43 protein-coding genes, 1 tRNA gene, 1 other RNA gene, 1 pseudogene and 1 other annotated feature are annotated in these 47994 nt (G+C 47.1%); of the genes and pseudogenes, 33 read left to right on the plus strand and 13 right to left on the minus strand.

What is annotated here, in order from left to right; genetic code table 11:
- Window positions 1–172: 172 nt before the first annotated feature.
- The 6 genes and pseudogenes from rnfB to rsxC all read right to left on the minus strand — a co-directional run bounded on the left by rnfB (window position 173) and on the right by rsxC (window position 5219).
- Complete coding sequence (gene rnfB, locus ACI39P_RS07215) at window positions 173–1096, minus strand: RnfABCDGE type electron transport complex subunit B (RefSeq protein ID WP_439719994.1); 924 nt, start codon at window positions 1094–1096, stop codon at window positions 173–175.
- Between the two features lie 20 nt (window positions 1097–1116).
- Entirely contained in the window at window positions 1117–1695 is a 579-nt protein-coding gene (gene rsxA, locus ACI39P_RS07220; RefSeq protein ID WP_439719995.1) for an electron transport complex subunit RsxA, read from the minus strand.
- A 19-nt stretch (window positions 1696–1714) separates the two neighbouring features.
- Window positions 1715–2308 (minus strand): annotated as a pseudogene (rsxE, locus tag ACI39P_RS07225) (electron transport complex subunit RsxE); the annotation flags it as partial.
- Window positions 2308–2844 (minus strand): RnfABCDGE type electron transport complex subunit G, encoded by a 537-nt coding sequence (locus ACI39P_RS07230; RefSeq protein ID WP_439719996.1) that lies wholly within the window; start codon window positions 2842–2844, stop codon window positions 2308–2310. The gene ACI39P_RS07230 and the pseudogene rsxE, both read right to left, overlap by 1 nt.
- A 2-nt stretch (window positions 2845–2846) precedes the next feature.
- Window positions 2847–3806 (minus strand): RnfABCDGE type electron transport complex subunit D, encoded by a 960-nt coding sequence (locus ACI39P_RS07235; RefSeq protein ID WP_439719997.1) that lies wholly within the window; start codon window positions 3804–3806, stop codon window positions 2847–2849.
- Window positions 3807–3824: 18 nt separating this feature from the next.
- Entirely contained in the window at window positions 3825–5219 is a 1395-nt protein-coding gene (gene rsxC / locus ACI39P_RS07240) for an electron transport complex subunit RsxC (protein ID WP_439719998.1), read from the minus strand.
- A 511-nt stretch (window positions 5220–5730) separates the two neighbouring features.
- Here rsxC and rpoN point away from each other — a divergent pair.
- The 4 genes from rpoN (at window position 5731) to ACI39P_RS07260 (ending at window position 13549) form a co-directional block, all read left to right on the plus strand.
- Window positions 5731–7092, plus strand: coding sequence for an RNA polymerase factor sigma-54 (gene rpoN, locus ACI39P_RS07245; RefSeq protein ID WP_439719999.1), 1362 nt, complete (start codon window positions 5731–5733; stop codon window positions 7090–7092).
- A 47-nt stretch (window positions 7093–7139) separates the two neighbouring features.
- Entirely contained in the window at window positions 7140–8561 is a 1422-nt protein-coding gene (locus ACI39P_RS07250; RefSeq protein ID WP_439720000.1) for a MocR-like pyridoxine biosynthesis transcription factor PdxR, read from the plus strand.
- Between the two features lie 125 nt (window positions 8562–8686).
- Window positions 8687–8916: a binding site (T-box leader), on the plus strand.
- A gap of 228 nt (window positions 8917–9144) precedes the next feature.
- The gene (gene alaS / locus ACI39P_RS07255) at window positions 9145–11787 is read left to right on the plus strand and encodes an alanine--tRNA ligase (RefSeq protein WP_439720001.1); all 2643 of its coding nucleotides are present in this window, start codon (window positions 9145–9147) and stop codon (window positions 11785–11787) included.
- A gap of 379 nt (window positions 11788–12166) precedes the next feature.
- Window positions 12167–13549, plus strand: coding sequence for an NAD(P)/FAD-dependent oxidoreductase (locus ACI39P_RS07260; protein ID WP_439720002.1), 1383 nt, complete (start codon window positions 12167–12169; stop codon window positions 13547–13549).
- A 126-nt stretch (window positions 13550–13675) separates the two neighbouring features.
- On the opposite strand, the gene ACI39P_RS07265 is transcribed toward ACI39P_RS07260, so the two are convergent.
- The 3 genes from ACI39P_RS07265 to brnQ form a co-directional block, all read right to left on the minus strand.
- Entirely contained in the window at window positions 13676–14599 is a 924-nt protein-coding gene (locus ACI39P_RS07265; protein ID WP_439720003.1) for a DUF3298 domain-containing protein, read from the minus strand.
- Window positions 14596–15084, minus strand: a complete 489-nt coding sequence (locus ACI39P_RS07270) for a sigma-70 family RNA polymerase sigma factor (protein WP_439720004.1) — start codon at window positions 15082–15084, stop codon at window positions 14596–14598. Before ACI39P_RS07270 ends, ACI39P_RS07265 begins: the two co-directional genes overlap by 4 nt.
- Before the next feature lie 221 nt (window positions 15085–15305).
- On the minus strand, window positions 15306–16625 hold the full coding sequence (brnQ, locus tag ACI39P_RS07275) for a branched-chain amino acid transport system II carrier protein (RefSeq protein WP_439720005.1): 1320 nt from the start codon (window positions 16623–16625) through the stop codon (window positions 15306–15308).
- A gap of 723 nt (window positions 16626–17348) precedes the next feature.
- Between brnQ and ACI39P_RS07280 the strand changes: the two genes are divergently transcribed.
- Window positions 17349–18068 (plus strand): helix-turn-helix domain-containing protein, encoded by a 720-nt coding sequence (locus tag ACI39P_RS07280; protein ID WP_439720006.1) that lies wholly within the window; start codon window positions 17349–17351, stop codon window positions 18066–18068.
- Between the two features lie 76 nt (window positions 18069–18144).
- Here the strand turns inward: ACI39P_RS07280 and ACI39P_RS07285 are convergent, their stop codons facing one another.
- Together ACI39P_RS07285 and ACI39P_RS07290 are read right to left on the minus strand one after the other, a co-directional pair.
- Window positions 18145–18573, minus strand: a complete 429-nt coding sequence (locus ACI39P_RS07285; protein WP_439720007.1) for a hypothetical protein — start codon at window positions 18571–18573, stop codon at window positions 18145–18147.
- Window positions 18574–18590: 17 nt separating this feature from the next.
- Window positions 18591–19286, minus strand: a complete 696-nt coding sequence (locus ACI39P_RS07290) for a S8 family serine peptidase (protein WP_439720008.1) — start codon at window positions 19284–19286, stop codon at window positions 18591–18593.
- 132 nt (window positions 19287–19418) lie between these two features.
- Here ACI39P_RS07290 and ACI39P_RS07295 point away from each other — a divergent pair, with 132 nt between their 5' ends.
- The 3 genes from ACI39P_RS07295 to ACI39P_RS07305 all read left to right on the plus strand — a co-directional run bounded on the left by ACI39P_RS07295 (window position 19419) and on the right by ACI39P_RS07305 (window position 21343).
- Window positions 19419–19655, plus strand: coding sequence for a hypothetical protein (locus ACI39P_RS07295; RefSeq protein WP_439720009.1), 237 nt, complete (start codon window positions 19419–19421; stop codon window positions 19653–19655).
- Between the two features lie 107 nt (window positions 19656–19762).
- A complete protein-coding gene (locus ACI39P_RS07300; RefSeq protein ID WP_439720010.1) occupies window positions 19763–20725 on the plus strand; it encodes a recombinase family protein in 963 nt (320 codons plus the stop codon).
- A gap of 12 nt (window positions 20726–20737) precedes the next feature.
- On the plus strand, window positions 20738–21343 hold the full coding sequence (locus ACI39P_RS07305; protein WP_439720011.1) for a hypothetical protein: 606 nt from the start codon (window positions 20738–20740) through the stop codon (window positions 21341–21343).
- A gap of 74 nt (window positions 21344–21417) precedes the next feature.
- Here ACI39P_RS07305 and ACI39P_RS07310 read toward each other — a convergent pair whose 3' ends face one another.
- Entirely contained in the window at window positions 21418–22134 is a 717-nt protein-coding gene (locus tag ACI39P_RS07310; RefSeq protein ID WP_439720012.1) for a GntR family transcriptional regulator, read from the minus strand.
- Window positions 22135–22696: 562 nt separating this feature from the next.
- Between ACI39P_RS07310 and ACI39P_RS07315 the strand changes: the two genes are divergently transcribed.
- The 12 genes from ACI39P_RS07315 to ACI39P_RS07370 all read left to right on the plus strand — a co-directional run bounded on the left by ACI39P_RS07315 (window position 22697) and on the right by ACI39P_RS07370 (window position 35175).
- On the plus strand, window positions 22697–23815 hold the full coding sequence (locus tag ACI39P_RS07315) for a TRAP transporter substrate-binding protein (protein WP_439720013.1): 1119 nt from the start codon (window positions 22697–22699) through the stop codon (window positions 23813–23815).
- 21 nt (window positions 23816–23836) lie between these two features.
- Window positions 23837–24325, plus strand: a complete 489-nt coding sequence (locus ACI39P_RS07320; RefSeq protein ID WP_439720014.1) for a TRAP transporter small permease subunit — start codon at window positions 23837–23839, stop codon at window positions 24323–24325.
- The gene (locus tag ACI39P_RS07325; protein WP_439720015.1) at window positions 24322–25611 is read left to right on the plus strand and encodes a TRAP transporter large permease subunit; all 1290 of its coding nucleotides are present in this window, start codon (window positions 24322–24324) and stop codon (window positions 25609–25611) included. The genes ACI39P_RS07320 and ACI39P_RS07325 overlap by 4 nt, the downstream gene beginning before the upstream one ends.
- A gap of 422 nt (window positions 25612–26033) precedes the next feature.
- Entirely contained in the window at window positions 26034–26960 is a 927-nt protein-coding gene (locus ACI39P_RS07330; protein ID WP_439720016.1) for a DUF1385 domain-containing protein, read from the plus strand.
- Complete coding sequence (prmC, locus tag ACI39P_RS07335) at window positions 26944–27828, plus strand: peptide chain release factor N(5)-glutamine methyltransferase (protein WP_439720017.1); 885 nt, start codon at window positions 26944–26946, stop codon at window positions 27826–27828. The genes ACI39P_RS07330 and prmC overlap by 17 nt, the downstream gene beginning before the upstream one ends.
- Entirely contained in the window at window positions 27821–28885 is a 1065-nt protein-coding gene (gene prfA / locus ACI39P_RS07340; protein ID WP_439720018.1) for a peptide chain release factor 1, read from the plus strand. Before prmC ends, prfA begins: the two co-directional genes overlap by 8 nt.
- 178 nt (window positions 28886–29063) lie before the next feature.
- Window positions 29064–29609, plus strand: coding sequence for a chromate transporter (locus ACI39P_RS07345; protein WP_439720019.1), 546 nt, complete (start codon window positions 29064–29066; stop codon window positions 29607–29609).
- On the plus strand, window positions 29606–30178 hold the full coding sequence (locus ACI39P_RS07350; protein WP_439720020.1) for a chromate transporter: 573 nt from the start codon (window positions 29606–29608) through the stop codon (window positions 30176–30178). The genes ACI39P_RS07345 and ACI39P_RS07350 overlap by 4 nt, the downstream gene beginning before the upstream one ends.
- Before the next feature lie 62 nt (window positions 30179–30240).
- Complete coding sequence (locus ACI39P_RS07355) at window positions 30241–30702, plus strand: hypothetical protein (protein ID WP_439720021.1); 462 nt, start codon at window positions 30241–30243, stop codon at window positions 30700–30702.
- 168 nt (window positions 30703–30870) lie between these two features.
- The gene (locus ACI39P_RS07360) at window positions 30871–33315 is read left to right on the plus strand and encodes a glycogen/starch/alpha-glucan phosphorylase (RefSeq protein WP_439720022.1); all 2445 of its coding nucleotides are present in this window, start codon (window positions 30871–30873) and stop codon (window positions 33313–33315) included.
- A 94-nt stretch (window positions 33316–33409) separates the two neighbouring features.
- Window positions 33410–33482: transfer RNA gene (locus tag ACI39P_RS07365), tRNA-Arg, on the plus strand.
- A 229-nt stretch (window positions 33483–33711) separates the two neighbouring features.
- Window positions 33712–35175, plus strand: coding sequence for a recombinase family protein (locus ACI39P_RS07370; RefSeq protein ID WP_439720023.1), 1464 nt, complete (start codon window positions 33712–33714; stop codon window positions 35173–35175).
- Here ACI39P_RS07370 and ACI39P_RS07375 read toward each other — a convergent pair.
- Entirely contained in the window at window positions 35153–35395 is a 243-nt protein-coding gene (locus tag ACI39P_RS07375; RefSeq protein ID WP_439720024.1) for a hypothetical protein, read from the minus strand. The genes ACI39P_RS07370 and ACI39P_RS07375 overlap by 23 nt on opposite strands.
- A 97-nt stretch (window positions 35396–35492) precedes the next feature.
- On the opposite strand from ACI39P_RS07375, the gene ACI39P_RS07380 reads away from it, so the two are divergent.
- From ACI39P_RS07380 to ACI39P_RS07440, 13 genes are all read left to right on the plus strand, one after another.
- Complete coding sequence (locus ACI39P_RS07380; protein WP_439720025.1) at window positions 35493–35942, plus strand: hypothetical protein; 450 nt, start codon at window positions 35493–35495, stop codon at window positions 35940–35942.
- The gene (locus ACI39P_RS07385) at window positions 35939–36196 is read left to right on the plus strand and encodes a hypothetical protein (protein WP_439720026.1); all 258 of its coding nucleotides are present in this window, start codon (window positions 35939–35941) and stop codon (window positions 36194–36196) included. The genes ACI39P_RS07380 and ACI39P_RS07385 overlap by 4 nt, the downstream gene beginning before the upstream one ends.
- Before the next feature lie 405 nt (window positions 36197–36601).
- A complete protein-coding gene (locus ACI39P_RS07390) occupies window positions 36602–37390 on the plus strand; it encodes a metallophosphoesterase (protein ID WP_439720027.1) in 789 nt (262 codons plus the stop codon).
- A gap of 67 nt (window positions 37391–37457) precedes the next feature.
- A complete protein-coding gene (locus tag ACI39P_RS07395; protein ID WP_439720028.1) occupies window positions 37458–38609 on the plus strand; it encodes an MFS transporter in 1152 nt (383 codons plus the stop codon).
- Between the two features lie 168 nt (window positions 38610–38777).
- The gene (locus tag ACI39P_RS07400; protein ID WP_439720029.1) at window positions 38778–39791 is read left to right on the plus strand and encodes a deoxyguanosinetriphosphate triphosphohydrolase; all 1014 of its coding nucleotides are present in this window, start codon (window positions 38778–38780) and stop codon (window positions 39789–39791) included.
- A gap of 211 nt (window positions 39792–40002) precedes the next feature.
- Window positions 40003–41781, plus strand: a complete 1779-nt coding sequence (dnaG, locus tag ACI39P_RS07405) for a DNA primase (protein ID WP_439720030.1) — start codon at window positions 40003–40005, stop codon at window positions 41779–41781.
- A 39-nt stretch (window positions 41782–41820) separates the two neighbouring features.
- The gene (gene rpoD / locus ACI39P_RS07410; protein ID WP_439720031.1) at window positions 41821–42903 is read left to right on the plus strand and encodes an RNA polymerase sigma factor RpoD; all 1083 of its coding nucleotides are present in this window, start codon (window positions 41821–41823) and stop codon (window positions 42901–42903) included.
- Between the two features lie 214 nt (window positions 42904–43117).
- Window positions 43118–43804, plus strand: a complete 687-nt coding sequence (locus ACI39P_RS07415; protein ID WP_439720032.1) for a tRNA (adenine(22)-N(1))-methyltransferase TrmK — start codon at window positions 43118–43120, stop codon at window positions 43802–43804.
- A complete protein-coding gene (locus tag ACI39P_RS07420; protein ID WP_439720033.1) occupies window positions 43795–44916 on the plus strand; it encodes a Nif3-like dinuclear metal center hexameric protein in 1122 nt (373 codons plus the stop codon). The genes ACI39P_RS07415 and ACI39P_RS07420 overlap by 10 nt, the downstream gene beginning before the upstream one ends.
- A 36-nt stretch (window positions 44917–44952) precedes the next feature.
- Window positions 44953–46614 carry a uridine kinase family protein gene (locus tag ACI39P_RS07425; RefSeq protein ID WP_439720034.1) on the plus strand — a complete coding sequence of 554 codons (1662 nt, stop codon included), beginning with the start codon at window positions 44953–44955 and terminating at the stop codon, window positions 46612–46614.
- Between the two features lie 34 nt (window positions 46615–46648).
- Window positions 46649–46998, plus strand: an RNA gene (rnpB, locus tag ACI39P_RS07430) — RNase P RNA component class A.
- 157 nt (window positions 46999–47155) lie between these two features.
- Window positions 47156–47704 carry a carbonic anhydrase gene (locus tag ACI39P_RS07435; RefSeq protein WP_439720035.1) on the plus strand — a complete coding sequence of 183 codons (549 nt, stop codon included), beginning with the start codon at window positions 47156–47158 and terminating at the stop codon, window positions 47702–47704.
- A 122-nt stretch (window positions 47705–47826) separates the two neighbouring features.
- Window positions 47827–47958 (plus strand): hypothetical protein, encoded by a 132-nt coding sequence (locus ACI39P_RS07440; protein ID WP_439720036.1) that lies wholly within the window; start codon window positions 47827–47829, stop codon window positions 47956–47958.
- Window positions 47959–47994 lie beyond the last annotated feature (36 nt).

Genomic DNA, 47994 nt, shown 5'->3' on the forward strand with positions numbered 1-47994 from the left:
TAAGCACCTTATTCCACCAGCAGAGCTGGTGGTTTATTCGTGCTTAAGCGCACAATAAAAAAAGACTCTCCGATTTCTCGGAGAGTCTTTGAAAGTCAGAAATGATTCTGCTATCAACTGCTTCGCAGTTTCAGAGGAGCCGCCTCTGCTTCTTACCACAAAGCGGGCATTATCATTCAGCCTTGGGTGCTTCAGCTTTAGGCGCTTCAGCAGCAGGAGCAGCCTGTGCAGGAGCCTCTGCCTTAGGTGCTGCAGCAGCAGCGGGAGCAGCCTGTGCGGGAGCTGCAGGCTGAGCAGGTCTCTTGCCTGTCAGAACGCCCTTCGGGCATTTGTTTGCACAGATACCACATGCTTTACATTTTGTATAATCGATGACAGCCAGGTTATCGATTACGTGGATTGCATCGAAAGGACAGTTCTTTTCACAGATCTTACATGCGATACAACCAACGGAGCAGTTGGGAATTACGTTCTTACCCATATCTTTGGAAGAACACTGTACTTTTACTTTTTTCTTAACAGGCAGCAGTTCGATGATATGTTTGGGGCATGTGGAAACACATTTGCCGCAAGCAACACATTTATCTTTATCGATGACAGCTACGCCGTCAATGATTTCAATGGCACCGAAAGCACATGCTTTCTTACAGCTGCCCAGACCCAGACAGCCATAGGAACAGGATTTTGCACCCTGACCAGCCAGCTGCACTGCGAAGTTACAGTCGTCGATACCTTCGTAATCATATTTATTTTTTGCCTTGTCGCAAGTACCACCGCACTTAACAAAAGCAGCAACGGGTTCAGCGGAAGATGCTTCAACACCCATGATCGCGCCGACTTTTTCAGCAACTGCTGCGCCGCCAACGGGGCAGGCATTTACAGGAGCTGTACCAGCAACGATAGCGCTTGCACAACCACCACAGCCGGGGAAACCACAGCCACCGCAGTTTGCACCGGGCAGAACGCTCAGTACTTCGCCGATACGAGGATCTTCTTCAACTTTGAAGACTTCACTTGCAACACCCAGACAAGCGCCGAAAACAACGCCCATACCGCCAATACTCAGGACGGGGAATACAATACTCATTGGATCCATATTCTTTTACCCTCCTTCTATTACAGTTTAATCAGACCGGAGAAGCCCAGGAATGCGATGGACATCAGACCAGCTGTGATCAGAGCCATAGGGAAACCTTCGAAGGCTTTCGGTGTGTCATTATCAGCGATTCTTTCACGAATACCAGCGAACAGGATGATTGCCAGTGCGAAACCAGCTGCACCACCAACTGCGTTCAGAATGGATTCGATGAAGTTGTAGCCTTTCTGCATGTTTGTTACGGCTACACCCAGTACTGCACAGTTTGTTGTGATCAGGGGCAGGAATACACCCAGTGCCTGATACAGAGCAGGTGCAGATTTTTTCAGGAACATTTCTACAAACTGTACCAGAGATGCGATCAGCAGAATGAACGCAATGTTATACAGGTATGTGATGTTCAGGGGCACCAGAATCAGGTTGTATACCAGCCATGCTGCTGCTGCCGCCAGGGACATAACGAAGATTACGGCCATACCCATACCAGCCGCTGTATCTACCTTCTTGGAAACGCCGAGGAAGGGACAGATACCTAAGAACTGAGACATTACGTAGTTGTTTACGAAAATGCCAGCTAATACTAACAAGATCAGATTCATTTATTTCCCCTCCTTCTTACGCTTTTTTGTTTCTGAAATGGTTCAGGATAGCCATCAGACAAGCCAGTGTGAAGAACGCACCGGGAGCCATTACGAACAGCAGAGTTCTGGGGAATGCTTCGGGCAGTACTGTGATATCAAACAGAGTACCGGAACCGATGAATTCACGAACCAGACCCAGACAGCCCAGAGCCAGTGTGAAACCAAGACCCATACCAATACCATCGAATGCGGAAGCAACGGGACCATTTTTGGAAGCGAATGCTTCTGCACGCGCCAAGATCAGACAGTTAACTACGATCAGTGGAATGTACAGACCCAGGGATGCATTCAGGGAAGGCAGATAAGCCTTCAGCAGGAATTCGATGATTGTTACGAATGTAGCGATAACTACGATGAAGCAAGGGATACGTACAGTATCAGGGATGATCTTTCTCAGCAGGGAAATGAAAATATTTGCAAAGATCAATACTGCTGTTGTGGAAAGACCCATACCGATACCATTGATAGCGGAAGATGTTACCGCCAGTGTAGGACACATACCAATAACCTGAACGAATGTAGGGTTTTCATTGATAATGCCGTTTTTGATCAATTTAACAGGGTTAGCCATCAATAAGCACCTCCATTCGCTGCGAACCAATCCAGAGCTTCCTGAGCACCAGTACATACGGCTCTGGATGTGATTGTTGCACTAGTGATGGGAACGATTTCGCCGCCATCTTTTGTTACAGAAACAGAGCCGGATTTGCCAGCAAACTGTTCATAAAAATCGGGTTCTGTTGCTTTTGCACCCAGACCAGCTGTTTCAGAGTGACCTGTTACACGCAGACCAGTAATCACACCATCAGTGCCGATACCAACCATTGTTTTTACAGAGCCGCCGAAACCGCCGGGTTCTGTTGTAATTACGAAACCGCCGTTATCACCTTTGTATACAGCTGTCATAGTACCTGTCAGTTCAACATCCAGCTGTTCAAAGGAAGAGGCTTCGGGCATAACTGCCTGCATGCCTTCATTCAGAGATTTTTCATTCTGTGCAGCAATAGGAGCAGCTGTAACTTCGGAAACAACGCCCAGCAGACCTGCAGCTACACCGGCGATAACCAGCAGAACGATTGCGGGTTTAACTACTGCTTTAGAGTTCATGCTTATTTCGCCTCCTTTGTTTTAGGTAATGCACCGAAGATTGTAGGTTCTGTGAATCTTTCAATCAGAGGTACACAAACGTTCATGAGCAGGATGGAGTAGGATACGCCTTCGGGGTAACCGCCAAAAGTACGGATCAGGTATGTAATCAGACCAGCGCCGATTGCAAAGATGATCTGACCCTTAGGAGTTACAGGAGAAGAAGCGTAGTCTGTTGCCATGAAGATACCGCCCAGCATTACACCGCCGGCCATGATTTCCTGCAGGGGCATTCTTACGCCATGTCTGCCGATGACAGCGAACAGGATAAATACAGTTGCGATGTAGATTACGGGAATCTTCCAGCTGATAACATGTTTGTACAGCAGGTAGATACCGCCGATGATCAGCGCGATTGCACATGTTTCACCGATACAGCCGCCTACGTTACCCAGAACCAGATCGCCCAGAGAAGCGCTCAGGCCTGTGCCTGCTTTCAGTTCAGCCAGAGGTGTAGCAACTGCTACTGCGTCTGCGCCGCTGAAGCCTGTGGGTGCAACCCAAGATGTCATTTCTGTAGGGTAGGAAGCCAGCAGGAATGCACGGCCTGCCAGTGCAGGGTTGATGAAGTTCTGACCCAGACCACCAAACAGCTGTTTTGCGAAGATGATAGCAAATGCACTGCCTACGATGGGCAACCAGATAGGAGCGGATGCGGGCAGGTTCATTGCCAGTAACAGACCGGTTACAACTGCGGACAAGTCGCTGATTGTAACGGGTTTTTTTGTGATTTTTTCATACAGCCATTCAAAGAAAACAGCGGAAACGATCGCAGCTACGATCAGGATCAGTGCTTTCAGGCCGAAATAATAAATACCCATCGCTGTTGCGGGTACCAGAGCGATGATGACATCACGCATGATGCTCTGGATGGATTCTTTGGAACGCACATGAGGGGTACCGGATACTACAAAGTTAGCCATGTTTTATTCTCCCCCTTCTTATTTCTTTTCAGCTTCTGCTGCTTTTTTCTCAGCTTCCGCTTTTGCTCTTGCTGCTGCGGCCGCTGCTGCTTTTTTGCCTGCTTCGATCTTCTTCGTTGCTCTGATAGACTGAGCCAGCTGACGTTTTGCAGGACATTCGTAAGAGCAGGAACCACATTCGATACAATCCAGACCGTGATGTTTTACGAAGCCTTCGCCGTCGCCCTTGATTGCACAAGCGTTCAGCATGAAGGGCATCAGGCCCATAGGGCAATGTTCTACACATTTACCGCAACGGATGCAGTTTCTTTCTTCGGGAATGTATGCTTCGTCTTTTGTGAAGCACAGCAGACCGGAAGTTGTTTTTACGGATGCAACATCCAATGTGTACAGGGTGGGACCCATCATAGGACCACCTGCGATCAGTTTTACGGGAGGGTTTTCTTCATTGAAACCGCCGATAGCGTCTACCAGATCTCTCAGTGTCATACCGATTCTGATCTTGTAGTTGCCGGGGTTTTTGATACCCTTACCGGAAACAGTAACGATTCTTCTCATCAGAGGTCTGCCTTTGCAGATGGCTCTTTCGATGGCAACAACTGTATCAACGTTGTCAACGATACAGCCAGCGGATGCGGGCAGAGCACCGGATTTTACTTCTCTCTTTGTGATTGCGTAAATCAGGTGTTTTTCGGAACCCTGAGGGAATTTTGTTACCAGAGGCTGTACTGTGATGTTATCGATGCCTTCGCAAGCCTTCTGCATAGAAGCGATTGCTTCGGGCTTGTTCATTTCGATACCGATCACGCCTTTTGCATTGGGATGCAGTTTCAGCATGATCTGCAGGCCTCTTACGATTCTTTCAGGTTCTTCCAGCATCAGGCGGTAGTCACATGTGAGGTAAGGTTCACATTCAGCCGCATTGATCAGGATATGGTCGATCGGTGTGTCTTTGGGAGGGTTCAGTTTTACGTGTGTAGGGAAACCTGCACCACCCAGACCAACAACGCCGGCATTTTTGATTGCTGCCAGGATTTCATCGTTTGTCATGGTTGTGTAATCTTTACCTTCGTTGAGACCTTCGATCTCTTCCATTTTGCCATCGTTTTTTACAACGATCGCTTTTACCATTGCACCGCCGGGTACCAGCATAGGTCTGATATCTACTACTTCACCGGAAACACTGGCGAAGATAGGAGAAGACATGAATGCACCGGACTCAGCGATTTTCTGTCCTACTTTTACATGATCGCCAACGGCTACCAGTGGTTCACAAGGAGCACCGATGTGCTGGCTCATAGGGTAGAACAATTCAGAGTTTTCTTTGGGCATAATCACCTTGATGGGCTGGTCCTTTGCCAGTTCCTTCCCATCAGGAGGATGTACCCCACGTTTGAACGTTAAAGCTTGCATATTATCCCCCTCTGTTCAAATTAGTTGTGCGCCTGGGAAGGCGCGGGTTGCAGTTATACTTTTATAAAAATATAGCTATATATAACAGCAATATTTTAATACAAAAATAAGAATTTCTCAATATTTTTGCAGAAAAAAAGCGAAAAAACTTTTCATTAAAAAAGAAATTTTCACTGAGGTGAGACAGTTCCTGCGAAAATCTATCGAAATCGGATTCCTGCTGTATCTAAAAAAATGAAGGTTGTATCCGCTTGTACAGAATTTGTTTGTATGCGAATGAATCTCCGCATACTAGTGTACACTTATTATCTATAAAAGTAAATGTTAATTTATTACCATAATCCTGTGGGGTTTTTGGTTGTTTTTTCGGGATAAATTGCCAAATTGACAAGGGTTTCAGGAAGAAAATGGCAATATTGTAAGGGAAAAGAGCTTTCCTTGCACCGGAGAGATGGGCATGTTAAAATAAAGATAAGAATTTTGAAATGGAGCCTGCGAAGGAGGCTTTTTTATGGAACTTTCATTACAACTGCAGCAAAAACAGGTATTGTCACAAAAAATGCAGCAGTCTGTGGAAATCCTGCAGATGAATGCCCTTGCCCTTTCGGAATATGCCAAGGAACTGGCGGAGGAAAACCCCCTTCTGGAGTGGAGCGAGGAGGAGGAACCGGCAGAAGGCTTTAGAGAAAAGCTGCTGCAGAAATTGGAATGGCTGGAGGAAAGCGATGAGCAGAACCGCAGCTTTTACCAAATGGAGCAGGAGCAGAAGGAACGGGAACGGGAGGACAGTCGCTTTGGCAGAAAAGATGGGCAGAGCCTGCGGGAATATCTTCTCTTTCAGATCAATATTTTAAAAATACCGGAGGACAACAAAAAGGTCCTGCGTTTTTTGGCAGAAAGCACGGCGGAAAGCGGCTATCTGGAGGCGGATGCCGTCGAGTGCCTGATTGAGCGGTATCAGTTGAAGGAAAGCACGGCAGCCCGGATTCTGGCGGAATTTCAGACCCTAGACCCGCCCGGGGTAGGGGCAAGGGATTTGCGGGAGTGTCTCCTGATCCAGCTGAAACAGAAAAACGCATCTCCTTTCGCCATCAAAATGATAGAACTGCATTTGGATGATTTGGCAAAGAACCGACTTTCTTACATAGCAAAAAAATGGAAAATCTCCATGGAGGAGCTTCTGGAAGCCCTGCAGGAAATCCGCTCCTGCCAGCCGAAACCCGGCAGCGGTTTTGCGGGGGAAGAGGCGGTGGAATATGTTATCCCGGATATTTTGGTGGAGAAAAAAGACCAGGAACTGACGGTTACGGTCAATGGGGCCATGGTGCCCCGGCTGCGGGTCAGCCATGCCTATGTGAAGCTGCTGCGGGAAAAGGCGGATGCGGAAACAGAAGAATATATTGCCGATAAGCTGAAGCAGGCAGAATGGGCACTGCAGTGTATCGCCAAACGGGAAAGCACCCTGCAGCGGGTGGCGGAATATATCGTGCAGCATCAGAAAAAGTTTTTTCTGTGCCCCAATGGGCAGCTGGCCCCCCTCAGGATGGCAGATGTGGCAGAAAAATTGGAGATCCATGAATCCACTGTCAGCCGTGCGGTGAAGGAAAAGTATCTCCAGTGTGACAGAGGGGTTTTCCCTCTCCATGCTTTTTTTACCAAAGCCATGGCAAGAGAGGAAGAGACAGTTTCCGCAGAAAGCATCAAGGAACATCTTCGGGCCATCATCCAAGGAGAGAATAAACAAAAACCCCTCAGCGACCGGGAACTGACAGAACGGCTGAATGCGGAAGGGTTTCAGATTTCCCGCCGAACAGTAGCGAAATACAGAGAAGCCATGGGCATTCCGGGGGCTTCCGGACGTAAGGTTTATTAACAGGGGAAACCCATAGAGAATTTTGGAGTAATTTGGAGTATATTAATATGGTAGAGATTTTTCAAATCCAGTTGGAAAAAACAGGGGAGACCCCCTTATATCAGCAATTGGCAGAGAGCATTGAAGCCCTGATTACCGATGGCATCCTGCAGGCAAACAGCAAATTGCCCCCCATCCGCAAAATGGCGGAGCATTTTGGCGTCAATTCCGTCACGATTGTGAACGCTTATAAATATCTGGAAAATAAGAAGCTGGTCTATTCCAGAGTAGGCAGCGGCACCTTTGTTTCCCCCCTGCCGGTGGAACATATCCCCGAACCTGTTGCTAACCGCAATCTGCGCTCCTTTGACAGCGGCTTATTTATGGAAAATGCCATCAATTTTACAAGCACTTCTCTGCCTAATGAAATGTTTCCTGTGGATGCTTTCAAAAAAGCCTTTGATGAAGTTCTTGACAGGGAAAAGGGCGGTGCCTTCCGATATATGGACAGTATGGGCTATGAGCCTTTGCGGGAACAGCTTTGCCTCTACTTGAAAAGCTATGGCATCAAAACTTCTATGGAAAATGTACAGGTCATTTCCGGCGCCCAGCAGGGCATCGATATCATTTCCAAGGCCATGCTTCGCTATGGGGATGTGGTTTTTGTGGAAAAGCCTACTTTCTATGGTGCGGCGGGGGCCTTCCTTTCCCGGGGCGGCAAGCTGGTGGAAATCCCCATGGAAAACGATGGCATGGATATGATGATTCTGGAGGATTTCCTGAAATTGTATCAGCCCAAATTCATTTATATGATGGCTTATTACCAGACCCCTACCTGCATTTCCTATTCTATGGAGAAAAAACGCCGTTTGCTGGAACTGGCGGAAAAATATGATACTTATATCATCGAAGAAGATGATTTTTATGATTTCCATTATGGCAAGGAGCCTTTGGTTCCCCTGAAAGCTCTGGATTATAAGAATCGTGTCATTTATATCAAGAGCTTTTCCAAGATCTTGATGCCAGGGCTGCGTATGGGGCTCATCGTCCTGCCGAAGAAAATCCATCAGGCGGTGATGGAGGCGAAATATACTACAGATATTTCCACCTCCGGCTTTATCCAGCGGGCATTGGAATATTATCTCAGGGAAAACGGCTGGGAAAAGCATGCTGCCCAGACCCGGCAGTATGGCAGTGAAAAATACCGCAAAACCCTTTCGGCAGCACGGAAATATCTTTCCGGTGTGGCGAAATATGGACATCCCAATGGTGGTGTCAGCCTTTGGGTGGAGCTGCCCAAGGGGGTGGGGGGAGAAGCCTTTTGCAGCCGCATGCTGGAAAAAAACGTGATCCTGACTCCCGGCAGCCAATATGATATCAGCGGGGAAGAGGACAGACATGTCCGCCTGAGCTTTGCCAACCTCAGCGATGATAAGATCGAGGTGGGGCTGAAGCGCATGGGGGATACCCTCAGAGAGATGAAAAAATGAAGCAGAAAGCTGGGGGAGCGGATTTCTCAGCATTTGAAAAGCATTTTTTACAAATTTACAAAGGAAAATTTGTGCCATCTGCCTTGACAAACGATTTCCAAGTGCTATAATCAAATCATTATTAGAAAAAAGCCATGAAAAGAAGGAGTACATCCCGGTCAGGACTTTCAGAGAGAGGCAGAAGGGTGAAAATGCCTTAGCAGCGCAGGATGGAAGCAGTCTTTTCGGTCCTTTCGGACACAGCTTCGTGGTGGAACTGAGAGTATACCACGGCGTATGTCGGCGTTAACGGCTTCGAGTGACGGCTAATGGCGGCCGTAACTAGGGTGGTACCACGATATCATGCGTCCCTAATCAGAATGATTAGGGGCTTTTTTATTTGGTATTTATCTGTTGGCTTTGAAACAAATTCTTTAAAGTCATTTCTTTTCCTTACGGAAAAGACCCATTGGGGCGTTGCCCCTAGCTAGCGGCTTTGCCGCAATGACATAACCTTTTGCTGCAATCGGCGCTCACGCAAGCCTTGCTTACTTGTTTGCTTCTCAAAACGCAGCAAAACCCGTTAATTAAGGAGGAATATACTATGAAAAATCTAGGTGTAAACGAAATCAGAGAAAAATTTCTGTCTTTCTTTGAAACAAAAGATCACCTGCGCCTGAAATCTTTCTCTCTGGTGCCCCATAATGATAACAGCCTGCTGTTGATCAACTCTGGTATGGCACCTATGAAGGCTTACTTCACAGGGCAGGAAATCCCCCCCAGAAAACGTGTCACAACTTGTCAGAAATGTATCCGTACCGGCGATATCGACAACGTAGGGAAAACCGCTCGCCACGGTACATTCTTTGAAATGCTGGGCGACTTCTCCTTTGGTGATTATTTCAAAAATGAAATCATCCCCTGGGCTTGGGAATTTGTAACAGAATGGCTGGAAATCCCCAAGGACAAGCTGTATGTTACGATTTATGAAGAAGACGATGAAACAGGCAACATCTGGCATGAAAAGGTGGGCCTGCCCTGGGATAGAATCGTGAAGCTGGGCAAAGAAGATAATTTCTGGGAACATGGCACAGGCCCTTGCGGTCCTTGTACAGAAATCTACTATGACCGCGGCCCCGAATATGGCTGCAACAGCCCTACCTGCGGCGTAGGCTGCGATTGTGACAGATACATGGAATTCTGGAACCTGGTACTGACACAGTTCAATGCGGAAGAAGACGGCACATACACAGAACTGGCATTCAAAAACGTTGATACCGGCATGGGCCTGGAACGTATGGCGACCATCATGCAGGGGGTAGACTCTATCTTCGACGTAGATACCATCAAGGCTATCCGTGATGCCGTTTGTGCAAAAGCAAATGTGGAATATGGCAAAGACCATAAGACAGATGTTTCCGTTCGTGTCATCACAGACCATATCCGTTCCGTAACCATGATGACAGCCGATGGCGTGCTGCCCTCTAATGAAGGCCGTGGCTATGTGCTGAGAAGACTGCTGAGAAGAGCGGCGCGCCATGGCAAGCTGTTGGGCATTCAGGGCGAATTTTTGGCTGAACTGTCCAAATCCGTAATTGCCTGCAGCGGTGACGCATACCCTGAACTGGTGGATAAACAGGAATATATCTTCAAGATTCTGTCCATCGAAGAAAACAGTTTCTATAAGACCATCGACAATGGTATGGAAATCCTGAAACAGGATATGGAAGAAATGAAAGCCGCAGGGCAGACGGTGATGAGCGGCGAAAAATCCTTCCGCCTGTATGATACCTATGGCTTCCCCATCGACCTGACAAAGGAAATTCTGGAAGAAGCAGGCATGAGCGTAGATGAAGATGCTTTTGCCGCAGAAATGGAAGCACAGAAAGAACGTGCCCGTTCTGCAAGAGCAAAATCCAATTATATGGGCGCTGCGGAAACGGTATATAATGAATTGTCCGCAGATATGGTAACAGCCTTTGCCGGCTATGATGTTCATGAAGTGGCAGATGCAAAGGTGGTTGCTCTGGTTGCCAATGATGAAATTTCCGGTATTGCCCAGGAAGGCGACACGGTTGCCGTATTCCTGGATAAAACACCTTTCTATGCTGAAAGCGGCGGTCAGGTGGGTGACCATGGTACCATCAAGACAGCAAAGGGCTTGGTAGAAGTGACAGACTGCGTGAAGGTTGTCGGCGGCAAGATCGCTCATATGGGCAAGGTGGCAGAAGGTTCCATCTCTCTGGATGAAACTGTATGCGCTTCCATCGATCTGCACCATAGAATGGCTTCCTCCAGAAACCATTCCGCAACACACCTGCTGCATAAAGCCCTGAGAACGGTTCTGGGTACTCATGTAGAGCAGGCAGGTTCCTATGTCAGTGCAGACAGACTGCGTTTCGACTTCACCCATTTCACAGCAATGACACCTGATGAAATCAAAGAAGTGGAAAGACTGGTCAATGAAGCAGTCTTCGCAAGCTATGCCATTGATACAGAAGAAATGGGCATTGATGCAGCCAGAGAAAAAGGCGCAATGGCACTGTTTGGCGAAAAATACGGCGATGTCGTTCGTGTCGTTGATATGGGCGGCTACAGCATCGAGCTTTGCGGCGGCGCACACCTGAAAAATACAGCACAGGTAGGCTCCTTCAAGATCATTTCCGAAAACGGCGTTGCTGCCGGTGTCAGACGTATCGAAGCCCTGACCGGGGAAGGCGCACTGCATCATTATCAGGTACAGGAGGATGAAGTAAGAACCCTGAGCCAGATGGTGAAAACAACACCCGATAAGCTGGTGGCAAGAGTGGAACAGCTGCTGGCAGAACAGAAGGAACAGGCAAAAGAACTGGAAAAACTGAAAGCAAAAATGGCAGGCAGTGCAGCGGATGATATTCTGAACCAGAAAACAGAGATCAACGGGGTAGCGGTGCTGGCTGCGGAAGTGAAAGATATGGATGCCAACGCAATGCGTACTCTGGGCGATCAGCTGAAGAATAAGCTGGGCAGCGGCGTTATCGTATTGGCTGGCGCCAAGGATGGCAAGGTAAGCCTGATGGCTATGGCTACCGATGATGTGGTAAAGAAAGGTGCTCACGCAGGCAACATCATCAAAGCGGCGGCTGCAGTTTGCGGCGGCGGCGGCGGCGGTCGTCCCAATATGGCACAGGCCGGCGGCAAGGATGCCTCTAAGATTGGCGAAGCACTGGAAAAAGCAAAAGAAATCGTTGCTGAACAGATTCAATAAGACTTTGGGGAGGTTCTCCCCAATTCCTCTGCGAAAGGAAACCGAGAGCGATATTTTCTTAGAACAAAATTTATTCTAATGAAAAAATAGGATGAATCCCAAAATAACAAGGATTCATCCTATTTTGATTTTACAGCAGGAAGAAAAACCATATTTGAATGAATATACAAAGCAGAAGGGAAAAACCAGGGAACAGAAGAATGACAGAAAATGCTATTGACAAAGGGAAAACAACAGGGGTAAAATAAATCGTAAGTGAAGCGGAACATTCCTTACACAAAAAGAATGGTTTCGCTTTCTTTTTGCGCAAAACGACATTTTTATGCAAATTTGCTTTATAAATATGAAACAGTCTATGGCTTGCAGGAGGCGAAGAAGAATGAAACTGAAAAAACAATATGATGTAGCTATCATTGGCGGCGGCATCGGCGGTATTATGACGGCCTATCGCCTGATGGAAAACAAACCGGAACTGAAAGTGCTGATCGTGGAAAAAGGCCATCCCATCAAACAGCGGAGCTGTCCCATTGTGTTGGGCAAGGTAGATAAATGTGTGAAATGTGCATCCTGTGCCATTATGGAAGGCATGGCGGGGGCCGGGGCCTTCTCCGATGGGAAATACGTGATTTCTACAGAATACGGCGGCTGGCTGACAGAATTTTTGGAGCCCCAAACGGTCATCCATTATATTGAAGAAGCGGACAGCGTGCTGGTGAAATTTGGCGCAACAACGGAGCGTTTTATGCCCAGCGATGAGCTGAAACGCCTGTGCCTGCAGCATGATCTGCACATGAGCCAGGCACAGCTGAAGCATCTGGGGACAGACAGCAATTTTGAAACCATGCGGAAACTGATTGAATATCTGGAAACAAAGATCGATATTGCGGCGGATACAGCGGCATTGGATGTGGATAAGAATACAAGGGAGATTTTCCTTTCCTCCCAAGGGGAAGCACAGACCGTCACCGCAGAGCATATTATTTTTGCAGTGGGGCGGGCAGGCAGCCGCTTTTTCTCCGAATGGTGTGAAAAAAATGAGATTCCTTTGAAAAATAATCAAGTGGATATCGGCGTCCGGGTAGAACTGCCCCGGATGATCTGGGATCATTTCAGTCAGAAGATCTATGAGCCGAAGATTTGGTATCGCTCCAAACAGTATGGCGATATCACAAGAATGTTCTGCTTCAATGAAGGCGGGCAGGTGGTGACGGAAAACACTGGCGGCGTGCTGACGGTCAACGGTCATTCTTATCGGGAACAGGCAAGAAAGACGGAAAACTCCAACTTTGCGCTGCTTTCTACCATCCGCTTTACAGAACCCTTCCGTCAGCCCATCGAATACGCAAGATATGTGGCCAGCCTGGCGAACCTGATCAGCGGCGGCAGCGTTATGGTGCAGAGACTGGGCGATCTGGAGCAGGGCAGACGCTCCGATGAAAGCCGTATGGCAAAATCTACCACACGCCCCACTTTGAAGGCTGTGGCAGGCGATTTGAGCCTTTGTATGCCCAAACGCCAGCTGGATAATATTATCGAAACCCTCCATGCTTTGGATAAAATCGCCCCCGGCACAGCCAACCATGATACATTGCTGTATGGGATTGAATGTAAATATTATTCCGCACGCCCCAAATGCACAGAATTTCAGATTGATGGCTGCCCCGGCATATATGCCATTGGCGATGGCGCAGGCTTTACCCGTTCGCTGTCTCAGGCGGCGGCCAACGGGATGTATGTAGCGGATAAAATCTTAGAAAAATAAAACTATAATGCAGGAACAGAAAAAGGTATCCCTATGATTATATGATAGAGATACCTTTTTTCTATGCAAAAAGGGAGTATTTATGCGTATCAGGGAGAAGGGAAACGGTTTCCCTTGCAGCAGTTTTTAAGGTTTTGCAATTACAAATTCCTGAATGCCCATATAACCGGGAGCGATGGAATATTCAGGGAAGGAGATGACCACTTCGCCATCGGCGTTCAGATAGAAGGAAGTGTTTGCATCTACAGTTTCAAAACCGCCGATGGAACCGATTTCATCGGTATTTTTGCCATAGCCGAAGAAGGAAACGTTTTCATCTTTGGCGATCCGCTCGTTGATCTGTTCCACAATGCTCTTGTTGCAGATGGAAACGTAATCCTGCCCCAACAGATCCTCCAATGTCAGTGCTTTATCGTTTTTCAGGTCGATATTGTAGTAGGAGCGTTCTTCATCAGCAAAGACCCAGCCTCTGGCTGTTGTTACTTCCAGGGAAAGGATGTCGTCTTCAAAATATTTCACGTCATAATCAATGTACAGATCCATGGTACGTCCTGCCCATTCTTCTTCCGTGCCGCCTGTTTCAAAAAATGCTTTTTTGTATTCTGCCATATCTTCCTTTGCCTGGGCTTCATAATTGGCGGTGATCTGCTGAATCTGGGCATTTACTTTTGCGGGCAGTTCCTTGCCGTCTGCGCCCCGTACTACGGGCACGTTTACGTTCAGCTCCACATCGCCTTCTGTTCCCTGGAAGGAACGGAAAGTCAGCACTTGTGCCAATTGCCCGATGACAGGCACTTTGCTCATCTCTTCCGCAAAGGCGGGGCTGGCATTCAGGCCCACTGTGCCTGCAACCAGAACAGCCGCTGCTGCAGCAACGCAGCCTCTCCACACGGGACGATGGGATACAGATTTCTTTGTTTCATTCTCTTTTTCGAAGTGCATACGAAGTTCCTCCTTATTTTTGGATGCAATCGTCTGTTCTACCATTTCATTCAGTTTTTCGGGGATCTCAATGGATTCATAGGTCTTTTTGCCGTTTTCGGGATTCATAAAGTCTCCTCCTTCAAAGTCAGTCTGAGTTTTTTCAGAGCACTGTAGAGCCGGGTTTTTACGGTGCTTAAAGGGGTGTCAGTGATTTCTGCGATCTGTTTTAGGGTCAAGTCCTCGTAATAATGGAGGAGTACGACGGTTTTTATGGGTTCTGGTAACTGCATCACGGCTTCATAGGCTGCAGTGTCCTGATCGAAGGCCGGTTCACGATAGGTGAGGGTGGCAGTATGTTCTTCCGTCAGCGTCGTTTCTTTTTTCTGTTTGCGCAGATATTGCAGCGATTCATTGACAAGGATACGGTAAAACCACGTTTTCAGTGCCAGGGGATTTTTCAGCCCAAAGCAGCTTTCTAAAGCGCGGCAGATGGCATTTTGCACCACATCCAGCGCGGCTTGCTCTTCCTGTACATAGCTGTATGCCAGACGATAAAATTTGTTTTGATTTTCAATGATATATTGCACAGTGCAGTCATAAATGTCCTGCATAGGGGTACCTCCTGTTTATTATGCTTTCCGGTCAGCTTGGAAAACTTTGTTTTCGTTTTCTGTAGTATAGATGGTATGGAAAGGAAAAAAGTTTGCTGCGGAAAAAGTTTTTTTATAAAAACATTCCCATGCCTTTCCGGAAAAGAATTTGCTGTGGGAATTTTATTGGGAAATAAAAAAATACCACTGCCAATAGACAGTGGTAATTGTATCATATGGAATCAGATGGCATCAATGTCTTCTTCATCTTTGCTGAAAGAGAAACTCTTTCCGGAAACAGGAACGAACTTCCCGATTATACCGCCAAGGATCGCGGGTACAATCCAGCCGCACTGGAAGGAGCCCAAAGGCAGTTTATTGATAAATTCCAGGGGCAGACCGAAGCCGCACAGAACTTCTGCCGCACTGGCCGCCAGAGCAAAGGCTGCCGCGAAAACATAGATATTGTTGTTTTTGATACGGCTGCCGAAGAAATTCAGCACGATCATTACCAGAACGACGGGATACAGCAGGCTCAGCACAGGGGAAGCGATGCTGATGATTGTAGAAATACCGAAATTGGATACGATATAGCTGAAGGCAACCGTCAGGATCACTACCTTTGTGTAGGAAACCTTCCCCTTTGTCAGTCCTTCAAAATAGGATGCACAGGAAGAAACCAGACCGATGGCTGTGGTCAGGCAGGCGAAGAATACGATGATCGCCAGAACCAATACACCGTAGTTACCGATCAAAGACTGGGTAATGGCTACTACCAGACCTGTCTGATTATAGTTTTCAAAGCCGCCGGCAGAGGTTGTCGCTCCCAGGAATGCCAACCCGCCATAGATGACAAACAGGGCAATGGCAGCAAAAATGCTGGATTTGATGACAACGCTCATGGTGTCTTTCGTTTCTGTATAGCCTTTATCCTTTGCGGCGGAAATAATAATGATAACAAATACGATGGAAGCCAGAACGTCCATGGTCTGATAGCCGGACAGGATACCTTCTTTTATAGTGTCGAATTTTGCTACTGTACTGATATCGCCGATGGGGTTTACAAAACCAATGACGATCATCGCCAGCAGGCAGGCCACCAGGATTGGTGTCAGGTATTTCCCGATGATATCAACAACGCCGGAGGGGCGCACGGTGAACAGCAGCACCAGGCCGAAGAAAACAGCGCCGAACATCCAGCTATTGATGCTAGGGAACAGGGGCATTACGCCCATTTCAAAGGTGGTTGCTGCGGTACGGGGAATTGCCAGAAAAGGTCCGATACACAGAACGATCAGAGTATTGATGATGGCAGAGGGAACGGAACCCAGTTTTTTTGTGACACCTTGAATGGAAACATCGCCGCTTTTGATCATGGAAAGGATCGCTACCAGAGCCAGGCCTACATCGGCCACGAAGAAGCACAGGAATCCTGTGAACCATTCACTGCCCGCATTTGTGCCAAGGTAAGGGGGGAAAATCAGGTTGCCGGCGCCGAAAAACATTGCAAACAACGCCAGCCCGATTACTGCAATGTCCTTTAAACTTGTTTTTTTTCTCATACTTTTGAACTCCTCCTAAACAAAACTTTTCTCAAAGATGTACCGAAGTGAAAAGATTCGGTTGTCCTACAATCCTTATTATGCCTGAAAAATGAATTTTGGGCAAATCAGTAAAAAATAGTTTAGGGAAACGAAGAAGATTGTTTTTTGTATTCAGAGTAGAAAAATAAGAGAAAAACACGTAATTTAAGAAAAAACTATGAAAAAATGAAAGAGAATTCATAGATTTTATTATTATTATGAAATTGACATAATGTCAATAGCGAAAGGGGATTACAGTCGTTTTTTTAGAAATACATTCATCAAATTGCATAATGTTATTCGGGATTCAGCAAAATTATTTTAGATGTTATGGAGAAAAAATTATGGATTTTCTCATTTTTGTATGTTACAATGATGAACAATACATTTGTATTTCATCTGTAAATAAATGGGAAAAATTTAGCCAAAAGAAACATTTGGGCCGAATAGGATGCGAAATGCCCGAAAAATGCGGTGCATTTTTTTCGGAACAGCAGTCGTATCAGGAAACAGTTTTGGAAAAAGGAAGGCCCGGTATTTTTTCGTGAAAATTTCAGTGTTAAGTTTCCATAAAAAAGGAAAACGTATGGGAAAGAATACTTTTTTTATAGAGTTCTTTATACTATAATGAAGCTAATCCAGAAAAAGAACATTTTTTACAGGAGTGATAGATTACTATAAGAGAAAATGTAGGTGAGAGAGATGAAAGAAATCAGTATCCATGTGGGGCAGAGGATTCGTTTATACCGAAAAACAAAGAATCTGACCATTGAAGCATTTGCGGGGAAGATTCATAAAAGCAAAGCAACCGTTTCCAAATATGAAAATGGGGATATCTCTATTGATATTGAAACACTGTTTACCATTGCGCAGGCTTTGGAGATTTCCGTGAATCAGCTGATTGATTATGAAGAGGCCGGCCAGCCGAAGGAGGAAGCGGGGGAATCCACCAAACGCAAGCTGGGAAAGAGCAGATATTATATGTATTTTTACGACGGAAGACGCAGCCGCATTGCCCGCAATGTCATAGAAGTGCAGGATGGCGGGGAGGAAAATGGCGTGTTCAGCGCAAATATGTATGCGTATCTGGAGGATTTTGCAAATTATTATCAGTGTAAGCTGTTGTATCACGGAACGATGCGCCGCTATGATACTTTTGTAAACTTCAATTTTGAAAATCAAAATAATAAGGTGGAAAGAGCCTTTCTTTATGCCATCAATTCCTTTAGCCACAGCGGCAGGATGGCGGGGTTATACTGCGGTCTGTCCACACAGCCCATTTTGCCTGCCTGCTTCAAATTTATCCTGTCTCCCGAAATTTTGGAGGAAAACGATGAACTGAAAGAAGAGTTGACGGTTTCTAAGGAAGACATTCGGGTATTGAAAAAGATGAATATGTTTGTTGTAAGCAATCATGCGTGAAGAAAGATGTTCTTTGCATTAAAATTTCCCGGAATAAATTTGCCTCAAACCCAAAAGGGTTTGAGGCTTTTTTCTTTTAAAACTGATCTGCAAGGGCCAGCGTGAGCAGCAGCCCTGCCATTTGGGCAGACTGGGGGGAAGGCAGATCTTCAGGGGCACCGCCCTCTGCGCTGCGGGCTTCCAGCAGATTGCCCGCGGAAAAATCCGCTACGCCTCGTTGGATATGCTGCATAGTATGCAAAAACAGCAGGCTTTTTGTCATGCGGTCAATTTGCTGCTTGCCGTTCTCATCCATAAAGGCAGACATGGCCCGGAGCAGGGTCACTTCCCGGGGCGGATGTTCCACGGCGAAGGCTTTTTCCGTATTGGCGGCGGAGCGGATCTTCAATAGATATTCTTTTTCGATGGTGTCTCGCAGACTGGAGAGCAGCTGGGAAAAATCCTTTTCCAGTCCATCGGTTTTCTGGAGGGTCTTAGCAAGGGTGTAAACAGTGTTTTCGGACATAAGAAAACCACCTTTCTTCAAAATGTGCGGCAGACCTCCTCTGTCAGAAGTCCGCCAAAGGGTCTGGCTTTTTGCAGCAGCAGCTTTTTGATTTCCCAAGGACGGGCACGGGGGTTCCGCGCAAGAAGCAGGGCAGCTGCCCCACTGATGAGAGGAGTCGCCATGGATGCGCCGCTCATGGTGATATAATTTTTTTCAACGATGCTGCTGCGGCTGCGGTTGGGCAGGCTGAAATCGTAATCCGGTGAAAGCACGGAAACAACATTTTCCCCCGGCGCCCAAAGATCAGGCATTTCCCCTTGGGTAAAAAAGGAGAAGGAAGGAGTCTGAAAATAGTTCCTGTCTTCCCATGCGCCTACGGAAATGACACCGCTGCTGACGGCAGGGGGCGGGCGATAGCCGTTGCGCCCATCGGGGTTTCCTGCGGCGGCCACCACCACGATGCCCATTTGCCAGAGCCGTTCGACGGCTTCCTTCAAGGGCAGGTTGACTTTTCTGTCATTGGTGCCGATGGAGAGATTTACTACTTTAATATTATATTTTCGGGCATTGTCCATTATCCATCTCAAACCCAGTACCGCATGGGTGGAATTTCCCTGCCCATACCGATCCAATATTTTAACGGAAACGATATTTGTATCCGGGGCGATCCCCCGATAGATGCCTCCGGAATTCCAGCCGTTTCCGCAGGCGATACCCGTGACATGGGTCACGTAAGTACACTTTCACAAACAAGCCTTGGTTTTTATTGCTTTTTTTATATATTTGTTGTAAAATAAAGATAAAGAATCTGAAAAAAGGGGGTCGAAATTGTGCAAGCCTTATCAGAAAAAGGAAACGCATTAATGGCAAAGTTTAAAAAATTCCAGAAATTGAGTTTGGTACTCTATGCGTTGGCGGCCATGGCTTTTGTATTTGCCGGGAATATCCCGTTGATGATTATTATTGTGGCGCTGGATATTTTCCTGGAAGTGAAGCTGTATAGATGTCCCCACTGCGGCAAGGGGCTGGATTGCCGCCGCAAAATCCATGAGGATGCTGTTTGTCCCAAATGTAAAAAATATATCTTCAGAGGACTTTAAGATTTGCTTAAAAACCGTAATATTTATTGCGGTTTTTTTATTTTATGGATAAAATGAAACAATCACCGTATATTTTTTTCTAAGGAAGAAAAAAAGGAGCGGCGGCCGTGCAGGGGGAAACAGCAGCAATCTATTGCAGGCTTTCTGTGGAGGATAGGGAGAAAGGTATGGCAGAAAGTGAGAGTATCCAGAATCAGAAATCTCTTTTATGGGAATATGCTGAAAAGCAGGGGTGGAAGGTCTATGGCGTCTATGCGGATGAGGATTATTCCGGCCTGCGGGAGGACAGACCTGCCTTTCAGCAGATGCTGGAAGCGGCAAAAGAGGGCAGGTTTTCTATCATATTGTGTAAGACCCAATCCCGTTTTACCAGAAACGCCGCCACGGCGGAGCGATATTTTCACCAATTGTTTCCGTTGTGGGGCATCCGTTTTGTAACGGTGGTAGACCATGTGGATACGGCTTTGCGGGCAAATAAAAAAGCCCGGCAGATCAACAGTTTAGTCAATGAGTGGTATTCCGAGGAGCTTTCGGAAAATATCCGTGCAGTGTTTCGCCGCAAGATGGAAGAAGGGCAGTTCCTTGGCAATTATGCTCCTTATGGCTATCTGAAAGACCCTGCCCGACGCCATCATCTGATTCCGGATGGGGAAACGGCGCCGGTGGTGGAAAAAATATATGACTTGTACTTATCGGGGCTTTCCTGTAAAATGATTGCAGAACGATTGACGGCGGAAGGGGTTTTGACGCCTACCCAAATAAAAAAACAAAGAGGACAAGATTTGGGGCGGAAAGACTGGGGCAAATGGTCTGCGGGAACGGTGCGGAAGATTCTGCAAAATCCTGTTTATCTGGGGCATATGGCACAGGGGAAAGAAGAAAAGATCAGCTTTAAGGAGAAAAAGACCCGAGAATTGCCTAAAGATCAGTGGATTGTGGTGGAAAATACCCATGAAGCTGTCATAAAAAAAGAAATTTTCGCGGAAGTAGGGAGAAGAATGGCACGACAGCGTAAAGTTCGCCCGCTGGAAAAAAACTCCCGGTCGTCGAAATGTAAAAGTGATTTATAAGGAGGAAAAATGATGAAAAAAAGAATGTTAGCGGTACTGTTCGCCGCAGTCTTGGTTTGCGGCGTTGCTGGCTGCGGCAGCAAAACAGAGGAACCTCAGACAGAAGAACAGAATGTGGAAGAAACGGTAGAACTGGATGGGGAAACGCAGGAGACAGCAGACCAGATGCAGGCAGAACTGCAGGGCTATGCGACAGACCTGACAGCGGTTGATGCGGCGGCTGCAGGGCTTTATACTATTGAAAACGGAGCCGTTGTCGGCGGGCAGGAAAACTGGGATGCCTTTGCGGCAGGAAAGGCAGATACTGTGATTGTCTGCCAGTTTTCCAAAAATGGCGGTGCAATGCTGGATTATGTAAAGCATTTGGCTGACGGCAGTTATCTGGTGGTTACAGATATTACCAGAGATGGCTATGAATATAGCAAAAAAGAGGATTATACAACAAAAGTGTTTGAATGCCTGACGGTATTGGAAGGCTTTTCTCTGGAGGAAGGCAGCGCGGAGCATACAGTTTGCGTGCTTTCCAATGAAGCAGAGCTGGATGCAAATACATTCCGCACCTACTGGAATGAAATGAGCATGGATGCACATCAGGTTTATCCGCTTTTTATTATTTAAAATCGATCAACAGAAAATAAAAAAGTCTGTTCCAACCGGCTGTGGTTTGGAACAGGCTTTTTTCATTTTCTTCTTTATTCTTCGGGGCAAACGATCTGATTTACTTTAAAAATCAGAAGCAGTGCTTTTCTGGAATTGTTCAGGTGGGTCGTCACGGCGGCTTTTAATGCATCCAGATTGGACGCCAGTGCTGCATCCAGAATCGCCTGATGTTCTTCTACACATTCGCAGTCTCTGTAATGGGGCTGGCTTACATACGTGCCGGAGGCATAGGTAAAGGGCTGCAAATCTCTGAAGATATCTACTGCCTTCTGGTTGCCGGAAGCTGTCAGATATAATGTATGGAAATCCATATCCAATTCAAAGAATTCATCGGGTTTGTGATTCGAATCACTGTTTTCAACGAATTTGCGCTGTGCTTCCAAGCAGTCGATCAGCTGTTGACGCAGGGTTTGATTATAATTCAATGTTGTTACGATATCTTTTACAAAGAAAGTATCCATCATCAGCCGCATATCGAAAATATCCTGCAGTTCATGGGGAGTCAGAGCTCTGACACTCATCCCTTTATTGGGGGTGTTGACTACCATTTTTTCCTCTGCCAGCCTTTGCAAAGCCTGTTTTACAGGCGTATCGCTAACCTGATATTTTCTGGCAAGTTCTTTGATGTTTAATTTTTCTCCAGGCTGGAATACCTTGGCGATAATATCATCTTTAATATCGTGATAGATCTTATCTGTCAGTGTAAGTTTTTTGCCAGATAACTCTTCTTTATTATCAGTTCCTTTCAAAATCTTTCGCCTTCTTTCAAATTTTTCTGTCACCTGAAAGGCAGACCTATAAATCATATAGTTTATTATACACCATGTATTTAAAAAAGTCTATTAATTTTTAGAAAACAACATCTTTTTTTAAATTTGAGACACAAAAAAGATTGAAAAATGATTTTAAAACTTTATTTTGAATCAAAAATGACTGCAAAACTGCAAAATGTAAGTTTTATGTGGGACAAAAGTTGCCTAGAGAAAGACATTTGAAAGACATAATTAGAATTTAATTAGATATTTTTACCAAAAAAACAGTTTTATTTGATTAAAAAATACCTTCTTTTTTGGATTTTTTGTTTATTGACAGTGGAAAAATAGAGTATTATAATGCAGAAAAAGACGTTTTATGTCTAAAAAAAGTTTTTTTCGCGAAAAAAGAAGTTTTGTTAAGTAGTTTTGTGTCACAAGAGAGAACAGAGTAACAGTACCAAAGAACCTTTCCGGTTCCTATTGGTCCAATAAAAAGGAACGGATCGGGAAAAACAACACACCGGGCTATTAAGTTCAATATTGAGGAGGGAATTGTATGATCTTGAAAAAAGGCCTTGCTGCCATGTTGGCAGCGGTTACAGTGTTTGGTCTGGCGGGCTGCGGCGGTTCTGAAGATGCTGCAACAGATGAAAACACAACAGCAAATACTGGTTTTGTAGAAAAGAAGGTAGAACCTGTAAACTTTGAATCCGGCGTAGAATTGACAGATGATTGCTATCATTTCATCTACGCACTGGGGAATGCTCCTGCAACCATCGACGCTGCAAAATTCTTTAAAATGCGTTTGGAACAGGAATCCGGCGGCACATTGAGCTGCGATATTTACACCGACAACGTTCTTGGTTCTGAACGTGAACTGTTGGAAGGCTGCCAGTTTGGTAACTACGACATCGTACTGGCAACAAATGCAACAGTAGCTTCCTTTGAAAATGATATCTTCTGTCTGGATATCCCTTGGCTGTTTGATAACAAACAGCAGGTATATGAAGTTCTGGACGGCCCTCTGGGCGACAGACTGGCAGCAGGCCTGGAAGATTCCGGCTTTAAGCTGCTGCAGTGGCAGGAAAACTCTTTCCGTACCCTGTCCACAAACAAACCCATCAACTCTATGGCAGACCTGAAGGGTATCAAGATTCGTATCATGGAAAATGAACTGCAGCTGCAGCAGTGGAAAAACTACGGTGCGAACCCCACACCTATGGCTTTCACGGAACTGTTCACAGCTTTGCAGCAGAAAACAGTAGACGCCCAGGATAATGGTGCTGAACTGACATGGCAGACAAAATTCTATGAAGTACAGAGCCACTATACATATACAAAACACATCTATTCTCCTTACCTGATCCTGATGAGTAAAGAGAAATTTGATGGCCTGACACCGGAACAGCAGGAAATCGTACTGAAAGTTTCTGATGAAGCAGTTGCTTACGAACGTGAAAGATGTTCCGAATACGAAGCAGTTGCAATTGAAAACATCAAAAATTGTGATTCCATGGAATACAGCGACCTGTCCCCCGAAGCAAAAGCAGAAATGGTGGCAGCTTGTGAAGGCCTGAAGGAAATGGCTTATGAAAAAGTAGCAGATCCTTCTGTTGTAGACCTGCTGTACAGCGAAGTGGAAAAAGCAAAGGCAAAATTCCCTGAGGAAGGTTAAGTTAGGAAAGGGGCGAAAACTATGAAATGGTTTATGAATCATTTGGAAGAATTTTTTATGATTCCACTGATTTTTGCAATGAGTATCATCATCTTCATCCAGGTTGTCATGCGTTACGCATTCCAGAACTCCCTGACATGGTCTGAAGAATTAGCAAGATATATGTTTGTATGGCTGGTATACTTCTCCGTAAGCTATACAGCAAGAAGAGAAAAACATATCCGTATCGACGCTGCGATCAATCTGTATCCTAAAAAAGCACGTCCTTACATTGAGATCCTCAGCGAACTGATCGTTCTGGGCTTCTCCATCTTCATCGCGGTAACAGGCGTAACCGTATTCAATAAGATCGCTTGGTCCGGCCAGATGTCTCCCGCTATGCGTATCCCTATGCAGTTTGTATATGCTGCTCCTATGATCGGTATGGCACTGACAGGGATTCGTCAGATTCAGTGTATCTATAGAAGAGTGAAAGCATTGAAAAATCACGAGGAGGTGGCTGAAGCATGACAGGTACAATTGCTGCAGTAGTATTTCTTACATTGATTGCATGTCTGGTGCTGACAGTTCCCATTGGTTTCTCCCTGGGTATTGCATCTCTGGGCTATATTCTTTACACAAAACAGCTGACACTGGGTTTCATTGCCCAGAACATGGTAACAGGCTGTGACTCCTTCCCTACCATGGCGATCCCCTTCTTCATCTTTGCCGGTGAACTGATGGGCGGCGGCGGTATCTCCAAGAGACTGCTGGATCTGGCCAACGTATTCTTCGGCAGAATCCAGGGTGGCCTGGCTATCGTAACAGTCGTTGTATGTATGTTCTTCGCGGCGATTTCCGGTTCCGGCCCCGCTACTGTTGCTGCGGTTGGCGGTATGGTTATCCCCACAATGCTGGAAAAAGGCTATGATAAAAAATTCGTACTGGCGCTGATCGCAGCGGCTGGTTCCATCGGCGTTATCATTCCTCCCAGTATCCCTATGGTAATTTACGCTGTAACAACAAACAGCTCCGTATCTACTTTGTTCCTGGCTGGTTTCGTACCTGGTATCCTGATTGGCCTGGTACTGATCGCTTACTCCTACTTCTATGCAAAGAAGATGGGCTACAAGGGCGACGATGAACCCTTCAGTGTGAAGAGAGCACTCCATGAAACAAAAGAAGGTTTCTGGGCAATCCTGTCTCCCGTTATCATCCTGGGCGGCATCTACGGCGGTATCTTCACACCAACAGAAGCAGCTGCTGTATCCGTTATCTACAGCCTGATCGTTGGCTGTGTTATCTACAAAGAACTGGATCTGAAAAAACTGATTCAGTGCACAAAGAACGCATGTGAAACAACAGCCTCCATCCTGATCGTTATCGGCTGTGCTGCAGGTTTCTCCAAAGTGCTGACACTGGGACGTATCCCTACTACAGTTGCATCTGCTATGCTGGCTCTGACAGACAGCAAGATCATTATCCTGCTGCTGATCAACGTGCTGCTGCTGATCGTTGGCTGCTTCATGGAAACCCTGTGTGCTATCATGATTCTGGCACCTATCCTGTACCCCGTTGTAACAGCAATGGGCGTAGATGTTACACACTTCGGTATCATCATGGTTGTTAACTTGGCTATTGGCTTCATCACACCTCCACTGGGCGTAAACCTGTTCGTTGCATCCCGTGTAGGGGAAACCACGCTGGATACTGTCATCAAAGGTATCATTCCTTTCCTGGCGCTGATGATTATCACACTGCTGTGTATCACTTATATTCCTGCAATCTCCATGTTCCTGCCTAACCTGATGGGCTAAGGACATTTTGGTAAAAGCTTCTCAAGGAGTTGATTAATATGAGTATTTCGAAAAAAATAATACAAAGTTTGCTGGACTGCGGCATCATTTTGATGACAGCGCTTTGTATGTTCTACTATTACGGTTAAAACTCGATGACCTTCATCTACCCCAATTAGATGCAGCTCATATTGAACTCCGGGAAAGCCCTCGCCTGACAGCAGGCGGGGGTTTTTCGTTTGCCGAAAAACATCATTTGAACCCGTGACATGAGTGCCTGCATGAAATAACGAAAAAGGATCTGTTTGAAACAGAATTTAAATAGAAGAAATTTTATAAGAAATGTTCATAATTTATTAAGAATTTTTTTCAGAGAACCTGTTTTATTTCCTACTTCTGCTATGGTATAATAAATACTTAGTCAAGAAGGAGGTTGAGACAATATGTCTGAAAATAAACAACGCCGTACCAACATCGGCGGGCAGGCGGTCATTGAGGGCGTTATGATGCGCGGAAAAAAAATATACGCAATGGCAGTAAGAAACCCCGAAGGAGAAATTGTCGTTGAGAAAAAGGACTGGGGCGGCCTGGCGAAAAAAGGTATCTTCCAGTATCCTATTTTTCGCGGGATGGCAGCTTTTGTGGATTCTTTGGTAAGCGGTACAAAAATTTTGATGCGTTCCGCAGAGATTGCCGGGGAAGGCTGGGAAGAAGAAGAACTTTCCCCCGTGGAACAGTGGCTGACAGATAAGCTGGGGGATAAGATCAATGATATCCTCATCTATTTTAGTGTGTTTCTGTCTCTGGTGCTGGGCATGGCGCTGTTTTTTGTCCTTCCTGTAGCCATTGGGAATCTCTTTAAGGCTGTTGTCCCTACATGGGGCTTAGGGATTATCGAAGGCCTGATCCGTATCGGTATTTTCCTGGCGTATCTGTGGCTGATTTCCCGGATGAAGGAAATCCGTCGGGTGTTTCAGTATCATGGGGCAGAGCATAAGACCATCGCCTGCTTTGAAAGCGGCAGGGAATTGACAGTGGAAAACGTGCGCCCCTGCACCAGACTGCATAAACGCTGTGGTACCAGCTTTTTGCTGTTTGTCATGCTGATTTCTATGGTAGTGTTTTTCTTTGTCCGCACCGATGTATTTTTTATCCGTTTGGTGACAAGAATCTGTCTGGTGCCCTTTATCGCCGGCATTTCCTATGAAGTCATCCGCTGGGCGGGCAGATCGGAAAGCGGCTTTGTGAAGGTTGTCAGTGCACCGGGGCTGTGCCTGCAGAAGCTGACCACAGCAGAGCCGGACGATAGCCAGATCGAATGTGCCATTGCGGCCATGAAAGGGGTTCTGGAAGATGAGCCGGAAGAATAAAACCCTAGGAGAAGCGTTGAAAGAGGGAAAACTGCGCCTGAAGGCAGCGGGCAAGGAAGCCTATGCCTTTGAGGCGGAAGTATTGCTGGAAAAAGCCGCCGGTCTGAACCGTACGGCTTTATTTTTGCAGAGCGATAAAGTGCTTTCCGGAGAAGAAGCGGAAGTTTATGAGCGGTTCCTTTCGGAAAGAGAGGCAGGCAGACCCACCCAGTATATCCTTGGAATATGGGAATTTATGGGCTTACCTTTCCATGTGGGGGAGGGGGTCCTCATCCCGAGGGGGGATACAGAAGGATTGGTGGAAACCATTTTGGAAATCCAACAGAAAGAACCCATAAAATCCATTTTGGATATTGGTACGGGCAGCGGCTGCATTCCCATTAGCTTGGGAAAGTTCGGCAGCTTTGAAAGCATCATGGCGGTGGATATCAGTCCCAAAGCCTTGGAATATGCCAAGAAAAACGCTGTGGAGAATAAAATAGACATTCATTTTTATGAAAGCGACCTGTTTTCCCATGTGCCCATGGAATGGAAAGGAAAGCTGGACGCCATCGTTTCCAATCCGCCCTATATTCCGAAAAAGGATATTGAAGGGCTGATGACGGAAGTGAAGGACTTTGAGCCCCTCAATGCTCTGGACGGCGGCGAGGATGGTCTGGATTTCTACCGTGCCATTGTCGCGGAGGGCAGAGAATGGCTGCGGGAAGGCGGCTGGCTTTTTTTTGAGATTGGATATGACCAGGGGGAGGCATTGTTATCTCTCCTGCAGGCATTTGGATATACTGAAATTGGACTGAAACAAGACTTGGCAGGGCTGGACAGAGTAGCCTATGGCAAGAAAGTGGAAAGGGGGCGTGAATATGTTTGACCGTTTGGCGGAAATCGAGAATAAATACGAAGATTTGGCGGAGCAGATCAATGACCCTGATATCATTGCCAATCAAACGGAATGGCGAAAGCTGATGAAGGAATACAGCGATATGACACCCATTGTGGAAAAATATCGGGAATATAAAGGGGCGAAAGAAGCCATAGAGGAAAGTCTGCTTCTTCTGGAGGATAAGCTGGATGAGGATTTTCGGGAATTAGTTAAGGAAGAACTGGCAGAAAATAAAGAAAAACTGGAAACACTGAAAAAAGAGCTTACCCTTTTGCTTATCCCCAAAGACCCCAACGATGAAAAGAATGTCATTGTGGAGATTCGTGGGGGCGCAGGAGGCGAGGAAGCAGCATTATTTGCCGGGGATTTGTTCCGGATGTATGCCCGCTATGCGGAACGGCGTAAATGGAAGATTGAAATTATGAATATCAGTGAAAGCGATCTGGGAGGCTTCAAGGAAATTGCCTTTATGATAAAAGGGCAGGGAGCCTATTCCCGCCTGAAATATGAAAGCGGTGTCCATCGGGTACAGCGGATTCCCACTACAGAAAGCGGCGGGCGTATCCATACTTCCACGGTTACGGTGGCAGTTCTGCCGGAGGCGGAGGAGGTAGATGTACACATTGATATGAACGATGTGCGGGTGGATGTATTCCGGGCCTCCGGCAACGGCGGGCAATGTGTCAATACCACAGATTCTGCCGTTAGAATGACCCATATTCCCACAGGTATCGTGGTATCCTGCCAGAATGAGAAATCCCAGCTGAAAAATAAGGAGCAGGCGTTAAAGGTGCTGTATGCTCGGGTGTATGAGCGGGAGCGGCGGGCCCATGACGAGGCCATTTCTGCCGACAGACGTTCCCAGGTGGGGACGGGGGACAGAAGCGAGCGCATCCGTACCTATAATTTTCCCCAGGGCAGGGTGACAGACCATCGGATTGGGCTGACGCTGCACAAGATAGACGCGATTATCGACGGGGATCTGGACGAGATCATGGACAGTCTTGCTACCACCGATCAAATGTCAAAAATGCAGGAGTCTTGAGGGTTTTACCCTCAAACACCCACGAGGGACTTTGTCCCCTCGACCCCTACAAGGGCATGATGCCCTTGACCTCACATTGCAACACCATGTACATGGTGTTGCGGTATCGGGTTCCAAGGGGGTGACCCCCTTGGTGGGTGCTAGAGGGCGAAGCCCTCGAAAAAGGAGTTGTTAAAATATGAAAGAGTTGTGGAATTTGTTTATTACCTTCTGCAGAATCGGCGGCTTCACCTTTGGCGGCGGTTATGCGATGCTGCCAATGCTGCAGAGGGAAGTGGTAGAAAAACGACAATGGGCAACGGAGGACGAAGTGTTGGATTACTTCGCCATCGGTCAGTGTACCCCCGGTATTATCTTCGTCAATACGGCCACCTTCATCGGCTATAAACAGAAGGGCATCCCTGGTGCCATTGCCGCAACGGTGGGCAGTGTGTTTCCTTCCGTTTGTATCGTCATGTTCATTGCGGCGGTCCTGAATAATTTTGCTGAATTGCCTGTGGTCCAGCATGCCTTTGCTGGCATCCGTGTGGTGGTCAGTGTGCTGATTATTAACGCAGTGAAGGGGATGTGGAAGAAATCCATTGTAGATCAATTATGTGTGGTAATTACGGCAGTATCTTTCTTCGTTTCCGTTTGGGTGGATATCTCCCCTGTCTGGATCGTGATAGCGGCGGCTGTTTTAGGCATTGCCGTTTCCGGCGGAAGGGAGGCGAAAAAATCATGATAGATCTTCTGATTCTGATTTTTGAATTTTTCAAGATCGGGCTGTTTTCCGTCGGCGGCGGCTTGGCAACCTTGCCTTTCCTTTATCGTCTGGCGGATAAATACCCCTGGTTTTCCACCAGTCAGATTCCGGATATGATTGCCATTTCCGAATCCACCCCAGGGCCTTTGGGGGTCAATATGGCCACCTATACGGGCTTTCAGCACAGTGGTGTCATCGGCAGCATTTGCGCCACGGCGGGGCTGGTTTTCCCCTCTGTTGTTATCATTATCATGGTTTCGAAGATGCTGGAAAAATTTCGCAGCAATAAATATGTGGACTATGCTTTCTATGGTCTGCGTCCCGCTGTTTTGGGGCTCATCGGTGCGGCGGGCTTTGGTGTTCTCATCGGTGCGTTGTTCCATTCGGCAACGCTGGCGGAGCTGCATCTGTCCAATATTGGCAGCATGATTGGCATAGAGGAATGCGTTCTTTTTGCAGTACTGCTTTTTGCTACAAATAAATGGAAGAAGCATCCGATTTTTTATATTGTGCTCAGCGCCATTGTGGGCATTGTTTTCGCACTATAAAAACGCATGAACATTTCGTCCGTTCCATATCTTTTTATAAAGAAGAGAACGGGGGAAACAATATGACATATTTGATTTGGTTCCTCTTTTGCGGAGGTTACCTGGTTTCTGCATGGGCAGCAAAAAAGCGGGATTCCGCCGAAGCTGCCCTTTGTTTTTTTGATGGCATTTATCTGGCGATGCTCTGCTTTGCCATTTTGCCGTTGGCCATGGGGAATGCTTTTTTCTATGGCGCAGCGGCGCTTTCTGCCGTGGGGGTTGCCTTGGGGCTTTTGGCGGAAAAAAGAATTTCCATGGAAAAAGCCCTGCAAACTGCGATCCTTATAGGATTGACAACAGCACTTTTTTTTCTTGCAGGGAAAGAGCTGACGTGTATGGAGGCGGTTTTCTTAGCTCTTTTCGGCGGCATGGGGCTATATCATGCTTCGGCGGGGGTTTTGCCGGAACCGATCCGCATTGGCAGGGCTCTTTTGAGCGCCGGCGGCTTCCTTTTGGGAACCATATATTTTTCGCCAATCCTGTAAACAGGGATAAAATCCTATGTTATCCCCATTAAAATTTGCCAAGAGGTATTTTTTTTGGTATGATAAATACGTCCGTATTCCATACTAAGGAGCAGAGCGGGAATGTTCATCCCGTAAATTTTTATACACAAAAAAGAGAAACACACCTTTGCAATGAGGGGGTTATTTATGAATTTGGTCAGAAAAGAAGAACTGAAGAATATGATTCGGGAAAACGTGAAAACGCTGTACCGAAAAACATTGGAACATGCAACGGCGGAAGAGTTGTATCAGGCGGCCGTATTTGCAATTCGAGATGTTATCACAGATAAATGGATGAAAACCCATGATGAATATTATGAAAAAGATGTAAAAGTGGTTTACTACCTGTCCATGGAATTTTTGATGGGCCGTTTTTTTGGCAATGCCCTGATCAATCTGGAAATGTTCGACGAAGTGAAGGAAGTATTTGAAGAACTGGGCATTGATTATAATGCAGTGGAGGATGCAGAGCCGGACCCTGGCCTAGGCAATGGCGGCCTGGGCAGACTGGCGGCCTGCTTCCTGGAATCCCTGTCCACCCTGTCCCTGCCTGCTTATGGCTGTGGTATCCGCTACCATTACGGCATTTTCGAGCAGCGCATCGAAAAGGGCTATCAGGTGGAAGTGCCCGATAACTGGCTGGAAAATGGCGACCCTTGGGGCATCAAGAGAAATGAATATGCCGTAGAGGTCAAATTCGGCGGCAATGTGCGGGCAGTGCCTAAGGGAAATGGCGAGTATAAATTTGTACAGGAAAATTATCAGTCTGTTACAGCCATTCCCTATGACTATCCCGTCATCGGCTATGGCAATAATACCGTTAATACTCTGCGCCTGTGGGAAGCAAAGCCCAAGAACAGACTGGATTTGAAATCCTTCAATGAAGGGAATTATCAGAAAGCGGCAGAGGAAGAACTCTTGGCTAGTACACTGACAGACGTACTCTATCCTGCTGATGAGCATATACAGGGGAAAGAACTGCGCCTGCGTCAGCAGTATTTCTTCATTTCCGCAACGGTGCAGAGGGTCATCGCCCGTTTCAAAAAGATGCACACAGATTTTAACGAGCTGCCTAATAAGGTGGCCTTTCAGCTGAACGATACCCACCCCAGCATGGCGGTGGCGGAATTGATGCGTGTATTGGTGGATGAAAACGATTTGCCTTGGGATCAGGCTTGGGAAATCACCAAAAGGGTCTGCGCCTATACCAACCATACCATCATGGCAGAAGCACTGGAAAAATGGCCCATGGAACTGTTCAGCCGTCTGCTGCCCCGTATCTATCAGATCGTGGAGGAGATCAACCGTCGTTTCGTTTTGGAACTGACAGAAAAATATGGCAGCGACCCTGCCAAGATCAGAAAAATGGCCATCATCGCCGATGGGCAGATTCGCATGGCATATCTGGCTATCGTCGGCAGCCATTCTGTCAACGGCGTAGCAGCATTGCATACGGAGATCCTGAAAAATCAGGAGCTGAAGGATTTCTATGAGCTGTATCCTGAAAAATTCAACAATAAAACAAACGGCATTACCCAGAGAAGATGGCTGCTGCACTCCAATCATAAACTGGCGGAGCTGATTACAGAAAAAATTGGCAAGGATTGGATCACAAATCTGGATCAGCTGGAAAAGCTGGTTCCTTATGCGGAGGATGCCGCTTTCCGGGAACGCTTTATGGCAATCAAGAAAGAAAATAAAATTGCCCTGGCGAAATATATCAAAGAGACAAAGGGCATTGAGGTGAACCCCGATTCTATTTTTGATATTCAGGTGAAGCGTCTCCATGAATACAAGAGACAGCTTTTGAATATCCTCCATGTCATTGGTCTGTATAATCAGCTGAAGATGAACCCCGGTCTGGATATGGTTCCCAGAACCTTTATTTTCGGCGCCAAGGCGGCGGCAGGCTATCGCAGAGCGAAGCTTATCATCAAGCTCATCAATGCCGTTGCAGATGTGGTCAATAACGATCCTACTATCCATGGCAAGATCAAGGTGGTATTTATGGAAAACTACCGGGTATCTCTGGCAGAAAAGCTGATTCCTGCGGCGGATATCAGCGAACAGATTTCCACCGCCGGCAAGGAAGCCTCCGGTACGGGGAATATGAAGTTTATGCTGAATGGCGCATTGACCATTGGTACGATGGATGGCGCCAATGTGGAAATCTGCGAAGAAGTGGGCAGAGAAAATATCTTTATCTTCGGTATGAGCGCCGATGAAGTACAGCAGAAATATCAGGGTGGCTATGACCCTTGGATGGTCTATAACATGAATCAGGAAGTGCGGATGGCATTGACCAGCCTCATCGACGGCACCTTTGACCCTGATACCAACCTGTTCCGGGAGCTGTATGATGCCCTGCTGAACGGCTGCGGCGGCAGAGCCGACGAATATTTTGTCCTGGAGGACTATGCAGATTATGCCCGTGCCCATTGGGATATTGACAGAGCATACCGTGATAAGGAAAAATGGGCTAAAATGGCGATCATGAATACGGCAAAGAGCGGCAAGTTCTCTTCTGACAGAACCATCCGCCAGTATGCTGAGGAAATTTGGAAGCTGCCCACGTTAGAAATCCAAATGTAAAATTTTGATGCAGAGAAAGATTTGACATCTGTTCCAATTCCATGTAGAATAGACAATGCAATGAAATATTGAAGACCGCTTGGCGGTCTTCTGGGCACCCGTAGCTCAGGGGATAGAGCGTTCGGCTCCGGACCGAAAGGCCGCAGGTTCGAATCCTGTCGGGTGCAGCGGAGAAACCTTGATTTTTCAAGGTTTCTTTTTTTATGCAGAAAGGCTGTTTTTTCATTTGCGGCTGGCCGTTTTTCTGTCTTTATACTATCATTTGCTTCTGTGGAATATATATGATACGGAAAATATTTCAATCTGCGGCAGGATATCTTTTGAAAAGATGTATAGGGAAAATAGAATTCTTTTCAAAAATATTTCCTGTCTTTTTCTGTTTGAGGGGGCAGCATGATGTCATCGAAACATTTGGGGAATCAGCCCGCTGTTGCGGCATTGTATTTGAGGTTATCAAAAGAGGATATCGACAAAATCAACAGAGGGGATGACAGCGAGAGCATCAAAAACCAAAGATTGCTTTTGACGGAGGAAGCCAGACGGCGGGGCTTTGTGATCGGGGATATCTATTCCGATGAGGATTATTCGGGAACAGACAGCACCAGACCGGCGTTCAATCGTCTGATCGAAGATGCAAAACGCAAAAAATTTAATGCAGTTCTTTGCAAAACCCAGTCCAGATTTACAAGGGATATGGAGGTTTCGGAAAGATATATCCATGGGCTGTTTCCGCTTTTAGGCATTCGCTTCATTGGGGTGGTCGATCATGTGGATACGGATATCAAAGGGAATAAAAAAGCGAGGCAAATCAATGCTTTGGTAAATGAATGGTATGTGGAGGATCTGTCGGAAAACATCAGGGCGGTATATCGAAATAAAATGCACCAAGGGCAATATTTAGGGAGTTTTGCACTTTACGGATATGCCAAGGACAGTACAGATCATCACAAATTAGTGATAGACGAAGAAGCGGCAGAGGTTGTGCGGAAAATCTATCAATATTGTTTGGAGGGCTATGGGGCCCAGAATATTTGTCATCAGCTGCAGGAAGAAGGGATTTTGACGCCGGCTGCATATAAACAGAAGAAGGGGATGAAGTATCATACCCCTTTTCAGCAAAGCGATAAGAAAAACGATCGGCTTTGGAGTCCCACAACGGTCAAAAGGATCTTAACAAATGAAATGTATATAGGAACCCTTGTGCAGGGGCGAGAAAAGAGAATCAGTTATAAAAACAGAAAACAAGCGGCAGTGCCAAAAGAAGAATGGATCAGGATTCCGGAGCATCATGAGCCCATCATAGCGAAAGTGGATTTCTACAAAGCGCAGGAGATCCTGAAGCTGCGGAGAAAGTGTTCTGCTGTTTCAGATAAGCAGAAAAAAGCATATCCATTAGCAGGAAAAGTTTTTTGTAAGGATTGCGGAAACCCTATGCTGCGAACGGGCCCCAAGGGTACGAATCGGAATTATTTGCGATGCAGGCTAGCAGGGAAGTCCAAGGGGGAGGAATGCACCTCCCATAGTATAAACTATTTTGATTTGGAAACGAAAATCCTGGAAGCCTTGCCGCAGCATATGGATGAAATATGTTCTGATGAAAAGAAATACAATGAGATTGCGGAGAGCATCCGGCGGAAAAGAAACAATACGAGGCAGGAACTGCAGGAAGGGCTGCAAAATTGTGATGCAGACAGGGGGGAAGTTGGCGTGTCCCAAGAACAGGCGAGGGAGTTTGTGAAAAAAACTATGATATTTTCGGAATTAACAAATGAATTGGTTTATGAGTTGATCGATTCCGTTGAAATCGGTGAAAAAAACGAGAAAAAAGAACAGGAAATCATTCTACACTGGAAAATTTAAATTTTTCGTTATTTCCCACAGGCACATGGGTGCCGTGACCGTTATCATCATAAGGCTCCCTTTTTCCATGGATCAGATCCCGGAAAGCGATGATGCGGTTTTCCGGCAGGATAAAATCTTCTACAGGAGAAACCCCTGTATCCAGAAAAGCGATGGAGAGCCTCCGTTTGCCCCCGGATGCAGACAGCTCTGCAGAAAAAAGGTGTTTCATCAAAGACATGGCAAGCATCTCCTTTCCTTACTAAAGTATGTGAAAAAGCATTTTTGGGGACTTTGGGGCATACCTTTATTTTAGAAAGAAAAAGGAGAGGATGCCTGTGGCAGAAAAAAACGGAATGGAGATGCTTTCGGCATTGATGGGAGAGCAGGGACAGGATGCTTTGAAGATGATGCAGCGAGTCCAACGGCTGCAGCGGCTCATGGGGCCTGCCGCGACGCCTGCCGCTCCTCCTGTTGAGAAAAAAGAGGAGGTGGAACTGTTCGCCCGTAATCGAAAAGAAAATATGATCACCGCAGCCATCCCTTTTTTGAATCGGGAATATCAGCGAGATTTGTATATTGTTGTCCGCCTGATGGAAATGCAAAGAGTCTTGGGCGGCGGCTTGCTGGAAACAAGGGAGCGGCAGGAAGAACCGCCCCATCTGCGGCAGCGGAAAATGCTGCGGGCGATACAGAAATATTTGCCGACGGAAGAACAAAACCAAATGCAGACCATTTTGAAATTTATGGATATGAAAGAGATCATGGAACGGGAGGGCTTGAAATGAACACATGGGATACCCCGGAGGTGCAGGCTTTGGGAGAGGAACGGCTGCGGCTCATGCGGGAGGCGGCGGAAAAATGCAAGGGCAAAACAGATATGGAACGGTTGGATATTTTTTTGGAATATGGCGAAAAATTATCCCGGGGCGGACAGCTTCCGCCGGAAGAACAGAAAGCCCTGCTGGCGGCGGTGGCAGCAAGCATGCCAAAAGAGGAACAGGCACAATTGGCACAGATCATGGCAATGCTGGGACTGTGACCGTGCAAAAGGGTGACGTTGTGTGTCACCCTTCTTTATTAGAAAAAAGATCTAATAATAAAAATGCCAGCAAAGGGGAAGAACTGCAGGCAGCCGCTTTTTTTTGCGGTGTCTTTTCTGCGGAAATGATGGGAACCGTAGTTTCATGGGCCGGTATTTTTTCCGGCGCGGGTGCAGGCGATTTGCAGGATGGTTTTTCTTCCCGGCTGTTTATATGCCGGGGCTGATTGAAAGGTGCAGGGATTTTTTGGTTGGAATACATGGGAACCTCCAGGGGATTTTCTTTCCTTATATATATGCTTCCAAAAGTTTTTTATGTTTTCGCCTATAAATAAACACATTTTTGTGGTATGATTACCCTAGAGAGGTCTAGGATCAGAAAAAACTCCTGAAAGGAAGCTGTACATGAAGGAGCGAAGAGAACGAAATTTCCGCATATTGGAATTTCGAGAAAATAAATTTGATATCGTTGGGGATGTCCATGGCTGCTATGATGAATTGATGGAATTGATTCAAAAACTGGGCTATGAAAAAAAAGACAGCTGTTATCTTCACCCCGAAGGCAGAAGGCTCATTTCTGTGGGGGATGTGGCGGATAAAGGACATCAGAATTTGGCCTGCCTGAATTTCTGGATCGATCAGGTGAATTTTGGCGGGGCTTTTTGGGTTCACGGAAACCATTGCAATAAACTGTACCGTTATTTTCTGGGCAACCGTGTCCATTTATCCCATGGATTAGAAAACACTGTGGCGGAATTGGACAAGCTTTCCAAGGAAGAGCGGATGGCTTTTCGCAACCGTTATATGCGCTGCTATGAAAGCCAGTGCTTCTATCTGCTGTTGGACAGAAAACAGCTGGCTATTGTCCATGGCGGTTTGCGGTCGGAATCCATTGGAAAATTTTCCAATAAGATTCGGGCGGTCTGCCTTTATGGGGAAACCACGGGGCGGTTCGATGAAAACGGCAAGCCGGAGCGGCTGGATTGGGCGGCGGAATATGACGGGCAGCCCTTTGTAGTCTATGGGCATACGGTGGCGGAAAAGCCAGAGATCATCAATCGTACGGTGGATATTGACCAAGGCTGTGTCTATGGCGGATATTTGACAGCACTGCGCTATCCCGAAATGGAATTTGTGCAGGTGCGGGGGAAAAAATATGCGGAATATCACGGCGGCGGCAAGGTTCCGGAATGAGTGAAGCCAAACAAGCGATGCGGGGGCATCGCTTCTTCTTTTTTCAAAAGGGGAGGAGAGAATTATAATGACACATCTGCTTTTAGCAGTGATTTATTTAGCATTTATCGCCTTGGGGCTGCCCGATTCCCTGCTGGGAAACGGCTGGCCTGCCATGCATCAGGAGTTTGTCGTGCCTCTGTCCTATGCGGGCATTGTTTCTACGATCATTGCCTTGGGTACCATCGTTTCCAGCCTGCTGAGCGATAGGCTGACAAAACGCTTCGGCGCGGGAAAGATGACGGCTGCCAGCATTACTATGACGGCCGTTGGATTGCTGGCCTTCAGTTTCAGCGGGCATTTCTGGCAGCTTTGTTTTTGGGCGATTCCCTATGGGCTGGGGGCTGGCGGCGTGGATGCTGCCCTGAATAACTATATGGCACTGCATTATGAGAGCCGCCACATGAGCTGGCTGCATAGCATGTGGGGGATTGGTGCCACCACAGGCCCTTTTATCATGGGCTGGGCATTGGCAGGCCCCTATTCCTGGCGTATGGGCTATTTCAGCATCGGCGTGATACAGGTGGGAATTGTGATTTTGCTGTTTTTGAGCCTTCCTTTGTGGAAGCAGCGGCAGGTAAATCAAAAGGCGGAATTGACAGAGCCCCTTTCTTTTGGGGATGTGCTTTCCATCAAAGGAGCAAAGGAGATCATGGTGGCCTTTTTCTGCTATTGTGCTTTGGAACAAACCACTGGCCTTTGGGCAGCCAGCTATCTGGTATTCAAGGGCGGTCTGCCTGAGGAGATGGCATCCAGATTGGCAGGGTGCTTTTTTCTGGGTATCACCGCAGGAAGGATGATCAGCGGTTTTTTGACCTTCAAGCTCAGCGATACCCAAATGATCCGGCTGGGCATTATCATTGTTTTTATTGGCCTGGCAGGGATTTTGCTGCCCTTTGGCGGCAGCGGAACCATTTTGGGGCTGATTTTGTTGGGGTTGGGGTGCGCACCTATCTATCCCAGTATTGTCCATTCGATTCCCGCTTTTTTCGGGGAAGATAAATCCCAAGCCGTTATGGGGATGCAGATGGCCGGGGCTTATGTGGGGCTGTGCGTCATGCCGCCGCTGTTTGGCCCTATCGCCAACCATATCAGCGTGGGGCTTTTGCCCTTTTATCTGCTGGCAATCGCCTTGGTGATGGCAGCCAGCCATGAGCGTTTGCAGAAAAAGACACAATAAAAGATATCATCCTGTGGAAAGTCCTCTTAAATAGAGGGCTTTTTCATTTGCAAAAGAGAAAAAGCGCTGGGAATGTTTTTCTGGAAAAAAGAGGATTTTCAAGGGAAACGGCGTATTCTAACAGTAATAGGAGAAATTTGTACTTTAGTATACGAAGGAGGGAAAGCTATGGAATTACGGCAGTTTCAGGAGGAATTGGAAGAAAAAATGCTGGGGCAGTATGCTGCCAAAAGCGTGAATACCAAAGGACGGCAGAGGGAAGAAGAAAAATGTGATATCCGTACGGATTTCCAGCGGGACAGAGACCGTATCATCCATTGCAAATCCTTCCGCCGCATGAAGCATAAGACACAGGTGTTCATTTCCCCGGAAGGCGACCATTACCGTACCCGCCTGACCCATACCCTGGAGGTTTCCCAGATTGCCAGAAGCATTGCCCGGGCACTGCGGCTGAATGAGGACCTGACGGAGGCTATCGCTTTGGGGCACGATCTGGGGCATACGCCCTTTGGCCATGCCGGGGAACGGAAGCTGGATGAGCTTTGCAGGGAGACCGGCGGCTTTGCCCATAATGAACAGAGCCTGCGAGTGGTGGAACGGCTGGAAAAAGACGGCCGTGGGCTGAATCTGACCTGGGAGGTGCGGGATGGCATTTTGAACCATCGCACCAGCGGCAGCCCGGCCACCTTGGAAGGGAAGATCGTACAGCTTTCTGATAAAATCGCTTATACCAACCACGATATCGATGATGCCATCCGGGCGGGCATGCTCCGTTCCCGGGATATCCCCAGAGAGATCGTTGCCCGTATCGGCACCCGTTCCAGCAGCCGTATCAATGCCATGGTGCGGGATACCATCCAGAGCAGCATGGGGCTCAACGATATCCGCATGAGCGAGGAAATGCGGAAAACATTGAAAGACCTGCGGGCGTTTATGTTCAGGCATGTTTACGCCAGCGATATCGCCGTTGCGGAGCATAAGAAGGCAGAAAAGATCATTGGGGATCTGTTTGATTATTATTTGGAATACCCGGAAGAAATGTCCTCAGAATTTCAGGCATTGCTGGAGGATGGCGACCCTGTGCGGCAGGTGGTCTGCGATTATATCGCCTGTATGACAGATCGCTTTGCCGTAGCAAAATATAAAGAGCTGTTTATTCCTCAGGAATGGACGGTTCTTTGAGCATTTGCAATAGAAAAAAAGGAAAAGACATGGGGAAAGTCTTACTGCATTTTGCACAAAGTTTGAAAAAGTCAAGGGGTTTTTGCATTTTTTTTGTTCATCCCTACAAAATGTATACAATAGAGAAGGAATTTTCGCAAAAATGTCGAATTAATAGGATAAAAGGAAGTGCAATAGCTTCCTTTTCCGTTGTTGAAAGGGAGGTGGTTTGATGCGGTATCCGAGAGAGGTCATCGATGAGGTGCGCCTGCAGAATGATATCGTTGAAGTCATTTCCCAGTATGTTCCATTGAAGCAGAAGGGCAGTTCCTACTTTGGGTTGTGCCCTTTTCATAACGAAAAGACGCCGTCCTTTTCCGTCAACAGCGAAAAACAGTTTTATTACTGCTTTGGCTGCGGTGCGGCGGGGAATGTGTTTTCTTTCCTGATGGAAATGGAAAACTGTGATTTCCCCGAAGCTATGAAGCGGCTGGCGGACAGAGCTCATATCACTCTGCCGGAGCCGGAAAAAAACGCTCAGGCCATTGCTGCAGAACAGCTGAAACAGAGATTATTCGATATCCATAGCACCGCAGGCAGGTTTTTCTATGATTGCCTGCAGGGGGCGGAGGGAAAAGAGGCGAGGGCCTATCTGCAAAAACGGCAGATGGACCCCAGAATCGCAAGAAAATTCGGCATCGGCTATTCCCCCGACCGTTATGATGCCCTCTTCAAGCATTTGCAGGAAAAGGGTTTCAGTGTATCAGATATTTTGAAAACGGGGCTGGTGCTGGAAAATAAAGATGGCAAAGGCTATCATGACCGTTTCCGCGGTCGTTTGATGTTCCCCATTTTTGATGTACAGGGGCGGGTCGTCGGCTTCGGCGGGCGTATCCTTGCCAAGGGGGAACCGAAATATCTCAACTCTCCTGAAACCATTCTGTTCAGCAAGAGCAGAAACCTTTACGGACTGAATTTTGCCAAGGCGGCAAGGAAACGGGAGTTGATCTTGGTGGAAGGCTATATGGACATGCTTTCCATCTATCAGGCGGGGTTCCACAATGTTGTGGCATCCTTGGGTACGGCTTTCAATCAGGAGCATGCCAGGACATTGAAGCGTTTTGCCGATGATGTCATCCTGCTCTATGATAGCGACGAGGCCGGAACCAACGCCGCACTGCGGGCAATCCCCGTGCTGGTGAAAAATGGGTTTCGCGTGAAGGTTACCCAGGTGCCCGATGGGAAAGACCCTGACGAATTTATCAAGGCAAAGGGCGCAGCGGAATTTTCTAAATTATTAGTCAATGCTGTGCATTATATATCCTTCGAGATTGCTTGTATCCAGCGGAAATATAATCTCAAAAACCCCGAGCATCGGGTGCGCTTTGCCACCGAAGCGGCGGAGATTTTGGCGAAGCTGGACAGCGAGATCGAACGCAACGTCTACCTCGGCGAGGTCAGCCGGGTCACAGGCGTGGAAGAAGAAGCCATTCGCAGTGAGATCAGAAAACTGGTGCGAAAAGAGGAGGAGGCTTTCCAAAAGGAAGCGGAAAGACGGCAGCAGAATTTGAAGACTTACAGCATAGAGGGCAGGAAAACAGAAAAAGGGCTGATAGAAGCCCAAAGAAGTTTGTTATACTATTGCGCCCAGCATCAGGGCGTATATGAAACGCTCAAAACGATTTTGGCGGAGGATGATTTCACGGAAGAAGTCTTTCGCAGAGCCTTCGGCTATATTGGCGAGCTATGGAGCGCCTCAGGCCATGTGTTCCCGGCCGATCTGGTCAGTTGTTTTGAGGAAACAAAAGAGCAAAAAATGGCGACAGAGATTTTTGCAGTGCAGCTGCCCACGGAAAATGGGGCGGATATGGAAAAAGCCATCAATGAACAGGTGCGGCGGCTGAAACGGACAAAAATCGACCATCTGATGGCAAATGCTGCCACAGTGGAAGAGATTCAAAGGCTGGTCGAAGCCAAGAGAAAACTGGATTCCCTGTATATTACCATTTGATATGGTTAGACTATATGAACAGAGAAAGGAAGGATTGCGTTGAAATCCGTCGAAGAAACAACATTATTGACCAGACTGGAAGAATTGGTCCAGATGGGCAAAAAGAAAAAAAGTGTATTGGAATATAAGGAGATCATGGATCATCTGGCGGATTTGGACTTGGATCCTGACCGTATCGATCGTATCTATGAATATCTGGAAAGCCAGGGGATCGATATCCTTGGGAATATTGAAGCAGAAGAAGAGGTTGAAAAAGAGCTCGACCTGACATTGCCCGAAGGCATCAATATCGATGACCCTGTGCGTATGTATCTGAAAGAGATTGGTAAAGTTCCTCTGCTGACGGCAGAAGAAGAGATTGAACTGGCGAAAAAGATGGAAGAAGGCGGCCCCGAGGGGGAAGCGGCAAAAAAGAAGCTGGCAGAAGCCAACCTGCGTCTGGTTGTCAGCATCGCAAAAAGATATGTTGGGCGCGGCATGCTCTTCCTGGATCTGATTCAGGAAGGGAACCTGGGGCTGATCAAAGCCGTTGAAAAATTTGACTTCCATAAGGGCTTCAAATTCTCTACTTATGCGACATGGTGGATCAGACAGGCCATCACCCGTGCCATTGCGGATCAGGCCCGTACCATCCGTATTCCCGTGCATATGGTAGAGACGATCAATAAGCTGATTCGTATTTCCAGACAGCTGCTGCAGGAACTGGGCCGTGAACCGACCGCGGAAGAATTGGCTGTGGAAATGCAGATGCCTGAGGAAAAGGTAAGGGAGATCATGAAGATTGCTCAGGAACCCGTTTCTCTGGAAACCCCTATCGGCGAGGAAGAGGACAGCCATCTGGGTGATTTCATCCCCGATGATGATATTCCTGCCCCTGCGGAAGCAGCAGCCTTTACCCTGCTGAAAGAACAGCTCATCGAGGTGCTGGATACTTTGACAGAAAGAGAAGAAAAGGTACTGCGCCTGCGGTTTGGGCTGGATGACGGCAGAGCAAGAACGCTGGAAGAAGTGGGCAAGGAATTTAATGTTACCAGAGAACGTATCCGCCAGATCGAGGCGAAGGCTCTCCGTAAGCTGCGCCATCCCAGCAGAAGCAAAAAATTGAAGGATTACTTGGAATAATTAAGAGGATAAAAGAGGGCGGACATGTATTTGTTGCGCCCTTTTTTAAATGAATTTTATCCTTGCAAAAGCGATAGTTTTTGCGAATAAGGATGCAGGGATAGGAGCACCGCCAAGATTAGGCGGCGGCGAAGCCGTCTTCCCGAAGGGAAGATGCTTTGACCAGATTTCCCTGCTGGGGTATGGGGGAAAGCCCTGCAAAAAAGGAGGAACTATGGAACTATCGAAACGATTGGAGCTGGTGGCAGGCCTGGTGTCCTATGAAACCATTGCGGATATTGGAACAGACCATGGCTATGTTCCCATTTATCTATATAAAAAAGGGAAGATCAAGAAAGCCTATGCCTGTGATGTGCGGAAAGGCCCCTTGGAAAAATGCAGACGAAATATTGCCCTTTATGGGGCGGAAGGTATCATTGAGACAAGGCTTGGCAGCGGGCTGACCCCTCTGCAGCCCTATGAAGCGGAAACAGCCATCATGGCAGGCATGGGCGGTATGCTCATTGTACATATCCTGCAGGATAGCCCAGAGGTGGCGGCAAGCCTGAAAGAATTGGTGCTTTCCCCCCAGCGGGATTTTGGCGAGGTGCGGAAATATCTCCATGAAATTGGATTCTCCATCGCTGAGGAGCATATGTTGAAAGAGGATGGAAAGCCTTATGTCATCATGCGCTGCGAGAGGAAAGAAGAAAAATATGACAGGGAGATCGATTATCTCTATGGCAAAAAGCTTTTGGAGAAAAAAGACCCCTTGTTGAAGGAATTGTTATTGCACGAAGAAGGAAAATACAGCCGTCTTTTCAACAATCTGAAAAATAACCCCACGGAAAACGCTCAAAAGCGTTTGCCGCAGGTGGAAGAAAAGCTGGCTCTGATGAGGGAGGCATTGGCATGTCTGTAAAAGTGAAAGATATCATGGGCGTGATGGAGACTATCGCCCCTGCGAAGCTGGCGGAGGGCTGGGATAAGCCCGGTCTGGCTATTGGCGACCCGGAACGGGAGGTCAAAAAAATTTTGGTGGCTCTGGATGTGATCGAGCCTGTTATCGAGGAAGCAAAACGTATGGGGGCGGATATGATTATTACGCACCATCCTATGCTTTTGTTTCGCAAAGTGGAAAGCATTACGGCGGATAACCCCTTGGGCAGGCGCATTTTTGCATTGATTGAAAATGGTATTGCGGCTTTCTCCGCCCATACCAATCTGGATGTGGCAGAGGGCGGCACCAATGATGTGCTGGCAGAGCTGGCAGGGCTGGAAAATATTGAGATTCTGGAGGAAACCTGGGCGCAGGAACTGAAAAAAATCGTGGTCTACGTTCCCGTGGGCTATGAAGAGGCAGTACGCAGTGCTATGTGTGAAGCAGGTGCAGGCCATATCGGCGCCTATTCCCATTGCACCTTTGGCGCCGCAGGGAAAGGTACTTTCCTGCCTTTGGAGGGGACAAATCCCTTCCTGGGAGAGCAGGGCAAGCTGGAATCTGCCGACGAAATCCGTCTGGAAACCATCGTTCCTGCAGAAAAGGTCAATGGGGTAGTAAAGGCGATGCTTGCTGCCCATCCCTATGAAGAAGCGGCCTATGATATTTACCCCGTGGAACAGAAGGGCAAAAAAGAGGGCATCGGCCGCATTGGTGAGCTGCCAGAAGCCGTACCTTTCCGGGAATTTGCGGCAATGCTGCGGGAAAAGCTGCAGCTTGACCATATCCGCCTGGTGGGGGATGGAAATAAAATGGTAAAACGTGTGGGCCTTTGTACCGGCGCAGGGGTGGAATTTATCGGCCTTGCCAGCGCAAAGGGCTGTGATGCCTATCTGACGGCAGATATCAAATACCACGAAGCCCAGAAAGCTGTGGAGCTGGGGATTGCTGTGGCAGATGTGACCCATTATGCCAGCGAAGTGCTGATCGTGCCCGTGCTGCAGAAAAAGCTGACAGAAGCGGCAGAAAAAAATGGATGGAAGATTGAAGTTGTCTGCTCCAAGGAAAATGGGCAGACCTTCTGGAACCTATAAGGGGATACAGGAACCGATGAGAAGGAGGCGTATCAAGTGGAAACGAATAAAATAAACGTAATGGGAAAAGAAATGCAGATTGCCGAAGGGATGACCTTTGGCCAGCTGGCAAAAGAATTTCAGGGGGAATTTCCTTCTGCGATTCTACTGGCAAAGCAGGGAAATATATTGAAAGAATTGGATTATGAAATTACAGATGCGGATGATATTTCTTTTCTTGATCTGCGGGATGAAGAGGGGATGCGGGTATATCATCGGGGTGTTTCCTTTTTGTTGGTGAAGGCGGCAAAGGATATCATTGGCGAAGATGCCTTGGTTGTAATCGAACATTCCCTCCGCGGGAATCTGTATTGTGAAATCCGCAAGCCGGCTGTGGCAATTACGGAAGAACTGCTGGCAAAACTGGAAAATAAAATGAAAGAATATGTGGCGGCAGATATACCGATTTTGAAACGTACCTTCCGTAGAGATATTGCGATCGGCATTGCAAAAAAGCAGGGGATGGAGGATAAGGCGGAACTGCTGCGCTTCCGCCGTGCTTCCAATGTCAATTTGTATGAGCTGGATGGGTTTTATGATTATTTCTACGGGTATATGCCCTTTTCTGCCGGTGCGCTGCAGCTATTCGGGCTGATGCCCTATGAAAATGGTTTCCTGCTGCGTTTTCCGGACCCTGAAAATCCCGCCGTATTGCTGCCATTTCAGGATTCCCCTAAAATCAGCGATGCTTTTATGGAACAGATGCGTTGGTGCCAGTTGATGGAGGTACGCAATGTAGCAGAATTGAATAATACCATCGTCCATGGAGATTTTGGGGAATTGATTCGCATCAATGAAGCCCTTCATGAAAAGAAAATTGCAGAAATTGCCGATCAGATTTATCATAAAATGGATAAAGTGAAGGTGGTTCTGATCGCAGGGCCTTCTTCCTCCGGGAAAACTTCCTTCGCAAATCGCCTGTGCATCCAGCTGCGGGCCTTGGGCGTAAAGCCCCACAAGGTTTCTTTGGATGATTATTTTATCAATCGGGAGGATACCCCGCTGGATGAAAATGGCAAGAAGAATTTCGAGCGTATTGAGGCCCTTGACCTGAAGCTGTTGAACAGTGACCTGAAAAAAATCATCGCAGGGCAAAAAGTGGAATTGCCTTTCTATAATTTTGTGACAGGCAAACGGGAATACAACGGCGATTTCCTTCAGTTGGGAGAAGGAGAAATTCTGGTGATGGAAGGGATCCATGGCCTGAATGACCGCTTGACACCGGAAATTCCTGCGGAAAATAAATTTAAAATTTTCATCAGTGCTATCACCCAGTTAAATCTGGATGACCATAACCGCATTTCTACTTCTGACAGCCGTTTGATCCGCCGGATGGTGCGGGATTTTCAGTTCCGCGGCAGAAGCGCGGCAACGACTATTTCCTCTTGGAATGAAGTGACCCAGGGCGAGGAGGATAATATCTTCCCCTTCCAGGAAAATGCCGATGCAGTGTTCAATTCTGCCACATTGTATGAACTGAGTGTACTGAAACAGTATGCGGAACCCCAGCTTTTCGCCATCGACCCTTCCATGCCGGAATATGTGACAGCGAAACGGCTCATCAAATTTTTGGGTTATTTCCTGGCGGCGCCGGGGCTGGAAATCCCCAATAATTCCCTCATCAAGGAATTTGTCGGCGGCAGCTGCTTTAAGGTTTGACAGAAAATTTGAAATAGAGTATAATATTAATCCGTGAGTAAGCCGGACAGTCGCGCTCAGCAGTACTTTGTACCGCAGGAGTGAGGAAAGTCCGGGCTTCGCAGAGCAGGGTGCCGGCTAACGGCCGGCGGAGGCGACTCCAGGACAAGTGCAACAGAAATAGGTAGCCTGCCTTGGCAGGTCATAATGGAAAGGTGGGGTAAGAGCCCACCGCTGTGGTGGTAACATCATGGGTCAATGTAAACTCCGCCCGAAGCAAGACAAACAGAGATAATGGGGCTGCTCGTTCCGTCTCGAAAAAGTCGCATGATGCCGCTGGCAACAGCGGACCAAGATAGATGGCTGTCTGAAAAACAGAACCCGGCTTACAGGCTTGCTCACTTCTTATTTTAAAAACCTTTGGCGTGCAGAAGCTTTCTGTGCGCCTTTTCTTTTTGGAAAGCAGAGAGGTTCAAGAGCCCCCTTGCAGAGGGAGAGTCTTTTCAATTTTCCGAAAGAGGAGTATAATAATGATGAATCTTTGATATGAGGTGATACATATATGAATGAATTTGTAAAAAAGATGCTGGAATATAACCGTGTATTCGTTGAACATGGATTATATGAAAAATATGAAACGACAAAATACCCTGATCGTAAGATCGCCATTCTTGCCTGCATGGATACCCGTATGACGGAGCTGCTGCCTGCGGCGCTGGGGCTGAAAAATGGCGATGTGAAGCTTATCAAAAACGCCGGCGGCCGTGTGATGCACCCTTATGGCAGTGTGATTTTCAGCCTGCTGGTGGCGGTGTATGAATTGGGTGTGGATACTGTCCTTGTCATTGGACACGATGACTGCGGCGGCAGATTGCTGGATCCTAAAGAAATGATTGCAAAAATGAAAGCCCGGGGCATTACCCAGGAAGCCATCGACCATGTGGATGAAAACCACAAAAATGTGGAACAGTGGCTGACAGGCTTCGGCGATATTTATGATTCTGTCCAGAGTACGGTGGATGCCATTGAAAACCATCCCCTTCTGCCCAAGGATTTGGAGGTTCTGGGCTTTATCATGGACCCCCATACCGGGGCTATGCGTGCTATCTAAGTTTGCGAAATACCAATTTCTTAATTTTTTAGGAGATTGGTATTTTTTTATTGACAAATGAAACATACAAGTGTATGTTATATATAAGTAAACATACAAATGTAGGTGAATGGGGTGAAAGAATGGAAAAACAAAAATTACCGGATACGGAATTGAAGGTGATGCAGGTCATCTGGCACAGCGAAACGCCCATCAGTACCGCTGCCATTCGGGAAGAATTGCAAAAGGAACGCCCGTTGTTAGAGCCCAGTTGAAATAGCCATTTAGAGCCCAACAGATTTAACCAATTT

The sequence above is a fragment of the Anaerotignum sp. genome (genome assembly GCF_051877975.1).
Taxonomy (GTDB): domain Bacteria; phylum Bacillota; class Clostridia; order Lachnospirales; family Anaerotignaceae; genus Anaerotignum_A.

Coding starts and splice junctions, on each gene's coding strand:
- rnfB (WP_439719994.1), bottom strand. CDS start 1,096: ATGGATCCAATGAGTATTGTATTCCCCGTCCTGAGTATTGGCGGTATG.
- rsxA (WP_439719995.1), bottom strand. CDS start 1,695: ATGAATCTGATCTTGTTAGTATTAGCTGGCATTTTCGTAAACAACTAC.
- ACI39P_RS07230 (WP_439719996.1), bottom strand. CDS start 2,844: ATGAACTCTAAAGCAGTAGTTAAACCCGCAATCGTTCTGCTGGTTATC.
- ACI39P_RS07235 (WP_439719997.1), bottom strand. CDS start 3,806: ATGGCTAACTTTGTAGTATCCGGTACCCCTCATGTGCGTTCCAAAGAA.
- rsxC (WP_439719998.1), bottom strand. CDS start 5,219: ATGCAAGCTTTAACGTTCAAACGTGGGGTACATCCTCCTGATGGGAAG.
- rpoN (WP_439719999.1), top strand. CDS start 5,731: ATGGAACTTTCATTACAACTGCAGCAAAAACAGGTATTGTCACAAAAA.
- ACI39P_RS07250 (WP_439720000.1), top strand. CDS start 7,140: ATGGTAGAGATTTTTCAAATCCAGTTGGAAAAAACAGGGGAGACCCCC.
- alaS (WP_439720001.1), top strand. CDS start 9,145: ATGAAAAATCTAGGTGTAAACGAAATCAGAGAAAAATTTCTGTCTTTC.
- ACI39P_RS07260 (WP_439720002.1), top strand. CDS start 12,167: ATGAAACTGAAAAAACAATATGATGTAGCTATCATTGGCGGCGGCATC.
- ACI39P_RS07265 (WP_439720003.1), bottom strand. CDS start 14,599: ATGAATCCCGAAAACGGCAAAAAGACCTATGAATCCATTGAGATCCCC.
- ACI39P_RS07270 (WP_439720004.1), bottom strand. CDS start 15,084: ATGCAGGACATTTATGACTGCACTGTGCAATATATCATTGAAAATCAA.
- brnQ (WP_439720005.1), bottom strand. CDS start 16,625: ATGAGAAAAAAAACAAGTTTAAAGGACATTGCAGTAATCGGGCTGGCG.
- ACI39P_RS07280 (WP_439720006.1), top strand. CDS start 17,349: ATGAAAGAAATCAGTATCCATGTGGGGCAGAGGATTCGTTTATACCGA.
- ACI39P_RS07285 (WP_439720007.1), bottom strand. CDS start 18,573: ATGTCCGAAAACACTGTTTACACCCTTGCTAAGACCCTCCAGAAAACC.
- ACI39P_RS07295 (WP_439720009.1), top strand. CDS start 19,419: ATGGCAAAGTTTAAAAAATTCCAGAAATTGAGTTTGGTACTCTATGCG.
- ACI39P_RS07305 (WP_439720011.1), top strand. CDS start 20,738: ATGAAAAAAAGAATGTTAGCGGTACTGTTCGCCGCAGTCTTGGTTTGC.
- ACI39P_RS07315 (WP_439720013.1), top strand. CDS start 22,697: ATGATCTTGAAAAAAGGCCTTGCTGCCATGTTGGCAGCGGTTACAGTG.
- ACI39P_RS07320 (WP_439720014.1), top strand. CDS start 23,837: ATGAAATGGTTTATGAATCATTTGGAAGAATTTTTTATGATTCCACTG.
- ACI39P_RS07325 (WP_439720015.1), top strand. CDS start 24,322: ATGACAGGTACAATTGCTGCAGTAGTATTTCTTACATTGATTGCATGT.
- ACI39P_RS07330 (WP_439720016.1), top strand. CDS start 26,034: ATGTCTGAAAATAAACAACGCCGTACCAACATCGGCGGGCAGGCGGTC.
- prmC (WP_439720017.1), top strand. CDS start 26,944: ATGAGCCGGAAGAATAAAACCCTAGGAGAAGCGTTGAAAGAGGGAAAA.
- prfA (WP_439720018.1), top strand. CDS start 27,821: ATGTTTGACCGTTTGGCGGAAATCGAGAATAAATACGAAGATTTGGCG.
- ACI39P_RS07345 (WP_439720019.1), top strand. CDS start 29,064: ATGAAAGAGTTGTGGAATTTGTTTATTACCTTCTGCAGAATCGGCGGC.
- ACI39P_RS07350 (WP_439720020.1), top strand. CDS start 29,606: ATGATAGATCTTCTGATTCTGATTTTTGAATTTTTCAAGATCGGGCTG.
- ACI39P_RS07355 (WP_439720021.1), top strand. CDS start 30,241: ATGACATATTTGATTTGGTTCCTCTTTTGCGGAGGTTACCTGGTTTCT.
- ACI39P_RS07360 (WP_439720022.1), top strand. CDS start 30,871: ATGAATTTGGTCAGAAAAGAAGAACTGAAGAATATGATTCGGGAAAAC.
- ACI39P_RS07370 (WP_439720023.1), top strand. CDS start 33,712: ATGTCATCGAAACATTTGGGGAATCAGCCCGCTGTTGCGGCATTGTAT.
- ACI39P_RS07375 (WP_439720024.1), bottom strand. CDS start 35,395: ATGTCTTTGATGAAACACCTTTTTTCTGCAGAGCTGTCTGCATCCGGG.
- ACI39P_RS07385 (WP_439720026.1), top strand. CDS start 35,939: ATGAACACATGGGATACCCCGGAGGTGCAGGCTTTGGGAGAGGAACGG.
- ACI39P_RS07390 (WP_439720027.1), top strand. CDS start 36,602: ATGAAGGAGCGAAGAGAACGAAATTTCCGCATATTGGAATTTCGAGAA.
- ACI39P_RS07395 (WP_439720028.1), top strand. CDS start 37,458: ATGACACATCTGCTTTTAGCAGTGATTTATTTAGCATTTATCGCCTTG.
- ACI39P_RS07400 (WP_439720029.1), top strand. CDS start 38,778: ATGGAATTACGGCAGTTTCAGGAGGAATTGGAAGAAAAAATGCTGGGG.
- dnaG (WP_439720030.1), top strand. CDS start 40,003: ATGCGGTATCCGAGAGAGGTCATCGATGAGGTGCGCCTGCAGAATGAT.
- ACI39P_RS07415 (WP_439720032.1), top strand. CDS start 43,118: ATGGAACTATCGAAACGATTGGAGCTGGTGGCAGGCCTGGTGTCCTAT.
- ACI39P_RS07420 (WP_439720033.1), top strand. CDS start 43,795: ATGTCTGTAAAAGTGAAAGATATCATGGGCGTGATGGAGACTATCGCC.
- ACI39P_RS07435 (WP_439720035.1), top strand. CDS start 47,156: ATGAATGAATTTGTAAAAAAGATGCTGGAATATAACCGTGTATTCGTT.
- ACI39P_RS07440 (WP_439720036.1), top strand. CDS start 47,827: ATGGAAAAACAAAAATTACCGGATACGGAATTGAAGGTGATGCAGGTC.